Below are 57,671 nucleotides of genomic sequence, written 5' to 3'. Positions count from 1 at the left end.
CTCCTCTTCCAGACGCCCGCCTTCATCCAGCGACATCTGGCTTGGGAACATGCCCTCTTCCATGCCAACGATAAATACCTGACTGAACTCCAGCCCTTTTGCCGAGTGCATGGTCATCAATTGCACCGCATCCTGCCACTTGTCGGCTTGGCCTTCGCCCGCTTCCAACGCCGCATGTGACAGGAAGGCCTGCAGCGGCATGAGATCTTCGTCTTCATCCTGATAGCTGAACTGGCGCGTTGCCGTTACCAGTTCCTCAAGGTTTTCGATACGCGCCTGGCCTTTCTCGCCCTTCTCCTGCTCATACATGATCCATAAACCGGAGTCTTTAATCACGCGATCGGTTTGCACATGCAGCGGCATTTCGGCGGTTTCTGTGGCCAGTGAATCCACCAGTTCGCAGAAGCGTTGCAGTGCCGATGCGGCGCGTCCGGCCAAGGCTTTATTCTGTAATAGCTCGCGCGTTGCCTGCCACATTGTCAGTTGCTGTTCGCGCGCGGTCTGACGTACCACGTCTAGCGTGCGATCGCCCACGCCGCGCACCGGCGTATTCACGACTCGCTCGAACGCCGCATCATCATTGCGATTGGCCATCAAACGCAGATAGGCCAGCGCATCTTTGATCTCCTGACGCTCGAAGAAGCGCATGCCGCCATAAATACGATACGGCATGCTGCCTTGCAGCAGCGCCTCTTCCAGCACGCGTGATTGGGCGTTGCTGCGGTAGAGAATGGCGCAATCCTGCAGCGCGTTGCCGTTCTCATGCCAGCTTTTGATGCGATTCACCACAAAGCGCGCTTCGTCCAGCTCATTGAACGCGCAGTAGAGCGAAATCTTTTCGCCGTCGCTACCGTCGGTCCACAGCTCTTTACCGAGGCGGCCATTGTTGTTGGCGATCAGCGTGTTAGCGGCTTTCAGAATGTTATTGGTCGAGCGATAGTTCTGCTCCAGACGAATGGTTTCTGCGCCTGGGAAGTCCTGCAGGAAGCGCTGGATGTTCTCCACCTGCGCACCGCGCCAGCCGTAAATCGACTGATCGTCATCGCCAACAATGATCACGCGACCGGTGTCGCCTGCCAGCATACGAATCCACGCGTACTGAATGTTGTTGGTATCCTGGAATTCATCCACCAGCACGTTGCTGAAACGCTCGCGGTAATGGTTCAGGATATGCGGCTTATTGAGCCACAGTTCATGGGCGCGCAGCAGCAGCTCGGCGAAATCGACTAATCCGGCACGATCGCAGGCTTCCTGATACGCCTGATAGATGCGCAGCCAGGTTTGCTCCACCGGATTGCCGTAGCTTTCGATATGTTTGGGACGCAGGCCTTCATCTTTTTTGCCGTTGATGTACCACATGCCCTGACGCGCAGGCCACTGTTTCTCATCAAGGTTCATCGCTTTGATCAGGCGTTTGAGCAGACGTAGCTGATCGTCGCTATCGAGAATCTGGAAATCCTGCGGCAGACCGGCATCAAGGTGATGCGCGCGCAGTAAACGGTGCGCCAGGCCGTGGAAGGTACCAATCCACATGCCGCCCTGGCTGGTGCCGATCAGCTGATCGATACGGTGGCGCATCTCCGCCGCTGCTTTGTTGGTAAAGGTCACCGCCATAATCGAATAGGGCGAGCAGTTCTCTACCGACAACAGCCAGGCGATACGATGCACCAGCACGCGGGTTTTGCCACTGCCTGCTCCGGCCAGCACCAGCAGATTGCTACGCGGTGCGGCGACCGCCTCGCGCTGTTTGTCATTCAAGCCGTCAAGCAGTTCAGAAACGTCCATAAGCACCGTTTTAAGAATTGAGATACGTATCCAAAATCATTCAGCTTGCCGCAAGGCGGCAAGTGTGTGAATCCCCGGGAGCTTACATAAGTAAGTGACCGGGGTGAGCACGCGCAACCAACGCAGCGTCAAGTTGAATGATGACGGATACGACTGGATGTATTTACAGCTGTTGATTATAGCAGCGAGGTTAAAGATGCCAACCGATCAATTTCCACGTGCGGCAGCAGACGCGCATCGCCAATTTTCATCAGATTGCCTTCACGCAGATTGATCCAGCAGGCTTGCATGCCCGCACGCAGCGAACCGGCAACATCGGTGGTGAGATCGTCGCCAACGTGCAGAATGTGCTCGGGCGCGATGTTTAAACGCTCAGCGGCAAGGTGATACATATCCTGCCACGGCTTGGCGCGGCCGTGCGGACCGGCTCGCAGCGCGAACTGGAAGTAGTGATCGATGCCGAGCTTTTCCGGGCAGGCATTGCCGTTAGTGATCGCCACCAGCGGTACGCGCTCGCCCAGCCACGTCAGCGTTTGGTGCGTCTCATCTGGCATCGTGACTTCGCTGCGCCACTGATGGAATACGCTCATCACGTCGCTGGCACCGGCGCTAGCCTCTGCTGCGGATAAGCCGACATTGAGCAGCGCCAGCTCGACCGAGCGGCGGCGCCATTCGGACACGTCGTGATAAATTTCCGGCTCGCGCGCCAGCAACTCATTACGCAACGCCTGATAATCCGCCGGCGTGAATTCACGTAGCGCCGGGTGATAAGCCTGCAGTGCAGCATGCGATTCGGCAGTGGTTTTGCGGATGACGGGATGGTTGTCATACAGCGTGTCGTCGAGATCAAAGGTGATCGCCTTGATCGGGCCGAGCGGACGATAAAACTTCATTAAGACTTTCCTCGTTTGGCACGCGGATGGGCCGCATCATAAACCGTCGCCAGATGCTGGAAATCCAGATGGGTGTAGATTTGCGTGGTCGCCAGGTTAGCGTGGCCGAGCAGTTCCTGCACCGCGCGCAGATCGCCGCTCGATTCCAGCAAATGCGTGGCAAAAGAGTGGCGCAGTTTATGCGGATGAATATGGCTGGCAACGCCCTGCTTAATGCCCCATTCGGCAAAGCGCTTCTGCACGTTGCGCGTTGAAATCCGGCTGCCGCGGCTGGAGACAAACACCGCATCGTCCTGCGGCGCGAAGCTATCGCGCAGCGGTAACCAGTGCTGAATCCACGTCACCGCCGTGCCGCCAATCGGTACGCGGCGCTCTTTGCTGCCTTTACCCAGCACCCGCACTTCGCCCGCTTCCAAATCTATATGGCGGCAATCCATATTGACCAGCTCGGAGAGACGCAATCCGCCACCGTACATGGTTTCCAGCATCGCACGGTCGCGCACCGCCAGCGGATCGTTAAGGTCGATCTCCAGCAGTTGGTTAACTTCGTCGACATCCATGTTTTTCGGCAGGTGGCGCGCATTGCGCGGCGTGGAAATCCCTTTGGCGGGATTGGCGCTCAGCATGCCCTGATGGACTTGCCAGTCAAGAAAACTGCGCAGCGCCGACATGCGTAATGCCAGGCTGCTGGCGCCCAAACCGCCGCGACGGCTGCGCGCTGCCAGTGTGCGCACCTGCGCCGGCTCCAGCTGCGCCCAACTCGCCAGTTTCATCTCATCGGCCATTGCCATAATCGCCTGCAGTTGCCGTTGGTAATTCTTTTGCGTCAGCGGGCTGAGCTGGCGTTCGACCTTCAGATATCGCAGAAAGTCATCCACAGCAGGCAGCAGCGGACTGACGCTACTCATGCGCGCTCTACCCAGCGTGACAGCAGATCCGGCAACATTTGCGCCAGATGCTGCAGCAGCAGCGTGCCCATGCCCGCCTGATAATGCTGATTATCGCGGCTGGTGAACATCAATATGCCCAGCTCGCCACGCTCGCCCATCAACGACATCGCCACCGAGCCAATCGCTTTAGCCTGCGGTAACAACAGCAACAATTCCGGGCCATTCAGACTGCCAAGATAGTGATGCTCATCGCCAAAGCGCTGAATACGCAGCGGTTCGAATGCCTGACGAGACAAGCCGAGTTGGGTGAAATCAGAGGGTGCGCCGATGTGCCATTTATCGTTGAACAGGCGCACATGCGCACCTGCCAAACCGAGTTCGCGCGCCCAGCGATGCAGACGCGTCAGCATCTCCTGCAGGCTGTCAGCGGCGGCGAGATGGCCTTGCAACGCCAGCAGGCGATCAAACAGCTGATGGTTGGCGGTGGCCTGCTCCATCAGCAGCGTGATCTCCTCTTCCAGCTGCTGGATGTGGTTGCGCTGACGCGCCATATGCCACTCCACCAGCGAAACGCTGCCGCGTACCGGATGCGGCACCATCATCTGTTCGACCTGGCGCGCGTTACGAATAAAGAAATCGGGATTTTGACGCAGAAATGCGCTTACCGATTGATCGTCCAGCAAAACCTCACTTGCGGTTTGCTCTTCGACATTTTTCATAGATGAATAAACCCATCGTAAACGTGTGTGGCTGGGCCGGTCATAAACAGCGGCTGCCCTTCCCCTTTCCAGGCGATATGCAGCGTTCCGCCGGGAAGATCGACGCGCACATTCTCCGCCAAAATGCCCTGCTGAACGCCGCAGGCAACCGCCGCACACGCGCCGCTACCGCAAGCCTGCGTTTCACCCGCGCCACGTTCGTACACGCGCAGGCGGATATGCTCACGATTAACCACTTCCATAAAACCGACATTTACGCGCTCCGGGAAGCGCTCGTGGCTTTCCAGTTCTGGACCCAGCGTTTCAACCGGCGCGGTTTTCACGCTTTCCACCTGAATTACGCAATGGGGATTGCCCATCGAGACTGCGCCAAACATTACGGTTTGCTCGGCAACGCGTTGCAAATAAAGGTTCTCGGCTTTATTGGCCCGCAGCGGTACGCTTTGCGGTTCGAAGTTGGGCTGGCCCATATTGACGCGCACTAGCTCATCATTGGTGACGCTGAGCACCATGCGGCCAGTTTGGGTACTGACGCGAATGTCGTTTTTGTTGGTCAATCCTTTCAGGCGCACGAAACGTGCGAAACAGCGCGCACCATTGCCGCACTGCGCGACTTCGCTGCCATCGGCGTTGAAAATGCGGTAGTGGAAATCGAGATCCGGATCGTAAGGCGGTTCGACGATCAGCAGCTGATCAAAACCGATCCCCAGATTTCTGTCCGCCAGGCGGCGAATCAGTTCCGGCGAAAAAAAGACGTTTTGTGTCACAGCATCCACAACCATAAAGTCGTTGCCGAGACCGTGCATTTTTGAGAACTGCATTTTCTGCTCCGCCGGATTACTCATAGAGTTTAGTTCGCCTGCGAACCAGGCTGGCTGGTGACCAAACCGCCGACATCCGCATCCTGAGCGGCTTTCTGCTGCTGCTCGGTGACCTGCTGATTAGGCTTGTTAGGCTGATCTTTCGGCGGGAAATATAGCGGTCCTTTTAGGCCACAGCCTACCAGGCTGACCAGTGCCAGCGCCATACCCAGCTGACTTATCACTCGTATCATTCTGTCTGCTCTTCTGTCCTTAAGCCATGGTTGCTTATCATCGCAGTTGACGATGTAAAAGCAACAGGAAATAGCCGCAAATCCAGCAGCAGGTCAGAGTTACAGCGCATCCCGCCGCGCGAACGCGGGCAGGATCAATGCATTTGGTAGCGCGGCTGGAAGTCGCCGTTGTCGTTATCGGGCTGCGTGGCGCAGAGCTGCGTCAGCGTTTGGCTGCGGAAAGGAATCACCTGGAAACGCTCGCCCGTATTCACAATCTGGTAGAACTGCGGCAGGTTGAAATTGATAAAGCTGGAGCCGTAGGTAAAGCGATCGTGTGACGATGAGTAGAAACGACTCACATCACGTACCAGCTCTTCTTTACTGCCTTCGCAATGGTGATAAACCTCAACGCGGTTGGTTTCATCGAGGATATAGATGTTGAAGCCGCGATCGTCATTGGTGTCTTCAAAGAAGAACTGAATGATGCCTTCGCTGGCATAACCGTTAACCACCGGCGGCAGCGGCGTTTGGTTCGACTCCACTTTGATCGACAAGCCGTGCAGCTTGTTATTGGAAATCGCGCCATAGAATTCGACGGCGTTTTCCAGCTTCTGCACCGACACGCTCATGCGCTCGAAGAATAAGCCCCAGGTTTGGCCCGCCATACGCAACGCTTTGAAGCGGCCCGGTTCCTGACGCGTGCTCGACAGACGCAGCTCAATACACTCCGAAACCAGCTGCTGCACGCGCGTACGGATCAACCCGCGCAGATGCTGGCTGTAGCAGAACACTTCCACCGTATCCGGCGGTGCAGCATCCTGATGCATTTTGCCGAGAATGGTTTTCAGCGCTTCAATCATCGCCTGCTCGCCGTTGAAGTGCAGCGTACGCACTTCATTCCATGAGTTGCGATACAGCAGATCGATACTGCCAATCAGGCATTGCTGCTGCTGACCGAAGCTGAACACATCCAGCTTACGGAAATCAAAATGCACCACCTGATTGCGGAATGCCGAGGTGGGATCATGTTCCAGATTGACGATAATCGCCAGATGACGTATTTCGCACGGGCTATACAGCGCTTTTGGCGTTGGAGCCGGTACGCGCAACGGGAAGTGGCTCGATACATCGTTGACCAGTTCCTGCAGACGCGGTAGGTCGCACAGATCGTTGCCTTTCATGTGCAGGCGCGTTTTGCTGGTCAGCAAACCGTTAAACCACGCCCACGCCACCAGCTTGTTCAGATAGCGGTTATATTCCAGCGGCTGATGGCTGATGATTGAACTCATGTCCGGCGATTGGTTGTACAGATACCAGCCGGCGCGATTAGCGCGGCCCGCCGGGACGTGAATAAAGGTGAGATTCTCTTCCGAGAGATCGGGTGAAATCTGCGGGTTAACCAGCGTGACTTTACCTGGCAGCGCCTCAAACGCGGCATACAGTTTACGCGTCAGCACGCCGATATCTTGCGGGCTGGCGCTGACGCTTAAATTGTTGCGACGCGCAAAGCGGATCAGGTTGCGATAACTCTGCATCATCGCATCCAGCAGCTCATTGTGCGCTTCGCGTACCCGTTCAATTTTCCACTGCGATCGGTTATCCAGTACCGCCAGCTTCTCTTCATCCCAGCCCCACTCTTTCACCAGCTGCGAAAGAATCTCGCGACGCCAGCCAGTACGCTGATGATGGTGATCTTCGCTGGAGAGCTTTTCACACACTTTTAAGTAGAAACATCGACGCACTAAATCGAGGCGCGCCATGTCATCAACGCTGGTGAGATAGCGCGTCACGCGTTCCAGCATCATGCAGTAGGGATCGAGTCCGAAGCAGACAATTTCGCCATCATGCAGGCGCTGCTTGATATCCATCGACAGGAGCTGCGTATTGGGATATTCCCAGCTGTAGGCTTCCAGCAGCAGGGTTTTCAGCACCGCTTTGTACGGAGAATCGATACTTTTATACAGCTGCCACAAACTGGCGCCGAAGTACTCCTCCGCCGACAGCGTGCCAAGGCCACCGAGGTCGAGCCACTCATTTGGCGTCAACACGCCCTGGGAATAGAGTGACATGACGTAATCGTCGTAATGGTGCTCTTCTTCGCCAGGCACCATGTTCCACAGGATGCGTTTACCCGCCATACGCACGGCGGTACGGTAAAACTCATCCAGCAGCAGAATATGTTGGGTCGAGCCGCAATCTTCACCGCCGAGGCTGCCGCTTTCATTGTGGCGGAAACGGTTCTCGTCAATCAGGAAGAAGCTGACTTCCACACCCATCGACACACACCATTTCTGCAGAAGCGTACACTTGCGCTGCAGATTGAGGCGCTCTTCATTATCCAGCCAGGATTGATGGCACACCCAGATGTCGAGATCGGAGATGCTGTTTTGCCCAACGGACGAGGTACTGCCCATGGAGTAAATACCGGTAATTGGGCGTTCGCCAGCAACGGCATTGCTAAGATCGAGCGGCTGACCGCTTGTTAAGCTCTGCAGCAGCTGCTGTTGATTTTCATCGGGCGTGAAGAGGCAAACGCCATGCGGAACGCTACCTTCGAGGTAGCCCGGCATCAGCGGATGATGGTAGTGCAAAAATGTTGGCAGCAGACTGTAGACTTGCTGGAAAGCAGGCCCCATAGCAGCCAGTGCGCGATCGACGCGCAGCTGGTTAATCGCATCCAGTCTCTGTTTCAGTGTCTCAATGTAGAGGTACAAGACGTTTCGCCTGATTGTCCCAGTGTTAAGCACCCTGTTTCCGCAATCTGCCGCTTAATAATAAAGATATTGGGCAAATTATTGCTGGAAACGTGATCAATCTAACACCTGGAGGATTGACCGTAAAGAAAGTTGCGCTACTTAACAGTTTAGCATGTTCCGAACGTAGCCCTGCTTTTTTCAGACTTCGACTTCAGACTGAGATCCTGATTATTTCAGGCTGAGTCTGACATCGCGGCCTTTTCAATCCGTTGAAACTGACAGCATTCCCCTATCAATGATAGGATATTCGATGAACGATCAAAATGGTTAACAGCATGTTAAACAAAATTTTCAGAATTGCTACCAGACAAAGTCCTCTCGCTCTGTGGCAGGCACAATATGTCCAACAGCGCCTGATGGCCGCCCATCCGGGGCTACAGGTAGAGCTGCTGCCGATGGTCACGAAAGGTGATGTCATCCTTGATACGCCGCTGGCCAAAGTGGGCGGCAAAGGGCTTTTTGTCAAAGAGCTTGAGTTGGCAATGCTGGAAGACCGTGCCGATCTTGCCGTGCACTCAATGAAGGATGTGCCGGTCGATTTTCCGCAAGGGCTCGGTCTGGTGACCATTTGCGAGCGTGAAGATCCACGCGATGCTTTTGTCTCTAATCGTTACCACAGCATTGATGAACTGCCGCAGGGCGCGGTGGTCGGTACCTCCAGCCTGCGTCGCCAGTGCCAGATTAGCGCGCGTCGTCCAGATTTAGTCATCCGTTCGCTGCGCGGCAACGTTGGAACCCGTCTCGGTAAACTTGATGCTGGGGAATACGACGCCATCATTCTTGCTGCGGCAGGACTGAAGCGTTTAGGCCTGGAAGATCGCATCCGCCAGGCGATGCCCGCAGAGATCTCATTGCCTGCCGTTGGCCAGGGCGCTGTCGGCATCGAATGCCGCGTTGATGATGCGCAATTGATTACGCTGCTGCAGGCGCTGAATCACGATGATACCGCCGTGTGCGTGCGCGCTGAACGCGCGATGAACACGCGGCTGGAAGGCGGTTGTCAGGTGCCGATCGGTAGCTTCGCGGTACTGGAAGACGATCAGTTATGGCTGCGCGGTTTAGTCGGTTCACCTGACGGCAATCAGATGGTGGTAGGCGAGCGTCGTGGTCCACGCGATCAGGCCGAACAAATGGGCATTTCGTTAGCTGAAGAGCTGCTTGATGGTGGCGCGCGCGACATTTTGCGTGAAGTTTATCAGGGACAACCTCCCGCATGACCATCCTCGTGACCCGTCCGGAACCGGCTGCTACCGAACTGGTTTCGCGCTTGCGAAACCTGGGGAAGCTGGCATGGAGTTTTCCGCTCATTGAATTCACGCCGGGTCGTGATCTTCAACATCTGCCGCATCAACTTGCCGCACTGCAGCCGGGCGATCTGGTATTTTTGCTATCGCAGCAAGTCGTGACCTTCGCCCAACCCGCTTTACAGCACCACGCCACAGCATGGCCCGAAGCACTCAACTATTATGCTATCGGTCGCAGCACCGCTTTGGCGTTACACACCGTCAGTAATCTGAAAGTAGACTATCCTCATGCGCGGGAGACCAGTGAAGAACTGGTGCGTCTGAATCGCTTGCAGCAGGTAAACGGCAAACGCGCATTAATTCTGCGGGGCAGCCCAGGCCGCGAATTACTGGCAGAAACGCTGATTGAACGCGGTGCTGAAGTGCAGTATTGCGAGTGTTATCAGCGCTGTGAAAAACACTATAACGGCGCGATTGAAGGCCGCCGCTGGCGCGATCGCGGGATTACAACGCTGGTGGTCACTAGCGGTGAAATGTTACAACAACTCTTTTCTCTGTTTCCGCCGATTGATCGACGGGAATGGTTACTGCACTGTCGGCTTGTAGTCGTCAGTGAACGTTTGGCTACGCAAGCCGCTGAATTAGGCTGGCAGGACATTGATGTAGCCGATGGTGCCGATAACGATGCGCTGCTGCGCGCGTTACGCTGAACTTAACAATGGGATGAGCCATAATGACGGAACAAAAAGCCTCCTCCGCCATGGTTGAAGAAACCACCCCAGCGGACAATTCTCCCTCTCCAGCAACCAAGCCTCCTCGCGATAAAAAGAGCGATGGCAAGGTGCTGAGTGCAGTGGCGATTGTCATTGCGCTGGCGATTGGGGCGGGACTTTACCTCAATGGGAAACACCAGGCCGATTTACAGGCTCAAACTAATCAGAATCTGACTGAGCAGCTGAGCGCCTTGCAGCAGCAACTAGGCAGCGATAAACAGCAGCTGACGCAACAACTTGAGAGCGCTAACAGCGCCTTACAAGAGACGCGCACGCAGCAGGACAACAGCGCTAAAGAGCTGGAAACCCTGCGTGATAAAGTCGCCACCATTTCGGGTAACGATACCCGCACCTGGCTGCTGGCTCAGGCGGATTACCTCGTCAAACTGGCGGGCCGCAAACTGTGGAGCGATCAGGATGTCACTACCGCAGCAGCGTTACTGAAAAGTGCCGATACCAGTTTGGCGGATATGAACGATCCAAGCGTGATGAACGTGCGTCGTGCATTGACGCAGGATATCAGCTCGCTCTCCGCAGTCAGCCAGGTTGATTATGACGGCACTATTCTCAAGCTCAATCAGCTGTCGAACGGCGTTGATAATCTGCGCCTGGCCGATAACGACAGCGATGATTCACCGATGGATGCCGATGGCGGTGAGCTCTCTAGCTCACTGCACGAGTGGCGACAAAACCTGGTGAAAAGCTGGCATAACTTTATGGATGATTTCATCACCATCCGTCGTCGCGATAACACCGCGCAGCCGCTGCTGGCACCCAATCAGGACGTTTATCTGCGTGAAAATATCCGTTCGCGTCTGCTCATTGCTGCTCAGGCTGTACCGCGTCATCAGGACGAAATTTATAAACAGTCTATTGATGCCGTCTCAACCTGGGTACGCGCCTGGTACGACACCAATGATGCCGCCACCAAAGCCTTCCTCGCTCAGTTAGATGAACTGAGCCAGCAAAGCATTTCGATGGATGTGCCGGACACGCTGGAAAGTCAGCCGCTGCTGGAAAAACTGATGCAAACCCGTGTGCGTAATTTGCTGGCTCAGCCATCGGTTGCCGCTGACCAACAGGGAGGCTAACCATGCTTAAAGTATTGGTGCTTTTCCTGCTGCTGATTGCGGGCATTGTAATCGGGCCGATAGTTGCTGGCCATCAAGGCTATGTGCTGATTCAGACCGACAACTGGAACATCGAAACCAGTGTGACGGGACTGGCGATTATCTTGATCCTCAGCCTGCTGGTAATTTTGTTAGTCGAGTGGATTCTGCGTCGCCTGTTCCGCACTGGCGCACGCACGCGCGGATGGTTTACGGGCCGCAAGCGTCGTAGCGCGCAGCGTCACACGCAAAGCGCGCTGATGAAGCTAGCAGAGGGCGATTTCAAGCAGGCAGAAAAACTGCTGTCGAAAAATGCCGATCACGCCGATCAGCCGGTCGCTAACTACTTGCTGGCTGCGGAAGCGGCACAGCAACGTGGCGATGAAATTCGCGCTAACCAGCATCTGGAGCGTGCCGCCGAGTTGTCGGTGAACGACACCATTCCGGTTGAAATCACCCGCGTGCGTCTGCAGTTGGCGCGTAATGAAGATCATGCTGCTCGTCACGGCGTTGACCGCCTGCTGGAAGTGGCGCCTCGCCATCCGGAAGTGCTTCGTCTGGCAGAACAAGCCTATGTACGTACCGGCGCGTGGGGTGCACTGCTCGATATCTTGCCTGCAATGCAAAAAGTGCAAATCAACGATGAAGCACAGCGCGACGCATTGCAGCAGCAAGCCTGGCTGGGCCTGATGAATCAGGCGATGGCCGATCAGGGTAGCGACGGCTTGAAAAAGTGGTGGCAGAACCAGAGTCGTAAAACGCGTCAGGAAACCGCACTGCAAGTGGCGATGGCGGAACATCTGATTGAGTGTGACGACCCGGATACGGCGCAAAGCATCGTGCTGGACGGCCTGAAACGCCAGTATGACGATCGTCTGGTGCTGCTGATGCCGCGTATTAAAAGCGGCGATCCGCAATCGCTAGAGAAAGCACTGCGCCAGCAGATTAAACAGCACGGCGCTACGCCACTGTTGCACAGTACGCTGGGTCAGATGCTGATGCGTCATGGTGAATGGCAGCAGGCGGCAGAGGCATTCCAGCAAGCGTTAGCGCAGCGACCGGATGCCTTTGATTATGCCTGGCTGGCGGATGTTTACGATCGTCTGCATCGCCCGGAAGACGCCGCGAAAATGCGTCGGGAAGGCTTGTTACTCACGCTGAAGACCAATCCCAGCACCTGATTATACGATTGTTACTTTTGTGCACGCCGGGCTTGTCCCGGCTTTTTTTTCGCCTGTGGCAAATTGCAGATAAAAAAACACCTGCCATAAGCAGGTGTAAGATCAGGTCATTAAGACAACTGATGGCATCCGACTCAACGTAATGTCCTTCTTACTGCAGTAAAGCGTGCGCAAATACTGCCAGGCTGGACAACGGATGCCGTAAGGGGCTCTGCATCATTCCCAGGTTTATGTAGCATCAGCAAACATAAGAGGTGGAATGAGCATCTACAGGAATAGTATTGCACAAGCTGTGCCAAAACTGCAGATTACATAATAAGTTATTTTATATCAGTAAGATAAACCGATGGTGTACACATAACTGTCGGCAAATCACGACGAAAGCGTTAAAAGCTGTCTCTGCAGAGCGACAAGCAATGCAAGGAATTGTCATGCTATTAAAAATCAAAGGGTTAGATGTTGCTTAATAGCGACAAAGCGCAGAATGATACGTTCGGGGAGTGTTAATTAAGAAGTAAGGCGCGTTTGGCGGGCAGAAACGAAAAAAGCCTGCTTTCTCAAGCAGGCTTTACGAATATGGTCGGCGAGAGAGGATTCGAACCTCCGACCCACTGGTCCCAAACCAGTTGCGCTACCAAGCTGCGCTACTCGCCGATTTTTTACTTCTTACCGCTACTGCGTAATTTTGCCTGGTGCGAAGGGAGGGACTTGAACCCTCACGTCCGTAAGAACACTAACACCTGAAGCTAGCGCGTCTACCAATTCCGCCACCATCGCGTGACCGAGCAAAATCTGGGGTGGCTAATGGGACTCGAACCCACGACAACTGGAATCACAATCCAGGGCTCTACCAACTGAGCTATAGCCACCATAAATCTGGTGCGTAAACGTATCACGCTTACGTAAATTCACTGCATAACGCGGTTAAACCAACCACCGAAGCTCTTGCGCACAAACTAAATGGCGCGCCCGACAGGATTCGAACCTGAGACCTCTGCCTCCGGAGGGCAGCGCTCTATCCAGCTGAGCTACGGGCGCGTAGCGCCGTTGCGGATGGGCATACTACGGGCTTGACCTCATGCTGTCCAGCCCTTTTTTATAAAAAAAACGCGTTTGATTACGCTTTGTGCATTCCATCGATAATTACTGCAGTTTGAGGCGCTTACCCTGTCAATTCTGCTGGAAAAATCAGCAATTTCAGAGATCGCCGCGCCAATGGTAGCGTAAATATTTCAGCAGCTTTAATTGGCGACGCCAGCGTGAAGGTTGACGAATGAGACGATAAAGCCATTCCAACCCGGATTTTTGCCACCAGATTGGCGCGCGCTGAACGTGCCCAGTGAAAACATCATAAGTGCCGCCCACGCCCATATAGAGCGCATGCGGCCAATGTGCGCGGCAATCACGCATCAGCAACTCCTGACGCGGCGAACCCTGCGCGACCGTAACAATCTGCGCGCCGCTTGCCGCAATACGGGCAATCAGCGCCTCACGATCTTCAGGGGCAAAGTAACCATCCTGACTGCCAACGATATTCACATTCCACTGCCGACGCAGCTTGTCGCAGGTTTCCTGCAACACTGCCTGACGTCCACCAATCAGAAAGACTGGAATGCCGCTGCGTCCAGCATGCTCCATCAGCGCTTCCCAAAGATCCGCGCCCGCGATGCGATTGACCTGCAGTTGGGGATATTTTTTGCGCAGCGAGCGGACGATGCTGATGCCGTCCGGATATTTGAATTCTGCCTCAGCAATCAACGAGCGTAATTGCGCATCCTCTTCCAGCGTCAGCATTTTCTCAGCATTTATCGCCACCAATGTGCCGCTGCGCGGCTTACCATCAGGCAAAAGAAAGCGCAGAAAGCTCGCCATATCGTTGAAGGCGTGAAGATCGACTCCGCGCAGGCTATAGCGCGGCTTATCGGTTTCCATGGTATGAATTTCCCGTTGTGCCCAGAAGTTAAGAGGGGCTGTGTAAAACCGGCTCGCTGCGCGGACGAATTAGCCCCGCGCGCGCCAACAGCCAGTACAACAATTTAGCCACCCACATGCAGGCAGCAAAAATCAGACAAAAGAACACCACGCGCGAGCCAAAAGCATCCAGCCCTTCACGTGCCAACACGATCATGTTAAATACCGCGCCGAAGCAAAAACTCTGCAAAATCGCCCCGCTATATCGGTTACTGGTATCGCGACCATACAGATAAAGGTTATCAAAGCCCTTCATGAGCAGGCCCACGGCAACCGCGCCGATCGGGATAAACCACACGCCCCCCATCACCAGCAGCGAACCAAGCAGCGTAGGTGAAATAGCTAAGCCAGAATGGTTGTTTAACACTTCCCAGGTAAAGTAATTGGCGCTGTTCAAAATCATTGATGGACGCCCTGGCCACATCCAGCTGGGAATGAACACGTAGAAATCACGCCAAATCGGCGCCAATCCTTGAAAATCGATTTTGTCGTAGTTTTGCAGTAACAGTGCCAGATTTTCCCAAGGCGAGAAGGTATCGCGCGTCAGATAAAGGAAAGTGTAAAACGCCTCATCACCCACCACATCAAGGTTGTAGCGACGCAACGCCAGCCAAAACATGCCGCCAATCGCCATCACGCCGGCGCCGACCAGCATCCACAAGGTGATCCAGCCACGCGTAATACCGATAAACAGGAACAGCGCAAAAGCGATAATAATATTGGCGCGCGTGCCGCCCACCAGCGCGTAGGTCAGTAATCCAAATGCGACCGATACCAGCAAAAACCACAGCCACTGGCGCTGCGTTGGCTTGAGGAAGTAACGAATCAACATCGCCGGAATAAAGAAATAGAAGAAGCGCTTGAGCGCCACGCCGGACACTTCACTGGAGAAAATCTGGTTGTACGCCGACAGCCTGAACAACAGCAAGCCATTGTGCATAAAGAACACGGTTACGGTGCCAATGGCCACCAGCGCCAGCAGCAGGCAGGTTAGATGGGTTTCGACCCGGTTCATTTCCAGCCAGGGTTTGCGCGCTGGCGCATTAGCCGGCCGCAGCCGCACCTTGTAGCTGACGTAATAGATGGCATAAAAACTGGTGGCGGCCAGCAGCGCCTGCAGCAGATATTCCGCTGGCACCACCGCGACGTTAAAGCGGAACACCAGCACGCTGGTCAGCGGGAAGCCAAAATAGAAGGTCAGTAAAAAGAGAATGGTAAAGAACAGGTGGAAATTGAAGCGCACCCGTTTAAATTCTCGCCAGGTTAAAGTCAGAATGAAACCCAGCGAAAACAGATAAACCACCAGCAGACCACTAAACTGCATCAGGCTCATGTTCATTTCCTTTCACTCAGGGTTAACGCATCGCGCCAGCCTGCCAGATAACCCGGGGCAAAGAAGGCAATCGATGATTTATCACACTGCTTCAGTTGCCGCTGTGCTTCAGCGATACTGGCCGCATCCAGCGCATCTTCACTAAACAATACCGGCAAGCCTTGTTCACTGAGATCGCGCCAGAACGGATTTTTGCGGTTCAGCACGAAGGGAATATCAGCCTGAATCAGCAGACAAAGTGTGCCAATGCCTTGCTGACGTTCGAACATAAAATAGCCGAGCTGGCAGCGGCTAAGCAATGTCAGATAGGCATCAAAGTCGATCTTGTCGCGCAGCAAAGTGACCTGCCCCACCGGAAACAAGCGCTGTGCGGCCGCAGAAATTTCATCAATGTAGCTATGATTATTTTCCGGATAGCCGAGCGGCACCACAATTTTTACCCGTTCGCCAAACTGCGCACGAATCGCCTCCAGACCGGCAATGTGGTGATTACTGCGATCGCCAGAGTTACCAAGCAGGATGGTGAAATCATAGGTTTCCAGCGACGCGGGGATTGCCATATCTGGCATGCGCGTCGGGAAATAGAGCAGTGAAGCCGGAACGCGCGGATGACGTTGTTGGTAATGGTGCAAATCACCTCGCGTAGCAAATACTTGCGCCAGGCGCCCCTGTGCCAGGCGGCGCAGCAGATAAAACAGCTGATACTTGAGCCCGCGTCCTTCTTCATAGAGATCCGCACCCCACACATGCCAGAACGCCTGCTGACGGCGCAGTTTGCCGCTCAGTAACGCCAGCCAAATGCCCGGATTGAACTGGCCATGAAAGAAGAAGCGCTGCGAACGATCGGCTGCGCGCGCCACCACCGCCTGCGCCAATGCACGCTTACTGGTGAAGGTTTCAATCTGCAGTGACGAATAGGCATGCAGCGTTTCTGGCGCGCTGGCAACCACCATAAATTGACGCGGCGTATCGCCAGGCATCTCGGCGCTCATCACGTCATTAAAGAAACGCAGCACCGTATGATTGTGATGCGGGATATCCGATCCCAACACGTGAAATAAAGTCATTTTTTCCGGCAATAAATCAAGAAGGTGCCACAGCAAAGGGCGAAATAGAGTATGTAGGTGGCCATATAAGCCTGCGCGGCTCCAGCGGTACCGTGCAGCGGGATCAGCCAATGGGAGAAGCCTGTTAGCAGCGCAAACTGGCTAATTTCAGTCAGAATATAAAAGCGCAGCGACGCTTTGGCGATCACCAGATATCCGAAAACATAGGCGCCGACTTTAAAGACGTCACCACACAACTGCCAGACAAAAAGGTCACGCATGGCGCTGAACTGCGGCGAAAACAGCAGCCAGATAGCCACATCGCGTAGCAGCCACACGCAGAAACTGGCAGCGGCGACGGCTGGCAAAACAAAGCGCAGCGCACGACCAATTTCACGCGCTATCTGCGGCTTAGTTTCCAGACGCGCCAGCGTAGGCAGCAACCAGACGCTAAAGGTGGCGGTGATAAACTGCAAATAGGCATCGGAGATGCTGGTGACGCCCTGCCATAAGCCGACCTGCGCCCAACCTTGCTGTTCTGCCAGCAAATTTCGCATCATCACCCACGCTACCGGCAAGGTGAATGAGGTAATCAGCGCCATCAGCGTAAACTTCGCCAAATTACGCGCCAGCTCGGGCTGCCATGTGGGCTTAAGCCAGCTCAGCGGTAATATATCGCGATGGCGTCGCAGCATGATCAGGGCAGGAAAGACAACCAGCGCCGGTACCAGCGCCAAACCAACCAGCGCACCGGCGTAACCGCCCAGCCACCAGCACAATACATAACCAAGCACGCCAATCAGGCTTCCAGCGATAAGCGCCAGCGCATTACCGCGCGCATCGCGAAAACCTTTTAGCAGCGCCAGAGTCAGGTTAGCCCAGGCAATGCCGAGCTGGAGAAAGGCGACAATGCGCACCACATTTTCGTATTCAGCATGACCAAATAGCGCCGCGCTAATGGGCCGTGCCGCCAGTAAAAAAACCAGCGCCAACAGCGTAGAAAAGCCCAGCACCATCGCCGACGCCGTGCCGGTGACCGCACGTAGTTGTTGCGGCTGTTGCTGATGCTGCGCCACCAGAGTGGTGACGCCGTTGAAGATACCCGCGCCTGCCAGCACGCCGAGTACGGTGATTAACTGGCGGAAGTTACCCGCCTGCCCGATACCTTCCGGTCCAAAACTGACCGCTAGCAGCTTCACCACCAACAAGCCGGCAACGATTTTTATCAGCGTGGAGGAGGCGGTCCAGACTGAGGCTTTGGCTAACGACATCAGGCAAAGAAACTCAACAGCGAACTGATCACCGTGCGCTGGTTATTATCTGAGAGGTTATAGAACAAGGGCAGGCGCAGCAGGCGCTCACTTTCAGCGGTGGTAAACACATCCTCACCGTGGAAGCGGCCAAAGCGTTCACCCGCCGGCGATGAGTGCAGCGGGATGTAGTGAAACACCGTGAGGATTTCCGCTTCTTTCATCCAGTTGATCAGCGCCTGACGATCGTTGCTGTCGCGCAGTTTGATGTAGAACATGTGCGCATTGTGTTGGCAATGCTCCGGCACCACCGGCAGTTCAATACGACCGGCTGCTGCCAGCGGTTGCAGCGCATCATAATAGCGCTGCCATAGCCGCAAGCGCTGCTGATTGATTTGCTCCGCCGCTTCCAGCTGCGCCCACAAATAGGCCGCTTGCAGATCCGCCATCAAATAGCTGGAGCCGATATCGCGCCAGGTATATTTATCCACCTGACCACGGAAAAACTGGCTGCGGTTGGTGCCCTTTTCACGAATGATCTCAGCACGCTCTATCAGCTGCGCCTCATTGATCAGCGTCGCCCCGCCTTCACCGCCCGCGGTGTAGTTTTTGGTTTCGTGGAAGCTGAAGCAGCCAATATGACCGATGGTGCCGAGCGCGCGTCCTTTGTACTGCGACATCACACCCTGCGCGGCATCTTCGATCACATAGAGTTTATGCTTCGCTGCCAGCGCCATGATGCTGTCCATTTCGCAGGCCACGCCCGCGTAATGTACCGGCACGATAGCGCGGGTTTTCGGCGTGATCGCTGCTTCAATCAAGGTTTCGTCGATATTCAGCGTATCGGGACGCACATCGACAAACACAATGGTCGCGCCGCGCAGCACAAAGGCATTGGCGGTGGAGACGAAGGTGTAGCTCGGCATGATCACTTCATCGCCGGGCTGCAAATCGATCAGCAGCGCGGCCATCTCCAGCGACGCAGTGCACGACGGCGTCAGCAACACTTTTTTGCTGCCAAAATGTTGCTCCATCCACTGCTGACAGCGACGAGTAAAGCCGCCGTCACCGCACAGTTTGCCGCTGGCCATCGCCGACTGCATGTATTCAACTTCGCTGCCGACAATCGGCGGTGCATTAAAGGGGATCATGTGGCTTTCCTGTAGAACCAGTAAGCGGTGCTTTCCAGCCGCGCACCGCTGCGTAAATAGAGGCGCATCGCCGCGAGATTGCTGAGCTGGGTGGCTACGCGCAGATGCGCAAGCTGGCGCACGCGGCCCCAGTCAGCGGCAGCGAGCAGTAAACGCTGGCCCACGCCACAGCCTTGCGCGTCGGGCAATACCGCTAGCAGACCAATACGCATATCGCCGTCGACTTCGCGCATTGAAACGAAACCCTGCAGCGCGCCCTGCTCATTGCAGGCTACCAGGCATTGGTTATCGAAGGTGCCGCGCACGGCGTTCTCAATCCACTGCGCATAGAAACGCCCGCTGTCAGCCGCATCAAACCACGGCGCGCGAAAGCGGCTTTGGCTAAACGCTTGGGCAGCAGCATCACGTAATGCCGGGATTTGTGCTTCCCGCGCGATGCGCACCCCGGTTTGCCGCTCGGTAAGTTTGATACCGATGGCGAGGTCGGCTTCACCTTCAACCAACTGAAAGCCGTGTTGGCTCAACGCATCGATCATCTCAACACGCTCAGCAGGCACTTTGGTTTGCCACAGCGCATACGGCTGTTCAAGCGCTTCCGCCAGCGGCAGATCGCCATCCAGCGTTAAACGAGCGCTGTTCTGACCAAAGAAGTCGTTTTCCCACGTAAGGGGATTAATATTGACGCGGACGGGCATGATGAACATCCAGCAGGTACTGGCCGTAGCCGGTTTTGGTGAGCGCCTGTGCTGCTGCCAGCAACTGTGCGTCGCTTAGCCAGCCGTTGCGCCATGCAATCTCTTCCAGGCAGGCAATTTTAAACCCCTGGCGTTTTTCAACCGTCTGCACAAACATGCTCGCCTCAATCAGGCTGTCATGTGTTCCGGTATCCAGCCAGGCAAAACCACGGCCCAATAGCTCAACAGATAGCTCACCCTGATCGAGGTACATCTGATTGATAGCGGTAATTTCCAGCTCACCCCGCGCGGAAGGTTTAACCTGTTTAGCAAACTCCACCACGCGATTATCGTAAAAATAGAGGCCCGTTACCGCCCAGCGTGATTTCGGCTGCTGCGGCTTTTCCTCAATTGAGAGCGCGTTGAAGTCATCATCAAACTCCACCACGCCAAAACGCTCGGGATCCATCACCTGATATGCGAACACGGTAGCGCCGCGGCTGCGTGCGGCCACCTTCTTCAGTTTGGGGCTGAAGCCCTGACCGAAATAAAGATTGTCTCCCAGCACCAGGCAGCACGGGTCGTCACCGATAAAGGATTCACCAATGATAAATGCCTGCGCCAGCCCGTCCGGGCTAGGTTGTTCGGCATACGCCAGCTGGATGCCAAATTCGCTGCCATCGCCCAGCAAGCGTTCAAAGTGAGCGCGATCTTCCGGCGTGGTAATGATCAGAACTTCGCGAATTCCGGCCAACATCAGCACAGACAGCGGATAGTAAATCATCGGCTTGTCGTATACCGGCAACAACTGCTTCGAGATGGCGCGAGTAATCGGATGCAAACGCGTACCCGAACCTCCGGCTAAAATGATGCCTTTCATCGCTGCTCCTTCTGAATGGATAGTTTAGCGCGGTGCGGCCAGGCCCAGTCGCTCACCGCGATAGCTGCCATTAAGAATCGCCTGCCACCATTGTGGATTCGCCAGGTACCACTGCACCGTTTTGCGAATGCCACTTTCAAACGTTTCCTGCGGCGTCCAGCCCAGCTCACGTGCAATTTTGCTGGCGTCGATGGCGTAACGTAAGTCGTGTCCGGGACGATCGCTGACAAAGGTAATTAAGTCACGATAACGAGCGAGATGTGGTGCTCGCTGCTGGGGGGCCAGTTCATCCAGCAAATCACACAGCGTTTCCACCACCTCAAGATTGCGTCGCTCATTATGGCCGCCGATATTGTAGGTTTCACCTACTTTGCCGCTGCTGACAACGCGATAAAGCGCTCGCGCATGGTCTTCCACATACAGCCAGTCGCGAATCTGGCTGCCATTGCCATATACCGGCAACGGTTTACCGGCCAGCGCATGGATGATGGTGAGTGGGATCAACTTCTCCGGGAAATGATACGGACCATAATTGTTAGAGCAGTTGGTGATGATCACCGGCAAACCATAAGTGCGCAGCCAGGCTCGTACCAGATGATCGCTGCTGGCCTTAGTGGCTGAATAAGGGCTACTTGGCGCATATGGCGTCGTTTCGGTAAAGAAATCGTCACTGCCGTGCAGGTCGCCAAACACTTCGTCGGTAGAGATGTGATGCAGAATAAAGCCTTTTTTGCGCTCATCCGCCATGCCATTCCAGTAATGACGCGCCGCTTCCAGCAGTTGATAGGTGCCAACGATATTGGTTTCGACGAAGGCAATTGGGCCGTCAATTGAACGATCGACATGACTTTCCGCCGCCAGGTGCATGATGCAATCCGGCTGGTACTGCGTCATCACGCGATCCAGTTCGGCACGATCGCAAATATCCACCTGCTCGAAGGCGAAACGCGCATCCTGCTGTATCGGCGCCAGCGAGGCCAGATTGCCTGCGTAACTCAGCTTATCGACCACCACAACGCGATGGTCAGTGCTTTCAATCAGAAAACGTACCAGCGCCGAACCGATAAATCCTGCACCACCGGTAACCAAATACTGATTCATCGCCAGACACCTTTAGTATCGACGATCCACGGCTGCGCAATCTGTGTAGCATCAACCGCGCGGAACTGCGCGTGATCGACCAACATCACCAGAATATCCGCCTGTTGCAGCGCCTCTTCGGTTGCGACTAACGTGGCTTCGTGCGCCAGACGCTGCGGGATGGCCGTTACGTGCGGTTCAACCACCCAGGTTTGACCGCTGTGCCATTCGGCAATCAGATGAGCCACCGTCATCGCCGGACTTTCGCGCAGATCATCAATATTCGGTTTGAAGGCCAGCCCAAAGCAGGCAATGGTGACGTCGCTGGCGCGTTTGCCGCTGGCGGTAAGGCACTCCGCCAGCGCCTGTTTTACCTGATCCAGCACCCAGCCGGGCTTGGCATCATTCACTTCACGCGCGGTACGAATCAGTCGCGCCTGCTCGGGATTTTGCGCCACGATAAACCAGGGATCGACGGCAATACAGTGACCGCCCACGCCCGGCCCAGGCTGCAGAATATTGACGCGTGGATGGCGATTCGCCAACGCAATCAGCTCCCACACGTTGATGCCTTGCTCTGCACAAATCAGCGACAGCTCATTGGCAAACGCGATATTCACATCGCGGAAGCTATTTTCTGTCAGTTTGCACATCTCGGCGGTGCGCGCATGGGTTTCCACGCATTCGCCGCGCAGGAAAATGCGGTACAGCTCACTGGCCCGCGCGGAACAGGCTGGCGTCATACCACCAATCACGCGATCGTTTTCCAGCAGTTCGACCATCACTTTGCCGGGCAATACGCGCTCCGGACAGTAAGCGATAAACACGTCGCATGCATCACCGTGCTGCGGAAAGCGCAGGTCCGGACGCGCCGCCGCCAGCCACTCAGCCATTTGCTCAGTTGCGCCGACTGGCGACGTCGATTCGAGAATCACCAGATCGCCCGCCTTTAATACCGGCGCAATGGACAACGCGGCGGCCTGCACATAACTGAGATCCGGTTGATGGTCGCCGATAAACGGCGTGGGTACCGCAATCAGAAAAGCATCGGCGGCTTCTGCCTGCGTAGTGGCGCGCAGATATCCGTCTCGCACCGCGTCGCGCACCACATCACCCAGCTCAGGTTCAACGATATGGATATCGCCGCGATTAATGGTTTCGACAGCGCGGCTATTAATATCCACGCCCACGACTTTTTTTCCCCGTGAGGCAAAAACGGCCGCCGTTGGCAGCCCAATATAGCCCAGTCCGATAACGGAAATGGTTTCAAAACGCATGGTTATACTCTGTGTTGTTTTAGGGCCTGCAAGATGCGCGCGCAGGCATGACCATCGCCATACGGGTTGTGCGCGCGGCTCATTGCCTGCCAGGCTTCATCATCCTGTAATAGCAGGCTGACTTCCGCGACAATCTTACTGATATTAGTGCCCACCAGCTTCACCGTGCCGGCTGCAACGGCTTCTGGCCGCTCGGTGGTATCGCGCATCACCAGCACGGGCTTGCCGAGCGATGGCGCTTCTTCCTGTATGCCGCCAGAATCAGTAAGAATCAGCCATGAGCGGTTCATCAGCCAGACAAACGGCAGATACTCCTGCGGTTCAATCAGGATGATATTATCAATGCCGCTCAGAATGCGGTTTACCGGCTCGCTGACGTTAGGGTTGAGATGTACCGGATAAACGATTTGCACCTCTGGATGTTGGCGCGCTATCTGCGCCAGCGCGCTGCAAATACGTTCGAATCCGTCGCCAAAGCTTTCGCGGCGGTGGCCGGTGACCAGAATCAGCTTTTTGTCCTGGTCGAGGAACGGATAGCGCGCCGCAAGGCGAGCGTTAAGATCGGCATCATCAAGCACGCGATCGCGTACCCACAGCAGCGCATCAATCACCGTGTTGCCGGTAACGAAGATACGCGCATCGGGCAGATTTTCGCGTAACAGGTTCTGCCGCGAATTTTCCGTCGGCGTGAAGTGGTAGCTCGCCAGATGTCCGGTAAGCGTACGATTGGCCTCTTCTGGCCACGGCGACAGCAGATTACCCGTGCGCAGGCCCGCTTCTACATGACCAACAGGTATTTGGTGATAAAACGCCGCCAGGCTGGCAGCAAACGTGGTGGTGGTGTCACCGTGCACTAACACCACATCTGGCTGAAAATCAGCTAATACGGTTTTCATGCCCTGCAAAATGCGGCTGGTGATCTCCGTCAGCCCTTGCTCGGGGCGCATGATATTCAGATCATAATCGGGCTGCAGCTGAAACAGACGCAGCACCTGATCGAGCATTTCACGATGTTGAGCGGTGACGCACAAGCGCGACTCGAACGCAGCATCCTGCGCCAGCGCCTGCACCAGCGGAGCCATTTTGATCGCTTCAGGACGCGTGCCAAATACGGTCAGAACTTTCACATGACTTCTCTTAGTGGCTCGTTGGTAACGTTAAACGCGGACGACGCACCAGCGCCACTCCCGCACCGACCAGCGCGCCAATGACGCCCCACATGATCATCATAAACAGACGACGCGGACTGTCGCGCGATACCGGCTCTTCCGGCGTGCGCAGATAGCGATAAGTCTGGAATTGTTTATCCAGTCGCGGTCCGGTCTGCAGCGTACTCAGCATCGCTCTATTTTGATCATAGCTTAAATCGTAAGCAGGTCCGCTGGCTTGTAGGGTATCGAGTTGTGCCTGCAGCATTTGCTGCCCTAACAGGAAACGATCGCTATCTGGTAATGATTCACCCGTTGCCGGTGCGCGATTCTCTTTAATGCCCTGCTCGCTCGCCACTTTCAATGCCTGCTCAATACGCTGGCGTTGACGCGCAAACACCGCCTGCGCCACTTCTTGCTGACGATTAACCTGCGACTGCAGCTGCACGCTGCGTGCCTGCCAGGCACCTTTCAGCTCCGCGTTCAGATGACGCGCCGCACGCTCGCTGGCGTACGCAATATATTGACGCAGCAGATTGTTAGCATCACCGGCGGTTTCGGCAACCAGCTTGATGTTGTCCAGGATATTGCGCGCCGGATCGGCCGCCGTGAACTGGATGTTGGTGATCAAGTCATCGAGCAACGCCGCATCATTGTGCGCATTGCCGCTTTTACGACTTTTGAAGTATTCAGTCTGCTGCCAGAAATCCCGACGCGTATCCCATGATGCCAGTTGCATGGTGAACTCTTGATAAACCTCATCCATTACGGTCGGCGCGGGTGAACTGAGATTGAGCGTATTGGTGCGGACATCCAGATTATTGAGGAATTGCTGCTGAACAAAGAAATCACCTAGCATATTCACCGTTGGACGATCGGTGACCGCAGTAGTGCTCCACGCCTGCTTCATCAACATGGAAGCCAGCCATGCCAGCAGTGCAAACAGCACGGCCAGGCCAACAATCCAGCGCTTGCCACGCCACAGCGTGCAAGCGAGGCCACGCATATCCAGTTCGTTCTCCACAATGGCAGAGTTCATAAAAAATCCTTATTTGGGCGCTTACCGGGAGTAATTTTTACCCGAAGTGGCTTTGTTCCAACGACGTTTAATACGACGCAATCGACGAGCCATACGCCAGGCGTGCTTAATGCAGTAGCCATAAAGAAGAAATGCCATTAAGAACAAGACGAGCATCACCCATTCAGGAATGAACGCCAGATATTCACCTAATACGCCAATCCCGGCTAACAATGCAGCAGCGACAGTAATCAGCAAAAAAGCTTGTCGGGATGAAAATCCAGCTCGCATGATGAGATGATGAATGTGTTGTCTATCTGCAGAAAAAGGGCTCATGCCTTTGCGTAAACGACGGTACATGATCGCAATCATGTCCATTAAAGGTATCGCGATCAGCCAAAGTGCGGTGACAGGGGTAATTGGATGGCTCAGTCCCTGGGTCGTCTCTAACAATATCCAGATAATCGTAAAACCGATCATGGTACTGCCAGCATCCCCCATGAAGACTTTGTAACGCCGTCCCAGGAATCCCAGATTAAGCAGGATATAAGGAATGGTGGCGGCAATCATGGCGAAGCACCACATCGCAAGACTAACCATTCCATCAAAATAAAGAATGATCCCCATGGCACCAAAGGTGACGCATGATAATCCACCGAGTAAACCGTCGATGCCGTCAACCATGTTGAATGCATTTATAGCGGCCCAGACGGCAAAAAGCGTGAGGACGTACCCAAATGGGCCAACGATAAATTCCACTGGGCCAACGATAAATCCGAGGCTCAGCAGATACAGCTTGGCGCCAAACATCATCACAACAGCAATAACCGCCTGCACAAAAGCGCGAAACTTGACGCTAATATCGAAACGATCATCCAGAGCGCCCACCAGCACCAAAATTCCTGCGCAGATCAGGTAGAGAAATCCATTTGGCATATATGATTTGGTAATCAAAAAGGCAAAACAGACACCTGCATAAACAGAAATCCCGCCAACTAATGGAATAACACCTTGATGTCTTTTCCTTAAATTAGGCTTATCCACCAACCCAATCTTTTTCGCCACTTTGCGAGCAATAAAGATAAAGGCTAAAGAGAAAAGAAAAGTTAGGCCAAGCTCTGTACTCATAGTGAGTAAATTCACGTTAATGCTCTCAGCTAAAATCGTGGACAACAATATGCAAAATGCCAGCTATTGCCGTTCATCCCTATTCCGAATTTTGCTGCAGAAAAATCCGACAGCTTAAAAAATCAGCAAATTTCTGCCGCAGTCATTATAAATGCTTCCTGCTGGGCTAATCCTAATGCCCATAAATAAAAAACGCCACGTTAAGACGTGGCGTTAGCAATAATTCCTGGCAAATTGTGCGAAGAGCCGCTTGGCTTAGCGGCTCTACACATGCAACTTATGAACGCTTCATCATATCGAAGAATTCGTCGTTGGTTTTGGTCATAGCCAGTTTATTGATGAGGAACTCCATTGCGTCGATTTCACCCATAGGATGGATGATTTTGCGCAGGATCCACATCTTCTGCAGCTCTTCCTGAGTGGTGAGCAGCTCTTCTTTACGGGTACCTGAACGATTGTAATCAATCGCTGGGAACACACGCTTCTCAGCGATTTTACGCGAGAGGTGCAATTCCATGTTACCTGTACCTTTAAACTCTTCGTAAATCACTTCGTCCATCTTCGAACCGGTATCAACCAGTGCGGTGGCGATAATGGTTAGGCTACCGCCCTCTTCCACGTTACGTGCCGCGCCGAAGAAACGCTTTGGACGATGCAGGGCGTTGGCATCCACACCACCGGTCAAGACTTTGCCTGATGCAGGTACCACAGTGTTATAGGCACGCGCTAAACGAGTGATGGAGTCGAGCAGGATGATGACATCTTTTTTGTGCTCAACCAGACGCTTGGCCTTCTCAATCACCATCTCAGCAACCTGCACGTGACGTGAAGCTGGCTCATCAAAGGTAGAAGCGATGACTTCACCTTTAACCAGACGCTGCATCTCGGTCACTTCTTCCGGACGTTCGTCAATCAGCAGCACCATCAGCAGGCAATCTGGATAGTTGTAGGCAATGCTCTGCGCAATGTTCTGCAGCAGCATGGTTTTACCCGCTTTCGGCGGCGCCACGATCAGACCACGTTGACCACGACCAATCGGCGAAGCCAGATCCAGCACGCGTGCTGTCAGGTCTTCAGTCGAGCCATTACCGCGCTCCATACGCATGCGTTTGCTGGCATGCAAAGGCGTGAGGTTTTCGAACAGAATCTTGTTGCGCGCGTTTTCCGGCTTGTCGTAGTTAACTTCGTTAACTTTCAACAGCGCAAAGTAGCGTTCACCCTCTTTTGGCGGACGAATCTTGCCAGAAATGGTGTCACCAGTGCGGAGGTTGAAGCGGCGGATTTGGCTAGGAGAGACGTAGATATCATCGGGACCGGCGAGGTAGGAGCTGTCTCCAGAACGGAGGAAACCAAATCCGTCCTGCAGTATCTCCAGCACACCATCACCAAAGATGTCTTCGCCGCTTTTTGCGTGCTGTTTCAGGATAGAGAAAATAATATCCTGCTTGCGCATACGCGCCTGGTTTTCCAGCCCCATATTTTCGCCGAGGGTAATCAGCTCAGAAACCGGCGTATTCTTTAATTCGGTAAGATTCATAGTGATGGGTTCTTAAACTCGGGGTAATTCTCGAAATGATTGTCGTGAGTGGTATGGCAAAAATTCCATGCCTGTTAATGGCTCTTTTTCAACTCAGCTCGACGATTATCGTCAGATGTGGCGATAGGAAACGAGGAGACGGTCGAAAGATGATGCCGAATGTGCTAGTCATCAGATTGCCAAACCACGATAACGTTCATTGCGAGTAGGGTCTGACAAGGGAAAACTTAGATGCAAACTACAAGGTAAGAGCGTAATGCAGTGAACTCAACTTAACACGCTTAAAGTGAGACGTCCAGCAGTGGCGAAAAAATTCACCACTGCGGAACAAACACCGCGCCGGGCTTAGGCCAGGTTGGCGTTCAGGAACTCTTTTAACTGGCCTTTAGACAGTGCGCCAACCTTGGTTGCCGCCACTTCGCCGTTCTTGAACAGCAGCAGAGTTGGGATACCGCGGATGCCATATTTAGGCGCAGTACCCGGGTTGTCATCAATGTTCAACTTAGCGATGGTAAGCTTACCTTCGTACTCTTCGGCGACTTCGTCGAGGATTGGGGCGATCATTTTGCAAGGACCACACCATTCAGCCCAGAAATCTACCAGAGTGACACCGTCTGCTTTCAGTACGTCTGTGTCGAAACTGTCATCGGTCAAGTGAACGATCTTATCGCTGCTCATGTTTAACTCCAAAAGATTGTGCCTGGCGAATTGGCGTAAATTATACCAACGTAGGTTGACTTTATTTCATCGGATACGCTTTCGTAAAGCGCTAGTAAGCTGATATTCTACCACACTATGAGCAAAACACACTTAACTGAACAGAAGTTTTCCGACTTCGCCCTGCACCCTCAGGTGGTAGAAGCCCTTGATACCAAAGGCTTTTCTAACTGCACGCCTATCCAGGCGCTCGCGTTGCCTTTTACGCTTTCAGGGCGTGATGTCGCGGGTCAGGCGCAAACCGGTACCGGCAAAACGATGGCGTTCCTGACGTCAACGTTTCATTATCTTCTTTCTCATCCTGCCGCAGAAGGTCGCCAGATCAATCAGCCACGTGCGCTGATCATGGCCCCAACGCGTGAGCTCGCCGTACAAATTCATGCCGATGCTGAACCGTTAGCGAAGGTAACTGGCTTAAAGCTGGGCCTGGCTTATGGTGGCGACGGCTACGATAAACAACTGAAAGTGCTGGCAGATGGCGTCGACATCCTGGTGGGCACCACCGGACGTCTGATCGACTATGCCAAGCAGAACCATGTCAACCTTGGCGCCATTCAGGTTGTTGTGCTGGATGAAGCCGATCGCATGTTCGATCTCGGCTTTATTAAAGACATTCGTTGGCTGTTCCGCCGCATGCCGCCGGCCACCCAACGCCTAAGTATGCTGTTCTCTGCCACCTTGTCTTACCGCGTGCGTGAATTGGCGTTTGAGCACATGAACAACGCCGAATACGTGGAAGTGGAACCCGAGCAGAAAACCGGCCATCGCATTAAAGAAGAGCTTTTCTACCCTTCTAACGAAGAGAAAATGCGCTTGCTGCAAACGCTGGTTGAAGAAGAGTGGCCCGATCGCGCCATTATTTTCGCCAACACCAAACATCGCTGTGAAGACATTTGGGGCCATTTGGCTGCCGATGGTCATCGCGTCGGTCTGCTGACCGGTGATGTTGCACAGAAAAAACGTTTGCGCATCCTCGACGATTTCACCAAAGGTGATGTCGATATCCTGGTCGCTACCGACGTCGCCGCACGTGGTCTGCACATTCCTGCGGTAACGCATGTGTTCAACTACGATCTGCCAGACGATCGCGAAGACTACGTACACCGCATTGGCCGTACGGGCCGCGCGGGAGCCAGCGGTCACTCCATCAGCCTGGCGTGTGAAGAGTATGCGCTGAACCTGCCGGCGATTGAAGAGTACATTGGCCACGGTATTCCGGTCAGCAAGTACAACAGCGATGCATTGCTAAACGAACTGCCACCACCGAAGCGCCTGCAACGCAGCCGCACAGGAAACGGTCCACGCCGTGGCGGTAACAACAGTAACCGTCGCAGCGGCGCGCCGCGCAATAGCAACCGTAAGCGTTCAGGTTAAGCACACCATGCTAAGCGCATCGTCACTTTATGCAGCGATTGATTTAGGTTCTAACAGCTTTCATATGTTGGTGGTGCGCGAGGTGTCTGGCAGTATTCAGACCGTCGCGCGGATAAAACGCAAAGTGCGTCTGGCAGCCGGTCTCGACAAAGCCAATCATCTCTCTGCAGAGGCGATGCATCGCGGCTGGCAGTGTCTGAAGTTGTTCTCCGAACAGCTGCAGGATATTCCCCCGGAACAGATCCGCGTGGTGGCAACCGCCACGCTGCGCATTGCAGAAAATGCGCAGGATTTTCTCGTTACCGCTGAACAAATTCTTGGCTGCCCGGTGAATGTCATCAGCGGCGAAGAGGAAGCGCGCCTTATTTATCAAGGTGTTGCGCATACTACTGGCGGTTCCGATCAGCGTTTAGTGGTTGATATCGGCGGCGGAAGCACAGAACTGGTGACCGGCGAAGGCTCGCACGCTACCACGCTCTTTAGCTTATCGATGGGCTGCGTAACCTGGCTCGAACGCTATTTCAGCGATCGTCATCTGGCGAAAGAGAATTTCGAGCAAGCTGAAACGGCGGCGCGTGAGATGATCCGCCCAGTAGCCGCTGCGCTACGCGAGAAAGGCTGGCAAATCTGTGTGGGTGCATCCGGTACCGTGCAGGCGCTGCAGGAAATTATGATGGCGCAGGGCATGGATGAGCGCATCACCCTGAGCAAGCTGCAGCAGCTGAAACAGCGCGCGATTCAATGTGGCAAGCTGGAAGAGCTGGAAATTGAAGGATTGACGCTAGAGCGCGCATTAGTCTTCCCCAGCGGATTATCGATCCTCATCGCCATCTTCCAGGAACTCAGCATTGAAGGTATGACGCTGGCTGGCGGCGCACTGCGCGAAGGTTTAGTGTATGGCATGCTGCATCTGCCGGTTGATCGCGATATCCGCAGCCGCACGCTGCAAAATGTGCAACGTCGTTTTGCCATTGATATTGAGCAGGCTGGTCGCGTACGTCAGCTAGCAGAGAGTTTCTTCCGTCAGGTGAGCAGCAGCTGGAAGCTGGATAACCGATGTCGCGACCTGTTGCTGAGCGCCTGCTCAATCCACGAAATTGGCCTGAGCGTCGATTTCCGTCAGGCACCGCAGCACGCCGCCTATCTGATTCGTCATCTTGATCTTCCTGGTTTCACTCCCGCACAGAAAAAAATGCTGGCTTGCCTGTTGCAGAATCAAAGCGGCAGCATCGATCTCGCGTTACTGACGCAGCAAAATGCCGTTCCACCACGTATGGCGGAGCGATTAAGTCGTCTGCTGCGTTTAGCGATTATTTTCTCGAGTCGTCGCCGTGATGACACTTTACCGGCCGTGCGTTTGCAGGCGGACGATGATGCGTTGCATCTGACGCTGCCAGTAGGGTGGCGCGAAGCGCATCCGCTGCGTTCCGAGCTGCTGGAGCAGGAGAGCCATTATCAGTCATATGTGCACTGGTTGCTGACCATCTCCTGATTTGGAATGTGCTTGCAGTCCCCCTCCTCGGTCCTCCCCCATAAATGGGTGAGGAAGATGCTGCTATATGTGAGTTGGGAGCTGCATGTGGCAGCGTCTCCTTCCCCCGCTTGCGGGGGAAGGCCGGGATGGGGGGCAGCTAGCACCTTACCCCTTCTTCGCGTTCTCAAGCATCGCCCTTAACCCGGCAACGCGCGTCTGTCCGGTCTTCACACGCTCTTCTGCACTCACCACTTTTTTCTCACGCTCCCACACCACATCGTCCTGCGGGAGTTCCAGCAGGAAGCGGCTCGGCTCCGGGCGCATCAGTTCACCGTACTGGCGGCGTTCGCGGCACAGCGTAAAGGTCAGCTCTTTCTGCGCGCGCGTAATGCCCACATACGCCAGACGACGCTCCTCTTCGATATTGTTCTCATCGATGCTGCTCTGATGCGGCAATAACCCCTCTTCCATGCCGACCAGATAGACATACGGAAACTCCAGCCCTTTTGACGCGTGCAACGTCATCAGCTGCACCTGATCGAGCTCCTCGTCGCTCTCACCGCGCTCCATCATGTCGCGCAGCGTAAAGCGCGTCACCACCTGCGCCAGCGTCATCGGTTCGTTCAGTTCGTCCCCTTCCAGCATCTCGGTCATCCACTGAAATAGCAGGTTGACGTTCTTCATGCGCATCTCAGCCGCTTTCGGGCTGGGAGAGGTTTCAAACAGCCAGCTCTCGTAATCAATGCCGCGAATCAGGTCGCGCACCGCATTAACCGGCTCGCGTTCCGTCAGCTGGATAATCTCATTCAGCCAGTGCGTGAAGCGCTGCAGATGTTCCAATCCGCGCCCGCTCAGCGTTTGCTCCAGGCCCATATCAAAGCTGGCGTGATACAAGCTTTTATTGCGCAAATTGGCCCATTCGCCCAGCTTTTGTAGCGTTGCCGGACCAATCTCCCGACGCGGCGTATTCACGATGCGCAGAAACGCGCTGTCATCTTCCTGATTGGTCAGCACGCGCAGATAAGCCAGTAAATCCTTGATTTCCGGACGCGAGAAAAACGAGGTACCGCCGGAGATGCGATAAGGAATACGGTTCTGCATCAACTGCTTCTCAAACACGCGTGACTGATGGTTGCCGCGATAGAGAATGGCGTAATCTTTGTAGGCGGTTTTGTTGATGAAGTGATGCGCAATCAGTTCGCCGGCCACGCGCTCCGCTTCATGATCCTCATTATTGGCACTGAGCACCTTCAGCTCGCTGCCCTGCCCCAGTTCTGAGAACAGGCGCTTCTCAAAGACGTGCGGGTTGTTGGCGATAAGGATGTTGGCCGATTTTAGGATGCGCTGCGTCGAGCGGTAATTCTGCTCCAGCTTCACCACTTCCAGCGCCGGGAAATCCTCTTGCAGCAGCACCAGGTTTTGCGGTCGCGCACCACGCCACGAGTAGATTGATTGATCGTCATCGCCCACGACGGTAAAGCGCGCCCGCGCGCCGACCAGCAGCTTCACCAATTCGTACTGGCTGGTGTTGGTATCCTGATATTCGTCCACCAGCAGATAGCGAATACGCTGCTGCCAGCGTTCACGCACTTCCTGATTACGCTGCAGCAGCAGCGTCGGCAGCGCGATTAAATCGTCGAAATCCAGCACGTTGCAGGATTTCAGATGTTGGTCGTACAGCTGATAACAGTGGGCAAAAATCTGGTCGCGCTGCGATTTGGCCAAACCCGCTGCGCCCTGGGGATCGACCAGATCGTTCTTCCAGTTGGAGATAGTTGAAATCAGCTGCTGTAACAGCGTCTTATCTTCTTCCAGCCACTGTTTGGTCAGGTCTTTCAGCAGCGCCAGCTGATCCTGATCGTCGAATAGCGAGAAGCTGGATTTCATTCCCAGCGCTTTGTACTCGCGCTTGATGATCTCAAGTCCCAGCGTGTGAAACGTTGAAATCATCAGGCCGCGCGCCTCTTTGCGCCCCAGCGTTTGCGCCACACGCTCTTTCATCTCGCGCGACGCTTTATTGGTAAAGGTCACGGCGGCGATATGGCGCGCCTGATAGCCACACTCGCGGATCAGATGGGCGATTTTATTGGTGATCACGCGGGTTTTACCTGAACCCGCACCGGCTAGCACCAGACAAGGACCGGTGACAAATTCGACAGCGCGTTGTTGGCCGGGGTTTAGACGCATAACGGAATTCGCTCAGTTGATTCGAAAGAAAGGTGGGTATAATGCTCGCGCGACGATTATACACAACGAGACAAAATGATGGCGAAAACCGCGGCGGCTTTACATATCCTGGTGAAAGAGGAAGCGCAGGCAAAATCCTTGCTGGCCCAGCTGGAGAAAGGCGCAAACTTTCAGCAACTGGCGAAAAAGCACTCTACCTGCCCCTCTGGCCGCAACGGCGGCGACTTAGGTGAATTTCGCAAAGGGCAAATGGTGCCGGCATTTGATAAGGCGGTCTTCACCTGTCCGCTGCTGCAACCTTACGGACCGGTGAAAACCGCCTTTGGTTACCACATCATCAAAGTGCTGTGGCGTAACTGATCACTTCTGATTCTTCATCTGCTGCAGCACCTTACTGCACTGGTTGTCGTCCGTATCGCTTGGCGAAATCAGCGCAACCAGTGCTGCGGCCGGTGCGACTACGGCACCCAGCGCAATCGCTGCGGCACCGCGCGCAATCAGCGGTCCGGCTTTCACCCCGGCATCCGGATTTTTGAAGGTGCCGCGCACATATAACGGCGAACGCAGCGTGATGATGCGAATCCCTTTACTCTCCGGATTAATCGACAAGTCCATACGTTCGTTGGCGAAGTTGACGTTGCCGGTCACGTTGATCACCGCATTCTCGGTATCCAGCAGGAACAGCTTCGGCGTTGCCAGGCCCTGACGAATGTTCAGATCGGTCGCCGCGCAGTTGATCTTCACCTCATCATCGCCAAACAGTTTCCCCACCACATAATTCCCGACGTTCAGGCCCGCAATCTCCATCAGGCTGCGGCTAATCAAGCCATCATTCATCAGCAGTTTCATTTCGCCATTGCTGGTGCCCAACAGATCCGCCACCGAGTTGCCGGTGCCGCTCAGCGTGGCGTCGCCATTCAGCTGACCCAAACTGTTTTGCATCGCGGTGACATCCGGGAACAGCTGACGCAGACGCAGTTTACGCGCATGCAGATCGGCGCGTCCGCGCATCGGGCTGCGATCGCCTTCCAGATGAATGGTGGAGTTAATGCTGCCGCCCGCCATACCGAAGCGCAGCGGATCGAGCAGCAGGTCGCCATTCTTTAGCTGTACATGCGTGTAAAGATCGCTCAACGGCAGCTTGCTGCTGTGTTCGATGCGCTTGCCGCTGAACTTCACGTCCGCATCCATCACGTCCCAGCTTTTGGTATCGAACTTGTCATGCGGCAACACGCGGTCGGCGGGCTGCGCTGCAGCTTCACCGCGCTGCGCTTTCGCCTGCTGCGTCTTCTCGCTGCCTTTACCTGAATCGACGCCAATCAGCGGCCCCAAATCCGCCATGCGCAGCTGGTTCGAAGTGAGTTCACCGGTTAAGGTTGGACGCGGTTTGCCCTGACGATAGCTGAGCGAACCGTGAATATCGCTGTCGCCGATATGGCCGTTAAACTTCTCGTAGCGGAACAGCGGCCCTTTCTCCTCGTTGAAACGCGCAATCAAATGACCGTCGGTTTCATACGGTGGCGTATCGGGCAGTAATACGCCCGTCAGGCCATACAGGTTCGCCAGCGTGTCACCGGAGAAGCGCAGGCGCACATCCAGGCCGCCGAGATTGAGCGGATCTTGCAAGGTGCCGTCAATGCGCACGCGCGTGCTGCCATTACGCACATCCGCCTGCAGCGGGAACGGCGTGGTTTTACTGCGCAGCGATAACATGCCGCCAATTTTGCCGTCACCCTCCAGCTTCTCATTGTTGTAGGTGCCGTTCGCCTGCCAGCCAAAGACAAAATCACCCGCGCCTTTTTGCTGGTCGTTACCGCCCGCCACCTGTGCGTACGGCACCGGTTTGCCCAGTGGGTTGATGGTGACCGTGACATCGGCTTTATTGATGGCATCGCGATAACGTACCTGCCCTTTATCGAACAGAATGTTGTCGAGGCGGAAGGACCAGGCAGACGGCGCGGCATTCGCCTTGCTGTTATCGCTGCTGGCTAAATCGAAGGTCCAGTTGTTCTTTTTGTCCGCGGTTTGCACCAGCCGCGCGTCGGGCTGCTGCATCTTTATCCACGGCAGGTAGATCTGCTTATGCAGCAACGCCAGCGGCGCGATCGTCGCTTCTACCCGCTGTAAATGCACCATGGTAACTTCAGGAACCGTCGGCGGATTGCCCAGCATCACATCATCGGCATGTACCTGCGGCCACGGCACCCAACTGCGCCAGCCGGGCTCCTCGCGATTGCGCACCCAGGCCACGCCAAGATCGCCGCGAATAGCGAAAGGACGATTGAGTTCAGCAGAAACTTTCTGATTTATCGTTGGTTTTAGGCGGTTCCAGTCAAAGGTGGCGATGATCACCACAATCACTACAACCAATAATAAAAAAATCCCGACCACCCAGCTCAGGATCTTTCGGGTACGTGACATATTGCTTCCTCCTTGCCCTTCCACGTCTCGACTAAGGATAGTCGAGACGCTGCAGAACGGGATCAGGGAAGCTCAAGTGCCATACGTTCCAGCTCGCTAAACGGCACCGGGCGCGAGAAGAAATAGCCCTGCGCCGCCATTGCCGGCGAGCTGCGCACCTGTTGCCACTCCTCTTCAGTTTCCACGCCCTCCACGATAACGCCGTTGCAGTAGCGATTAATTAGCGCCAATAGCATAGAGAACATGGAGCGGCCTTCATCGCTGGCGCGCAGCAGCATAAACAGCTCGCGCGACAGTTTGATGTAGTCATAACGCAGTTCGGTCAACGCGGAGAAGTTCGCCATGCCAGAGCCAAAATCATCCAGCCACAGCGGGCCGAGTTCCGGCATCTTCGCCACCATCTCTTCCTGCGGCAGAGCATGATGTTCGGTGAGTTCAAAGCGCACCCACGGCAACTGCGCGATCAGCGCGCGAATCGACTCATGCTGCTCAATTTCCATCAGCGTTGGACCATCGATATTCACCGAAGCCACCAGCTGACGCTGATGGAAAAAGGGTGACCATGTTATCAGCAGCTCCAGCTGCTCCTGGACGACACCGAGCCGCTGCGCGATAGTCAGGGCTTCAAAATAGTCTTCGGGCGACAGCCTTTTTTCTGGCGCGGAGGGATGCGCTACCGCCGTCAATAATTCAATGGCCAGCAAGCGGCCTGAGACCTGATAAATCGGCTGGAAAGTATAGAATCGTTGGCACTGCTGCCAGAAGAGACGCGTTTCCTGTTGTTGCTCCAGTTCATTTGAAACAGGCAGCCGATGACTCAAATTCTTCATCACCATGGTTTTTTCCTGGTTGGTGTCGAGTGCCTGCAAATAGCATCTCAGCGGCAAGTATCGGCGATCGCAGGGATAACTTTATCGATCTCATTAGTCCCATGAATAGATGAGTGTAACAGCGTGCTTCGCGCTTAATCGGCAAAATAAAACGCGCTTTGGCCGTTAAATCGCCGTAGCACCGGCAGTTCACTGCCTTAAGTTAAATTAAAACATCGTTTTAAAAACCATTGACGACTGCCATACCAGACGCGAGACTAAGGCAGAATTCACTATAGGCCGAAGACCATGACGCAGAAAAAAATCGCCATTATTGGCGAATGCATGATTGAACTGTCCGAAAAAGGTGAGAACATCAAACGCGGTTTTGGCGGCGATACGCTGAACACAGCGGTATATCTGGCCCGTCTGTCGGATAACCAGCAGCTGCGCGTGGATTATGTCACCGCACTGGGTACCGACAGCTTTAGCGATCAGATGATCGCTGCCTGGCAGCAAGAGCAGGTGCAAACCCAACTGATTCAGCGCCTCGACAATAAAATGCCCGGTTTGTACTTCATCGAAACCGATGAACATGGCGAGCGTACCTTCTGGTACTGGCGCAACGACGCGGCCGCCCGCTTCTGGCTGGATAGCGCGCAGGCGGATGACATCTGCCAGCAGCTGGCACACTACGATTATCTCTATCTGAGCGGCATTAGCCTGGCGATTCTGCCGGAAGCCAGTCGCAACAAACTTATGGCGCTGCTCAGCGCCTGTCGTCAGAACGGCGGCAAGGTGATTTTCGACAATAACTACCGTCCGCGTTTGTGGGCCGACCAAGCCAGCGCGCAGCAGGCGTATGCCGAAATGCTGCGCCACACCGATATGGCCTTCCTCACGCTCGACGATGAAGATCTGCTATGGGGCGAGCAGCCGCTGGAAACGGTGATTGCCCGAACGCGCGCCGCCGGCGTGCAGGAGATTGCGATTAAGCGCGGTGCCGACTCCTGTCTGGTGGCCGTCGGCGACGAACCGCTGCGGGAAGTTGCCGCGATCAAGCTGGCGAAAGAGAAAGTGGTCGATACCACCGCCGCAGGCGACTCCTTCAGCGCCGGTTATCTGGCGGTGCGTTTAGCCGGTGGCAGCGCCGAAGATGCCGCGGCGCGCGGTCATCTCACCGCCAGCACGGTGATCCAGCATCGCGGCGCTATTATTCCGCTGAGCGCGATGCCACGCTAATCGAGGTGCGCATGAATGCGCACCCTACGCAGATTGTAAGGTCGTCATTTATGACGACCAAATTCATAAATACCGCTAACAACCTCGCCCCCAAAGTTTGCCTTAACGCAGTATTTTTCCCTGCTAATTTCCACTAATCACTTAGCTCATCCACTTCTGTAACATTACCCGCTGCACCGCTTCAAATACGCTTATCAGAGTGATTTAAATTCAATGTGTTATGCCACTAAAACCGGCCGCCAGGCATAGTCTGAAACTGGCGAAATCGCCGGTTTTCGGCTGGACGTCAGCCGCAAAAGAGACCATGTTTTAATCAATAACAGCAGGATGCTGTGACTCCGGCCGCGAAAAGAATAACGACAACATGACTCGCTCAGGACTGACTTATGCACACAGAAATTATCAATATCTGGCCACACGGTGATGCGCCAGGCGCGAGCGATTCGCGCGCTCAGCCGCAGATCGTCGATCTCGCCAAAGAGTACGAACCTTATGACCGCGCCGCCACCGGCGTGCGTTGCCCGGAAATTGCCCTCTGGCATCCGGAAACCTCGAACGGTATCACGCTGTTAGTCGCGCCAGGCGGCGGTTATCAGCGCGTGCTAATTGACCGTGAAGGCAGCGCGCTCGCAACCTTCTTCACCTCAATGGGCTACACGCTGGCGGTGATGACCTACCGCCTGCCGTACGACGGACATCATGAAGGCCCAGACGCGCCGCTGGCCGACGCGCAGCGTGCGGTGCGCGTGCTACGTGAACGTGCACAGCGCGGCATGAACGGTAAATACATCGTGATGATGGGCTTTTCGGCGGGCGGACACGTTGCCGCCAGTCTCGGCACACGCTTCGGCGATAAACTCTATCCGGTGCAGGATCAGGCCGACAGCTTCTCGCCGCGCCCGGATGCGATGGTGCTGCTCTATCCGGTGATCAGCATGCGTGAAGGTCTGGCCCACGAAGGCGCGCGCACCCGCTTGCTCGGCGCGTGGCCGGATCAAAAGATGATTGAGGCGTATTCCCTGGAAACGCGTGTGCATGCACAAACGCCACCGACGCTGCTGATCCACGCCTCTGACGATGAGTCGGTGTCGGTGAATAACAGCATGGTGTTTTTCAGCGCGCTAAGGGAGCACAAGGTGCCGGTGGAGATTCACTTCTACCAGAAGGGCGGCCACGGATTTGGTATTCGTGGCGTGGCGGACCTTCCGCTCGCCAGTTGGCCGATGCTGGTGACAGAGTGGCTTAGAGCCAAAACGTAATCCACGTCATACTTCAAGCTGCAGCGGCGTTGGCTGCGTGGGCTCACCCCAGTCACTTACTAACGTAAGCTCCTGGGGATTTGCCCACTTGCCGCCTTGCTGCAGCTTGAATTATTTAGGGGATGTCACGAGGAGGGTGGGGATTGTTCCGACGCGCCGGCGCTGTTGTCTGGTTTTACTTCGTCCGGAGTGGCGGGCACGGCAGGCGCGTCAGGCAGCTTCATCACTTTATCCCAGCTTTCCTGCAGCATCTTCACATTGGTCTCGGCTTCACCCTGCGGCTGAATCAGTACCATGGTCAGCTCCTGCGACAGTTGCTGGCGCAGTTCCTGATTTAACTGGTCACGCGTCATTTCGCTGAGGAACGTCTGGCGCAGTTTCTGATACTGCTCTGGCGCAATATCCACCACCGCATTTTGCTGCGAGCGCAGACGCTGTCCCATCAGAATATCGGTATCGGTGCGTGCGTAAGTGGCGAACAGCTTGTTGAGCTCCAGCAGCTTTTGCGCCATCAGCGCATCAAACTCCTCCTGCGGCAATCCTTTATCACGCACCGCCGCCAGCTCTTTCGCCACCTGATTCATATTCTGTGGCAACGAGGCATTCGGGCTGTCCATGTTGATCGAACACTGCGCACGCTGATACAGCACACGGCAGTCAAAGCCAACCTGTACGCTTTGCGCTTTGCTGTCCGCCAGAGCGCGCTGCACGTGCCAGAACAGCGCTTCACGCGCCAAATCGCTCTGCCAGTAGCGCTGCAAATTCTGCGAATCACGGATGGGTTGCCACGCCGTATCCCATACCAGCGACAGGCGATCCTGACTCATCCCGCCATTCACCAGATTAACCGGCTGATGCGGCAGCGGTGAGAGCGTCGGTAACGCAGCAGGCGCCACGCGCTTGCCTTTCAGCGGCGAGAAGGCTTTATTGATCTGCTCCGCCATGCTGCGGCTGTCAACATTGCCGACCACATACAGCGTCATGCCATCGGGCGTATACCACTGCTGATAGAAACTGTTGAGCTGGGCGATATCCACCGGCGCGCGCGGCTGCTCGCCAGGATCGTGCGCCAGCATCGCCGAACCTTTCAGGCGATAGCGCCACCACACATCCTGAGTATTCGTGGGCCAGGTCGCGATCGGATCGGTCGCCGTCAGCGCGGTTGACACCACTTGCTCATTAATCGTCATTTTACCGGCGGTTGCCGCCAGCCAGTTGAGTGCTTCTTTCAACAGATCCGGACGGTTGTTTGGCAAGCTGAGATTGTATTGGGTGTAATCGTACGAAGAGATGGCAGGCGGCAGCGGACGTTGCGGATCCATGGCCTGTTGCCATAGCGCGCGTTGCTGATTGGTGTCCAGCGTGGCGTTATGCACCATCGCCAAACGCGATAAAAGATGGCTGTAGCCGGTTTGTTGTGCGCTCTCCACCAGCGAACCGGTGTTAACAATCAGGCGCAGTTCAATGCGATCGCTGGGACGTTGCGGTGTGGTTAGCAGCTGCCAGCTAAAACCATTGTCCAGTTTACCTTCCTGCCAGGCGGGATCGGGTTGGAGCGTCTCGGCTTGCACGCCAAAACCGGATGCTGCCAGTAGCAATCCGCCAACCAAAAGCCGAATTCTGGTGCCCTGCATGTGAACCCCTACTCAAACAGATCAACGCTCGTTAGCGCGGCATGTTCGGCCACATCTGGGGTGACCGGTGCGGCAGTTTGCCGCCACGTTTATTTAATAACAGACTCTTTGACCACGAGAAGGTCAGGATGTCGCGCAACGAGGCAAAAAATCGGGAAAAAAATCAATGGGGTTTATTATGCAAATGCCCGCTGTCAGGGCAAGCGACAGCGGGCATTTCTCGGCAAATTAACGCAAATAGCCTTTTACGCAGCGGTTTCTGATGCGTTTTTCACCTTTTTCGCTGAAGAAAGCGTCGCGTTCATTTGCTTCTCATCCAGCTGGCCAACCCACTTGGCTACCACAATGGTCGCCACGCCGTTACCGACCAGATTGGTCAGCGCACGCGCTTCCGACATAAAGCGGTCGATACCCAGAATCAGCGCCAAACCGGCTACCGGCAGATGTCCCACCGCCGACAAGGTTGCCGCCAGCACGATAAAGCCACTGCCGGTGACACCCGCTGCGCCTTTAGAGGAGAGCAGCAGCACCACTAACAGCGTGATTTGATGGAACACATCCATATGCGCATTGGTCGCCTGCGCAATAAACACCGCCGCCATGGTGAGATAAATCGAGGTGCCATCAAGGTTGAAGGAGTAACCCGTAGGGATAACCAAGCCCACCACCGATTTCTTACATCCCAGCTTCTCCATCTTATCCAGCATACGCGGCAGCGCAGACTCGGAAGAGGACGTGCCGAGTACGATCAGCAGCTCTTCTTTGATGTAGGCGACAAATTTAAAGATGTTGAAGCCGGCGAAGCGGGCAATCAGCCCCAGCACCACCACCACGAACAGCACGCAGGTGATATAGAAGCAGATGATCAGCTGGCCCAACTGCACCAACGATCCCACACCATATTTCCCGATGGTAAAGGCCATGGCACCAAAGGCTCCGATTGGCGCGAGACGCATAATCATGTTGATAACGCCGAAGATCACTTTCGAGAAGCTTTCGATAACGTTAAACATCACCGTGCCGGCGCTGCCCAGACGATGCAGCGCAAAGCCGAACAGAATAGCGAACAGCAATACCTGCAGAATGTTGCCGCTGGCGAAGGCGCCGACCACGCTATTCGGGATCACATCCAGTAAGAAGGCGACAATGCCCTGCTGCTCCGCCTGCTGGGCGTAAACCGCGACCGCTTTGGCATCCAGCGTGGCCGGATCAACGTTCATGCCCGCACCCGGCTGCACCACGTTGACCACCACCAAACCGATGATCAGCGCGATGGTGCTGACCACTTCAAAGTACAGCAGCGCGACCGCGCCAGTACGTCCAACGGCTTTCATGCTCTCCATGCCGGCAATACCGGTCACCACCGTACAGAAAATAACGGGGGCGATGATCATCTTGATCAGCTTAACGAAACCATCTCCGAGCGGCTTCATTTGTGCGCCTAACTCAGGATAGAAGTGGCCTAACAGGACGCCGATGCCAATGGCAACTATGACCTGCAAGTAGAGGCTTTTTAAGATTTTCATAACAGGTGTCCAGTAAGACGGTTTGCACCGCCATTGTTGTGGAGTAACGCATGCGGCAAGCCGCCAGAAGCGTAAAACCTTACCGATGGCGAGGAAAATAACACCCTGTTAACAAGATTAATATCCCCTAACATTCCTTACAAAAGTTACAAAACTCTAACTATGAACTGAAACGCTTCAGCTTAGCGCTTCGCTGTAATTTTATAAGGAAAATCAATAACCAAGGTGATTATTCAGGGAGTTGCGGGGTCTGGAGCCAGCGGTGATTAAAGACGTTGAGCGGCAGCGCTTCAGCATATAAGTAGCCCTGCCCTATAGTAATTCCGCGCGCCAGCAGCCAGTCACGCTGTTCGGCGGTTTCCACACCTTCAGCGATCACATCAAGGTGAATGATGTCGGCAATCGCCGCCACGATGCGTACCATGGTGTCATCATCGGGCAGTGCCGCGACGAAGCTGCGATCCATTTTCAGCTTGTTCACCGGCAGCGCTTTAAACTGATGAAGGTAGTTGAGATTGGAGTAACCCATGCCGAAATCATCAAGCGCGACGGCCACGCCGGTTTGTTGCAGTGAGCGCAGCAGCGCAATCGCCTGTTCGGCATCACCAATCTGTGCGGTTTCGGTAATTTCCAGCACGAAGTTGCCTGGCGCAATGCGATGGCGCTCCAGTAAGCCCTGCAAATGACTCACCATGCTGGCATCGCGCAGCTGCACCGCCGAGATGTTAACGCTGAGCGGGATGTTAATGCCCTGCTTCTGCCAGCCGGCAAGAATGCGGCAAGCCTCTTCAAACACCCAGCGACCAATCGCCGAAATCACGCCAATCTCTTCAGCGCTGGCAATAAACTCTTCCGATAAGCCATAGCTGCCATCCGGCATGCGCATGCGCAGCAGCGCTTCGGCACCGGCCAATTCACCGGTTTCCATATTGATTTGCGGCTGCAGATAGAGGGAGAACTGATCCTCCTGCAAACCTTGCAGAATGTCATGTTCCTGCGTTAAGCGCTTTTGCGCGCGCTCGGTGAGTGCCGGGTCGAAGAACAGAATCTGGTTTTTGCCTTGATGGCGCGCCGACATCATCGCCGATGTAGCGCGATCCAGCTGCTCGCTGGCCGAGATGCTGTTCTCTTCATGCAGCGCCAGACCAATGCTGGCATTAGGCCGCAGCTGCAGCTGTTGCAGGTTCACCGGCTGATTGATGCGAATCATCAGATTGCGCGCCAGGCGCATGGCACGGAACGGATTGTGCGCACGCTTCATCAGCAAGGCGAAGTCGCTCGGCCCGGTCTGCGCCAGCAGCACGTGATCGTCCACGGTGCTGCGAATCTTCTCCACCAGCGTCAGCATCAGCGTATCGCGCTGCTCATCGCTCAACACGCCGTTGGCTTCCTGCAGCGTCTCGATACGAATCACCATCAGTCCCCACGCCTGGCGGTTACGTTGATGGCTCATGTGTTGTTCGAGCAGCGCAAGGAACAGCGCGCGATTGGGCAGATCCGTCACGGCGAAATGGGTGGTCATGCGGCTCATTTCGTCGTGAATCGACTCCAGCACCTGCTGATTGCGGTTATAGCTGCGAATCAACATACCGATTTCATCATCACGATGGTTATGCGGCAGCGTCATTTTGTGCGTCAAAATCGCCTGCGGCGGCAGCTCCTGCAAATCACGCGAGATATCGCGCAGCGGATGCACAATCAAGCGATTGATGCACCAGCTGATGGAGATCGAAAGGATCAGCGCCAGCAGCAGATAGGTGGTGATCATGGTGGATAACGTGCTGAGCAGGAACTGATAGACGCGCGACGAATCGGCCTGCAGCACCAGATACGCAATCGGCTTTGGCAAGCCAGAGCGCTCAACCGAATAGAGCGGCAGCGTGATTTGCACCGGCAGCTCAAACAGGCGCGCCACCCAGCGCGGCACCGGTTTTTCCGGCGCGAAATCGGCGTGCAGCGCCTGGAACGCGTTCGGCAGCACCACATCGGCGCGCGATAAAATACCGGCGGGTTTCAAAGTATTGAGAATGCGCTCGGCCTGCGGAATATCGGCTTTCAACACGGCATCGGAGAGCGGCTGACGCACGGTATGCGCCACATTTTCCATTTGTTGGGCGTAGTCAATCCTGCGCTGCTGCACAAAGTGAAAGAGCTGGATGACAATAAAAATGCAGATGGTCACCATCGCCACGGCGGAAACCGTCGCCATCTGCTTTATCGTTAGAGAACGACTGACGCGCAACAAAACTTCTCCAGGCCATCAAAGGCGTGTCATGAGATGAAATTCGCAGCGAGTATATCCCAGGTCGCGCGTTTTTTTCGCCGGGATATCGGCGAAAAGTAAGCAAGTTGGGTTATTTATGAAGTGATTCGGAATTAGGCAGGTGATAAACATGCAGGGATTTGTAGCGGCGCGATTTATCGCGCAATAAATTGCGCCGCTACGACAGATGAAAAATTTGAAATCGATACTTACTGTGGATACGCCACCCAATCGCCGCCGTTCAGGCGGATCCACGGCTTGCCCTGATACATCATCACCACCGCATTATCGTTCTCCGACACCACCGGCGTCTGCGGCAGATTATCGGTCAGCAGCGACATATTGACGTTCGGCGCGTTAAATAGCTGCCCATCCACCACGCGCGACACGATTTCAGAGATCGCCATCAGGCTGGTTGGCGTCTCAACGCTGAGTGGCTGGCCCTGATGCGCTGCCTTCATGCCGACAAACTTAATGCCAACCGGCACATGGGTGATATCCGGGCTGGGGATATCACGCAATCCCGACATCTGCATTTTGTCGCCCTGCAGCGCCGCGCCGTGTTCCGGCACCACCAGCACCATCACGCGACGGCCGGACTTCTCCAGATTAGTCAGGAAGGCATCGAGCTGGTCGAACAGCACTTTGGCACGCGGCTGCCAGTCGGCGCTGCGCGTGCTGCCCAGTTCGCGCGTGCCATCGTGCAGCGGAATCAGGTTATAGAACGTCGCGCTGCGCGCATCGCTGCTCTTACTGCGATCGTCGAGCCAGCGCTGCATCAGCTGCGCATCATTAAACACCGGCGAGCCGTCAAACGAGGTCACTTCTGGCGCTATACCCGCCTGCGACATCAATGGCGCCTGCAGATTGCCCTCTTCGCGCAGCTCTTTGAGATAGTTACCAAACACGCCGGTGTGATCCATCATCAGCTGCTGCTTAAAGCCCAGCTTCGCCAGATTATCAAACAGATAGCAGCGCTGATCGGTGGCTTTATACAGATCGCTATGCGAGCTTTGCCCGCAGCTGGCGCGCAGCAGACGAATCCCCGCCGGGCCGCTGTAGCCGGTGGCCGAGTTGTAGTTATTGAGCAGAATATCGAAGTGCTGCCACAGCGGATGATTGCGTAGCTGCGTCACCTGCAAATCAGACCACGACAGCGAGCAGATGTTGATGACCAGAATATCGAACGGCTGCGAATCGGCAGGTAGCGCTTCCGGGAAGTCCGTAGCACGCTGGCGCTCACTCTCGTAAAAGCGGTTCAGCCATGCGGTTAAATTGGCGCTGGTCGGCGGCGCGGATTGATCGAGGCCATCCGGCGCTTTCGCCGCTGGCGCATTATCGAGTTTCACAGTGGGCGTTGCAGCGCGGCTCGGCAGTAAATTCACTGCTGGTCCGGCGATGGTCAGCACATTCAGCCAGATCAGCATCAGCGTCACCAGCACGGTGATGCGAATCCACTGCGCGATAAACAGATACAGCACCAGCAGTACCAAGCCCGCGCCAATCATCTCCCAGTTGATAAAGCGGTTGAGCAGGTCCAGCAGGTAACCTGGCGAAAAGCTGGCGAGCTGGCTTCCCTGACTCATGATCGAATTGAGTCCCGGCAGCCAGGTATCGTGCCAGAAGAGCGCCACGCCAATCGGCAGCGAAATCCACTGGCGCAGGCGATGCAGACGCAAACCCGGCAGCGGCAACAGCAGCCATGCCAGAAAGGCCAGATTACTCAGCGCGTGGAAATTGAGATAGCCGTACCACAGCAGGGCAAATTTGATCAAAAAGTAAAAATTCCAGCCACCAAGGCCGCGCCACGTCAATCTGTTATCCATGTTTATCCGTTTTCTTCGCTTTGCGTTGCCACTGGCCTTCTGATTTCAGCGCGCGGGTGGGCAACCATCGCATCAGCGGGTTGATGCTGCGGCGCGCGACTCCGCGCCCAAACAGTGATTTCAGCAACAGTAAAATCAGTAACAGCAGGATCGCCACCTGCACCCAATCCATCAGCATCATCGGCGCTCTGCTCCATCAAGATTGAGCGTGATCGGCTGCGGTGTTAGTGCGGCGCGCGCGGTGGCTGCTGCAGGGGCACTGACCGGCGCGACGGCTAGCGGCTGCTCGGTGACATCGCGCAGCGCCACCGGCGTCAGCTGCCGGATTTTCTGCGCCTCCGATAAAATCTGATTGTCTTCAAACCACACCATGCGGTTGCTAAACAGCTCATCATGCGGCAGCGAGAAGATCGATTTCAGCGCAATATCCAGGTCATTGAATCGGCATGAAGAGAGGAACAGATAGATGCGATCGTTAATCAGCGTGACCAAATCGCCGAAGCGCCGGGGTTTGCACAGCGTCAGAATCTGCTCGGGTTTCAGCTGCGGCACCGGACGCAATGCCACCATCAAGCCTTTATCGTTCTCAGGAAGCAGCGTATTGCTCATTAGCTGCTGCACCGCCGCACAAAACGCCTCGAGCGGCAGATAGCCTTTTTGCTGCAACGGCTGCAGCGCCTGCATCAGTACGCTGAGATTTGCGGGCACATGTCGTGAGAATTGCTGCCCCTGAATACCTTCCAGCGTGGTCAGAAAGCGCGACAAACTGGCGGCGTTCGGCACGATGGCATTCACACCGCAGGCCAGCAACAAACGTTCATCGCTATAGCGCAGCGTGGTACTGATTTCACGCACCACAATCTTCAGCGCACTGCCGCGCGATCGGCGCAAACTATGGACCATGTTCGCTAGCGTATTGATGTCCTGGTTATGGACCAGGCTAAAGATGACCGTGGCGGCGTTCGCCTGCTGGGCACGCGAAAACACGCGGTCATTATCGCTAAACAGCTGCCACTGCACCGAGAGCGGTGGCGCCCCTTCCAGCACACTTTCCTGCGCCAGAAATTGGTTTTCATCGTTGCGGCTTAAGGGAATATTTTGTTCCGCTTCATTAACGGCAATAAATTGATTGTCGACATAACTCAAACGGATAGCGCGGTCGGCCAGTAATTTGTCGGCGGCGTACCACCAGTTAATTCGATATTGCCAACTGTCCTGCTGAAACTCTAAATGTGCGAGACCATCAAGCTGGCGAAAATAACCTTGCAGATGATTACGTAAGTGAATTATTGAAGCACCGGAGGTGATCATTAACAGCGTGATTTGTTTTTTACTTAACAAACGACGCATGCGCTTAAGCCAAATAGTCAGCTCATCCTGCGATAATTTACGCCACAAGGCGGCATTACTATAAAACAGCACGATGCCACTGCGATTATTCAGCACGCGTGAAAGATCGCTCTCAAACTGCTGCAAGCTGGTTTTATTGGCGGGCAGGGAAAATAATGGCATTCGCGCCGGACCGCCAATCGGATCGGGCGTTAACAGCGCCTGCGGCTTCTCATCTGCGCTGATAAGCGTGGCGGCATCTTGCTGGCTAATGACCTGACGCAGCAACAGCCGGGCATCCTCCTGACGCTGGCTGGTAATCCAATAAAACCCTGGCGTCTGCAGGGTATTTAATTCCTGCTGAATCTGTTGCAGGCCAAGCGCATAGTGATTTTTCATATTTTATTCGCGATCGCTACCCTCGCAGCGAGTTTAATCTAGACGGCAACGATTGGAACTGGTGAAATAAAAAAAATAACCGCATCGTTGCACAGTTCGTCGCAATATTCTGGTTTAGACTTTACAAAAAATAGAATCACAATTCATCCGTTGTCGATTTTGGGTGGCAAAAAAGTAATGAAAATAGAAAATGCTTTTTCGCTGAGCGCGTCTGGCAGCGAAGATCATGATGACATTAATGCCTTAAGCGCGGCCTTTTCTCTTAAGGCATTTCGCTACATTGATATTGCCCGTGAAGCGCGCCTGAATAGCATTATGGCGCGCTGGCCGCTGCTGCGTGAAATAAGCGCCGCCCAGGAGCCCGATCGTTAATGCCGATGATTGCACTGCAAGGTATACGTGGCGGCTGCGGCGCCACCTCGCTCAGCGCGGCATTAGGCTGGGCGCTCAATGCGCTGGGGGAATCGGTGCTGATCATCGATTTTTCACCGGTCAATCAGCTGGCCGCCCACTTTAATCTGCCCATCAACACCGCGCAGGGCTGGGCGCCCGCGCTGCTTGAACAGCAAGCGTGGCAGCAATGCGCCCAGCGCTATCAAAGCGGGCTGGATTTTCTGCCGTTTGGCGCACTGACGCCGCCACAAAGTGCACAGCTCAGCGCGGCCGATGGCGATTTTGCCGCGCCGCTGCTGCAGGCACTGTCGGCCCTGAAAACACATTATCAATGGATTGTGCTCGATATCCCGGCGGATCTGTTGCCGTGGCAGCGATCGTTTATCGCCGCCGCCGATCGTCTGCTGCAGGTACTGACGCTGGATGCCAACTGTCAGCTGCGCCTGCATCACGCGCGCATCTCCCCGCATACGCTGTTCCTCATTAACCAGTTCAACGCTAACAGCCAACTGCAGCAGGATCTGCATCAGCTGTGGATCAGTTCGCTGAAGAACCTGATTCCGCAAGTGATTCACCGTGATGAAGCGCTGGCGGAAGCACTGATGATGAAACAGCCGGTGGGCGAATACCGGCCGCATGCGCTGGCGAGTGAAGAGATCAATACGCTGGCCAACTGGCTGCTGCTGAATGTGGCTGGAGGCGCAGCGTGAATCCGTTGCGCTGGCTGCTGATGCCACCTGCGTGGCAAGCGTTACAGCGCCGCGCCACCGTGGCGCGTCAGCATGGCGCGGGCCGCTGCACCATCGCGCTGCATCTGCTGTGGTGCGTGCTCGGCTGGTCGCTGCTGCGGCTGGAAGCACCCGGCTGGCAGCATATCCTGCAACATCGTCAGCGTTACTATCCGCACATTTCGCCGCTGCGCCCGCGTCCGCTGGATGTGCTGCGCTATGCGATGCAGAGCCTGTGGCTGATGCTGGTGCGGCCACGCGAACACCGCACCCGTAAGGGTTTCAGCGCTGAGCCGCTGTTGCGCTGGCGTCAGCCGTTGTATCAGTGGCTCGGCGCGCTGCCCGGCCGGCTGGAGCAAACGCGTCTCGCCCAGCGCAGTGAACAACGCATTCAGGCGCTGCCGCCACGGCTACGTCAGCTGCTGTTTATCGTGGCCGCTGTGGTTGCCAGCCTGCTGGCGCTGCTCTGTATCTCACAGCCTTTCGGCATCACTACACAGTTTGTCTTCGTGCTGCTGCTGTGGGGATTAGCAATGCTGGTGCGGCGCGTGCCGGGGCGTTTGCCCACCATCATGCTGATCGTCTTGTCGCTCACCATCTCCTGCCGCTATCTGTGGTGGCGCTATACCGAAACCCTCAACTGGGACGATCCGCTCAGCCTGACGTTTGGCCTGCTGCTGATTGGCGCAGAAACCTATTCGTGGACGGTGTTGGTGCTGGGTTATTTCCAGACGCTGTGGCCGCTCAATCGCCAGCCGGTCTCGATGCCGCCAGAAATTACTGCCTGGCCGAGCGTCGATATCCTGGTGCCAACCTACAACGAGCCGCTCAGCGTGGTGAAGCCGACCATCTATGCGGCGATGGGCATCGACTGGCCGCAGGACAAGCTCAACATCTATCTGCTGGATGATGGCACGCGCGAAGAGTTCCGCGAGTTTGCCGCCAGCGTTGGCATCCATTACGTGGTGCGCGCCAGCCACGAACACGCCAAAGCCGGCAATATCAACCATGCGCTGAAAACAGTGTGTCGCAGCGATTACGTCGCTATTTTTGACTGCGACCATGTGCCGACCCGCTCGTTCCTGCAGCTGACCATGGGCTGGTTCCTGAAAGATCATCGGCTGGCGATGCTGCAAACGCCGCACCACTTCTTCTCGCCCGATCCGTTCGAGCGCAATTTGGGGCGCTTCCGCCAGACGCCGAATGAAGGGTCGCTGTTTTATGGTTTGGTGCAGGATGGCAACGATACCTGGGATGCGGCATTTTTCTGCGGCTCTTGCGCAGTGCTGCGCCGTAGCGCGCTGGATCAGATTGGCGGGATTGCAGTCGAAACCGTCACCGAAGATGCGCATACCTCGCTGCGCCTGCATCGCCAGGGTTACACCTCGGCCTATATTCGCATTCCACAGGCGGCGGGCCTGGCGACCGAGAGTTTATCCGCGCACATTGGCCAGCGTATCCGCTGGGCGCGCGGCATGGTGCAGATTTTCCGTCTCGATAATCCGCTGTTCGGCAAAGGCTTAAAGCTGGTGCAGCGCCTGTGTTACGCCAACGCCATGCTGCACTTTCTCGCCGGGATTCCGCGCCTGATCTTCCTGCTGGCGCCGCTGGCGTTTCTGCTGTGCCACGCCTACATCATCTATGCGCCGGCGCTGGCGATTGCCATCTACGTTCTGCCGCATATGCTGCACACCAGCTTAACCAACTCACGCATTCAGGGGCGCTGGCGCCACTCGTTCTGGAGTGAAGTGTATGAAACCGTGCTGGCGTGGTACATCGCGCGCCCCACCACGGTGGCGCTGTTCAATCCGCATAAAGGCAAGTTCAACGTTACCGCTAAAGGCGGTTTAGTTGCCGAACGGCATCTCGATTGGGTGATCACCAAGCCGTACATGATGCTGGTGCTGCTGAATATTGCCGGTATCGCCATGGCCTTCTGGCGTATGGCCTACGGTCCGGCCAACGAGATGCTCACCATTTGGGTCAGCCTGGTATGGGTGCTGTACAACATGATTATCCTCGGTGGCGCGGTGGCGGTTTCGGTGGAAGCGCGTCAAATCCGCGAAGCGCATCGCGTCGAGATCGCCATGCCCGCGGCGATTGCGCGTCAGGATGGGCACATGGTGCCGTGCACGCTGCGCGACTACTCCGACGGCGGCGTAGGCGTTGAGCTGCGAGAAGCCGATGCGCTGAAAGAGGATGAACCGGTGTGGCTGCTGCTGCGTCGGGGCCAGCAGGAGTTCAGCTTCCCGTGCCAGGTGCAGCGCGTGTTTGGCCGTCGCGCCGGCATTCGCCTGCATCAGCTCACCACGCGCCAACACATCGAATTCATTCAGTGCACCTTTGCGCGTGCCGATACCTGGGCGCTGTGGCAGGACGGCTTCCCGGAAGATAAACCGGTGCAAAGTCTGGCCGACATTATGCTGCTGGGTTTTAAAGGCTACCTGCGTCTGGCCGAGTATGGACCCGCGCCGCTGCGCCGTTTATTCCGTGGGCTCACCGCGCTGGTGAGCTGGCTGGCAACGCTGCTGCCGCAGCGTATTGAGCGCCAGCCTGCGTCGCTCAATACCGATTTCACTTAAGTTGATGATATGACCATGATGAGAAAACTGAGTTGGTTTACCGCCCTGCTGCTGGGCTGCGTCTCACTGGCGCAGGCCGCGCCGCAGTCTGCTGCACCGTTTGCCGCAGGCAGTGCGGTGTCACCGCCGCTGTCGGAGGTGAATGCGCTGGTCGATGCCAACGCGCCGCTGCGCGATAGCCAACTGATGTTTAATCAGGTCGCGCCGCCACCAGGCAGCATGACGCTACGCGGTACCGAACCCAGCAGCCAGATTGAGTTCGGCGTGCGCAGCGATGAAGTGGTGACGCGCGCGCTGCTCAATCTCAGCTATCGTCCCTCGCCCGCGCTGATCCCCACGCTGTCGCAGCTCAAGGTCTATCTCAATGATGAGCTGGTTGGATTGGTCACCGTGACCGCCGAGCAGCTTGGCAAAGAGAATCAAACGCAAATCTCCGTCGATCCGCGTTTCATCAGCGATTTTAACCGCGTGCGTCTGGAGCTGGTCGGTCATTACGCCAACGTGTGTGAGAATCCGGCCAACAGCACTATTTGGCTGGATATTGGCAAAGCCAGCAAACTCGATCTGACGCTGCAGAAGTTACCGCTGAAGAACGATCTGTCGCATTTCCCGGAGCCGTTTTTTGATACGCGCGACAGCCGCCCATTGCAGCTGCCGATGATTTTCAACGCCCAGCCAACTCTAGTGCAGCAGCGCGCCGCCGCTATTCTGGCTTCATGGTTTGGCAGCAAAGCCGCGTGGCGTGGTCAGTCATTCCCGGTGCTGTATAACCAGTTGCCGAATCAGCAGCACGCAGTGGTGTTTGCCACCAACGATCATCGTCCCGACTTCCTGAAAGATTTGCCGCCGGTAGAGAAACCAACGGTAGCGATGGTGAATCAGCCGGACAATCCGTACGAGAAGATGCTGCTGATTCTTGGGCGTGACGACAACGATCTGTTAACGGCGGTGGAAGGTATTGCCCAGGGCCAGCTGTTGCTACGCGGTGAGACCGCGACCATTGACAGCGTGAAGCTGCTGGCGCCGCGTCAGGCCTATGATGCGCCTAACTGGGTGCGCACCGATCGCCGCACCACCTTTGCCGAGCTGACGCAATATCAAAACCAGCTACAGGGCGACGGCTTGCAGCCTAACCCCATCAGCCTGACGCTGAATCTGCCGCCGGATCTGTTCCTGGTGCGCGCACGCGGCATCGATATGGATCTGCACTACCGCTACACCTCGCCGATACAACAGGATGGTTCGCGGCTGGCGGTGCATCTCAACAATCAGTTCATGCAGGACTATCCGCTGACGGCGAAAGATAGCGCCGGTCAGCAGCTGATGCGTATTCCGCTGATGCAGGGTTTGCAGGACAGCAATCGCCAGTTAACCATTCCGGCGCTGCGCCTCGGGGTGGTGAATCAGCTGCGCTTCAACTTTGATTACGCCAACACCTTTATTGGCGGCACCGCCGATGGCCGCTGCGAAACCGTCACTACGGTGGGACATCATGTAGTGATCGACGATACCTCCAGCATCGATTTTTCCGGCTATCGTCACTACATCGAAATGCCCTCGCTGGCGGCGTTCGCCAACGCCGGTTTCCCTTACAGCCGCTACGCCGATCTGGCGCAAACGCTGGTGCTGGTTCAGCCTAAGCCGAGCAACAATGAAGTCAGCACCCTGCTGAATGCGCTGGGCAGCATCGGCGCGCAAACCGGCTATCCCGCACTGCGCGTGCAGATGAGCGATGACTGGCGTAAAGCCCAACAGAGCGATGCCGATGTGTTGATGATCGGCGACATTCCGCCGGATCTGCAGGACGATGGCAAGATCAACCTGTTGGCCGACGCGGCGCGCAGCTGGATCAACATGCCCGCGCGCGCCATGACGACACCAAGCCTGCCAATATCGGACAGCGATCGCACCGTGGAAAGCCAAACCACCATCAGCTCACGCGGACCGATGGGCGGGATTGTCGGCTTCCAGTCGCCGTTTAACGATCAACGCAGCGTGGTCGCGCTGCTGGCCGACAGCCCACGCGGCTGGGAGCTGCTGAATAACGCGCTGCTCGACAGCGGCAAACGTGCGGCGGTATTCGGTTCCGCCACGGTGATCCGTGAATCGGGCGTGAACAGCCTGCGCGTCGGCGATACGTATTACGTTGGTCACCTGCCGTGGTGGGAGCGCTTATGGAATCTGCTCGCCACCCATCCGGTGTGGCTGGCGCTTTGCGCGGTCGTCGTCGTGGTGCTGTTTGCGCTGATGGCCTGGCGCTTGATGCGCATGGTGAGCCGTCGCCGTCTGGCCGAGCTGGATGACGATGAATAAACTGCGGCCTGGCGTGCTGATCGCCAGCGCGCTGGGTCTACTGGCAGGCGCGGGTGCGGCTCCAGCTGGCCCGCAGGTGGCGCCGGTTGAGTGGTTGCTGATGCAGATCCGCACCGGCGAATCGACCAACAAACTCGATTTGGTGCAGCAATCGCTCTATCGGCTGGAGAAAATCGATCCCGACAATCCGCAGGTGCTGGCGGCGCAAATCCGTATGGCGCTGCGCCAGGGCGATCAGGCCAACGCGCAAACCTTATTGGCGCAACTGCAGCGTGTGGCACCGAATGCCGCCGCCACGCGTGAATCAGAAGCGGGCTTACGGCTGATCACCGCAGATGGCCGCCAGCAGCTGCAGCAGGCGCGCCTGCTCGCCACCGCCGGGCACGTCGTGGAAGCCAAAGCCGCCTGGGATGCGCTCTTCCACGGCGTGTTTCCGGATGTGAACACCGAGCTGGAGTATTGGCGGCTGGTGGCGCGTCTACCCGGCCAGCAGCCGCAAGCGTACCAACAACTGCAGGCGCTGGAGCAGCGCTATCCCGGCAACATCGGCGTGGAGCTGCAGCTGGCGCGCATGGCGTTTGACAATAATCAGCCGGGCGCAGCCTTTACTCAGCTGCGCCGTCTTGCCAACCGCAACGGCGGGCGCGATGCCGCCTCCGAGCTGTGGCTGCAGCAAATCCAGAATCAGCCGGTGAGCGAACGCAGCGTCGCCAGCCTGCAGCAATATCTGCAAACCTTCACCGAAGGCGATGCCCAGCAGCGCGGTGCGCAAGAGCTGGCACGCCAGCAAAAAATGCTCGCCGATCCGGCTTATCGCCAGCGCATGCGCGGACTGGCGCTGGTCGATGCCGGTGGCGGCGCGGGCGCGATTGCCGCCCTCAGTGCGGCGCTGCAAGCCAATCCGCACGATGCCGAACTGATGGGCGCGATGGGCCAGGCGCAGGCGCGGGCCAATCATCGCGCGGCGGCAATTGGCTGGCTGGAGAAGGCGATTCAGGCTGGCCAGGCCAGCACGCAGATCGGCAAATGGCAGTCGCTGCTGCAAACCAACCGCTACTGGCTGGCGATCGACAGCGGCGATGCAGCGCTGAAAAAGGGCGAGATGGCGACAGCTGAGCAGTATTATCGCAGCGCGCAAGCGTTGGATAATCGCGATAGCTGGGCGTTGATTGGCCTTGGCGATGTGGCGCAGGCGCGCAAAAACACTGCTCAGGCAGAGAACTTCTGGCAGCAGGCGCTGCGCCTTGATCGCAGCAACAGCACGGCGAAAAGTCGGCTGCTACAGCTGCGTACGGATGCGCTGATGGCCGAAGCCGATGCGCTGGCGCAACAAGGCCAGTGGCATCAGGCGGCAGAGAAATATCGCCAGGCGATGCAGGCAACCCCCGACGATATCTGGCTGGCTTATCGGCTGGCGGGCGCGCTGCGCAATGGCGGCGGCGAAGCCCAGGGCGCGCAGGTGATGGAGGCGATGGTGCACCAGCATCCACAGCAACCGGCGGCGCTGTATGCCGCAGCGCTATGGCTGGCCTCTGGCGATCGCGATGACGCGGCGCTGGCCATGCTGCGTCGTCTGCCGGCTGGGCAATGGGACAGCAACATGCACGACCTGGCCGATCGTCTGCAGCAGAAGAAGGTGCTGGCGCGCGGCGAAGAAGCGCTGGGGCGCATCGAAGCCATGATCGCGCTGAAACAGACAACGGCAGCGCATCGCGCCTTGCAAACCTTGCCGGCAAGCGTGGCGCAGCAAAGCGTTTACAGCGGGCGGCGTGTGGCATTCGCCTGGCAAAACAGCGGCGATACGCAGCGTGCCCAACAGCTGTTCGATGAGCTGAAAATCCGCGCCGCGAAACTGGCCCCTTCACAGGAGAAAGCGCTGGCCTATCGCGATGCGGCGCGGCTGGAACGTCAGCAACAGCAGCCGCAACGAGCGCAAAAAGATTATCAGCTGGCGATGGCGGCAAGCGGTATCAGCCCGGACGTGCCACAGGATAATGAGGGTTATACCGCCCTAACCCGCAATCAACCGCAGGATGAGTGGCTGAAACGCAGCATCCGCAGTGACGCCGCCGATCTCTATCGCCAGCAGGACACCACGTTCATGCTGGAGCAGGATTACTCGCGCAATAAAGGCAACGGTGGTACCTCCGATTTCACCGCGCACACCACGATGCTGCAGGCGGAGACGCCGCTGGCCGACGGTCGTAGCTTTGTGCGCGTTGATCATGTGCTGGTTTCGGCGGGCACCTTCTCCAGCGCAAACGGCGGCCACAGTGAGCCGTTCGGCAGCTGTAACGATGCCAACGCCGGCGGATGCAGCCGCGATTTCACCCAGCGTGATGAAGGCACCGCGCTGGGCGTGGGTTGGCATAACCAGCGCTGGTCGGCCGATCTCGGCACTACGCCGCTCGGCTTTGCGACCAGCAACTGGGTTGGCGGCGTCAGCTGGAAAACCGACGTCGATGACATTGGCCTCACGTTTAGCGCCTCACGCCGACCGATCTCCAGCTCGCTGCTGGCGTATGCAGGCGCACGTGATCCAGCGACTCACGGCGGCAAAACCTGGGGCGGCGTGGTCGCGACCGGCGGCTCGCTCGGCCTAAGCTACGATACGGGCGATGCCCATGGCGTGTGGGCCGATCTCAGCGCGCATCAATTGACGGGCGAAAACGTCGCGGATAATAGCCGTGAACGCCTGATGGCGGGCTATTACTACAAACTGGTCAATCAAGATAATCGCCGCGCCACTATTGGCCTGAACAGCATGCTGTGGCATTACCAGAAAGATCTCAGCGACTACACCTTCGGCCAGGGCGGCTATTACAGCCCGCAGCAATATTTCTCGTTGTCGGTGCCGGTGACGTATCGCCAGCGCACGGAAAACTGGTCGTTTGATCTCGGCGGCTCGGTTTCCTGGTCGCAGTCGCACACTGATGGGCAGCCGCGTTATCCGCTCAATCCCGGCTTTGCGCTGGCGTCGAATCCCACTTCAGACAGCAGTTCGGGCACGGGTTTCGGTTATACCTTGCAGGCGCTGGTGGAGCGCCGCATAACGCCGCATTGGTCAGTGGGATTAGCGATGGATATTCAGCAGGCGAAGGATTACACCCCCAGCCACGGCTTGATTTTTATGCGCTACTCAATGTCTGGCTGGAACGGCGATATGGACATGCCTCCCCAGCCGCTCACGCCTTATGCGGATTTTAAATAGGTTAATTTAGGTAGTCGCCATAAATGGCGACCCTACAGGCGTTATCGCGATGGTTACTAAGAAATAAGCATTGATGCTGCAGCGCGGGTTTTGAGGCGACATCCC

44 protein-coding genes and 4 tRNA genes (1 of these 48 running past the window's edge) are annotated in these 57,671 nt (G+C 55.9%); 14 read left to right on the top strand and 34 right to left on the bottom strand.

The features are described from left to right. The 7 genes from uvrD to PMI17_RS13665 all read right to left on the bottom strand — a co-directional run. A protein-coding gene (gene uvrD / locus PMI17_RS13695) for a DNA helicase II (protein WP_009127848.1) crosses the window boundary here: on the bottom strand, positions 1–1,785 show its 5' portion. The gene continues 378 nt to the left of window position 1, outside the view; 1,785 of the gene's 2,163 nt are visible here — the first part of the coding sequence; it begins with the start codon at positions 1,783–1,785; the stop codon falls past the left edge of the window. A gap of 176 nt (positions 1,786–1,961) precedes the next feature. Next, positions 1,962–2,678: a 5-amino-6-(5-phospho-D-ribitylamino)uracil phosphatase YigB gene (gene yigB, locus PMI17_RS13690; RefSeq protein ID WP_009127845.1), complete on the bottom strand. Its 717-nt coding sequence runs from the start codon at positions 2,676–2,678 to the stop codon at positions 1,962–1,964. Then, the gene (gene xerC / locus PMI17_RS13685; protein WP_009127843.1) at positions 2,678–3,586 is read right to left on the bottom strand and encodes a tyrosine recombinase XerC; all 909 of its coding nucleotides are present in this window, start codon (positions 3,584–3,586) and stop codon (positions 2,678–2,680) included. Before xerC ends, yigB begins: the two co-directional genes overlap by 1 nt. Beyond that, positions 3,583–4,287 carry a DUF484 domain-containing protein gene (locus PMI17_RS13680; protein WP_009127841.1) on the bottom strand — a complete coding sequence of 235 codons (705 nt, stop codon included), beginning with the start codon at positions 4,285–4,287 and terminating at the stop codon, positions 3,583–3,585. The genes xerC and PMI17_RS13680 overlap by 4 nt, the downstream gene beginning before the upstream one ends. After that, positions 4,284–5,108 (bottom strand): diaminopimelate epimerase, encoded by an 825-nt coding sequence (dapF, locus tag PMI17_RS13675; RefSeq protein WP_009127839.1) that lies wholly within the window; start codon positions 5,106–5,108, stop codon positions 4,284–4,286. Before dapF ends, PMI17_RS13680 begins: the two co-directional genes overlap by 4 nt. 29 nt (positions 5,109–5,137) lie before the next feature. Further along, the gene (locus PMI17_RS13670) at positions 5,138–5,341 is read right to left on the bottom strand and encodes a lipoprotein (protein WP_009127837.1); all 204 of its coding nucleotides are present in this window, start codon (positions 5,339–5,341) and stop codon (positions 5,138–5,140) included. Positions 5,342–5,475: 134 nt separating this feature from the next. Next, positions 5,476–8,037 carry a class I adenylate cyclase gene (locus PMI17_RS13665; RefSeq protein WP_036621210.1) on the bottom strand — a complete coding sequence of 854 codons (2,562 nt, stop codon included), beginning with the start codon at positions 8,035–8,037 and terminating at the stop codon, positions 5,476–5,478. A gap of 317 nt (positions 8,038–8,354) precedes the next feature. On the opposite strand from PMI17_RS13665, the gene hemC reads away from it, so the two are divergent. Genes hemC through hemY form a run of 4 tightly spaced genes read left to right on the top strand, consistent with a single transcriptional unit; the run spans position 8,355 to position 12,386 of the window. After that, complete coding sequence (hemC, locus tag PMI17_RS13660) at positions 8,355–9,296, top strand: hydroxymethylbilane synthase (protein ID WP_036621221.1); 942 nt, start codon at positions 8,355–8,357, stop codon at positions 9,294–9,296. Beyond that, positions 9,293–10,033 (top strand): uroporphyrinogen-III synthase, encoded by a 741-nt coding sequence (hemD, locus tag PMI17_RS13655; protein ID WP_009127832.1) that lies wholly within the window; start codon positions 9,293–9,295, stop codon positions 10,031–10,033. Before hemC ends, hemD begins: the two co-directional genes overlap by 4 nt. A gap of 23 nt (positions 10,034–10,056) precedes the next feature. Further along, positions 10,057–11,187, top strand: a complete 1,131-nt coding sequence (gene hemX, locus PMI17_RS13650; protein WP_009127830.1) for a uroporphyrinogen-III C-methyltransferase — start codon at positions 10,057–10,059, stop codon at positions 11,185–11,187. A gap of 2 nt (positions 11,188–11,189) precedes the next feature. Beyond that, positions 11,190–12,386: a protoheme IX biogenesis protein HemY gene (gene hemY, locus PMI17_RS13645; protein WP_009127829.1), complete on the top strand. Its 1,197-nt coding sequence runs from the start codon at positions 11,190–11,192 to the stop codon at positions 12,384–12,386. Positions 12,387–12,963: 577 nt separating this feature from the next. On the opposite strand, the gene PMI17_RS13640 is transcribed toward hemY, so the two are convergent. From PMI17_RS13640 to trxA, 18 genes are all read right to left on the bottom strand, one after another. Then, positions 12,964–13,040, bottom strand: a tRNA-Pro gene (locus PMI17_RS13640). A gap of 36 nt (positions 13,041–13,076) precedes the next feature. Then, positions 13,077–13,163: transfer RNA gene (locus PMI17_RS13635), tRNA-Leu, on the bottom strand. A gap of 16 nt (positions 13,164–13,179) precedes the next feature. After that, positions 13,180–13,255, bottom strand: a tRNA-His gene (locus PMI17_RS13630). A gap of 92 nt (positions 13,256–13,347) precedes the next feature. Further along, positions 13,348–13,424: transfer RNA gene (locus tag PMI17_RS13625), tRNA-Arg, on the bottom strand. Positions 13,425–13,583: 159 nt separating this feature from the next. Further along, a complete protein-coding gene (wecG, locus tag PMI17_RS13620) occupies positions 13,584–14,318 on the bottom strand; it encodes a lipopolysaccharide N-acetylmannosaminouronosyltransferase (RefSeq protein ID WP_009127828.1) in 735 nt (244 codons plus the stop codon). Positions 14,319–14,346: 28 nt separating this feature from the next. Further along, positions 14,347–15,690 (bottom strand): ECA oligosaccharide polymerase, encoded by a 1,344-nt coding sequence (wzyE, locus tag PMI17_RS13615; protein WP_009127825.1) that lies wholly within the window; start codon positions 15,688–15,690, stop codon positions 14,347–14,349. Positions 15,691–15,692: 2 nt separating this feature from the next. Beyond that, on the bottom strand, positions 15,693–16,757 hold the full coding sequence (locus tag PMI17_RS13610; protein WP_009127823.1) for a TDP-N-acetylfucosamine:lipid II N-acetylfucosaminyltransferase: 1,065 nt from the start codon (positions 16,755–16,757) through the stop codon (positions 15,693–15,695). Further along, positions 16,754–18,007, bottom strand: a complete 1,254-nt coding sequence (wzxE, locus tag PMI17_RS13605) for a lipid III flippase WzxE (protein ID WP_009127821.1) — start codon at positions 18,005–18,007, stop codon at positions 16,754–16,756. Before wzxE ends, PMI17_RS13610 begins: the two co-directional genes overlap by 4 nt. Then, positions 18,007–19,137: a dTDP-4-amino-4,6-dideoxygalactose transaminase gene (gene rffA / locus PMI17_RS13600; RefSeq protein ID WP_009127819.1), complete on the bottom strand. Its 1,131-nt coding sequence runs from the start codon at positions 19,135–19,137 to the stop codon at positions 18,007–18,009. Before rffA ends, wzxE begins: the two co-directional genes overlap by 1 nt. Beyond that, positions 19,134–19,832, bottom strand: a complete 699-nt coding sequence (rffC, locus tag PMI17_RS13595) for a dTDP-4-amino-4,6-dideoxy-D-galactose acyltransferase (RefSeq protein WP_009127816.1) — start codon at positions 19,830–19,832, stop codon at positions 19,134–19,136. The genes rffA and rffC overlap by 4 nt, the downstream gene beginning before the upstream one ends. After that, positions 19,810–20,691, bottom strand: coding sequence for a glucose-1-phosphate thymidylyltransferase RfbA (gene rfbA, locus PMI17_RS13590; RefSeq protein WP_009127814.1), 882 nt, complete (start codon positions 20,689–20,691; stop codon positions 19,810–19,812). Before rfbA ends, rffC begins: the two co-directional genes overlap by 23 nt. 24 nt (positions 20,692–20,715) lie before the next feature. Continuing rightward, positions 20,716–21,792 (bottom strand): dTDP-glucose 4,6-dehydratase, encoded by a 1,077-nt coding sequence (gene rffG, locus PMI17_RS13585; protein WP_009127810.1) that lies wholly within the window; start codon positions 21,790–21,792, stop codon positions 20,716–20,718. Continuing rightward, positions 21,789–23,048: a UDP-N-acetyl-D-mannosamine dehydrogenase gene (gene wecC, locus PMI17_RS13580; RefSeq protein ID WP_009127808.1), complete on the bottom strand. Its 1,260-nt coding sequence runs from the start codon at positions 23,046–23,048 to the stop codon at positions 21,789–21,791. The genes rffG and wecC overlap by 4 nt, the downstream gene beginning before the upstream one ends. 2 nt (positions 23,049–23,050) lie before the next feature. After that, positions 23,051–24,175 carry a non-hydrolyzing UDP-N-acetylglucosamine 2-epimerase gene (gene wecB, locus PMI17_RS13575; RefSeq protein ID WP_009127806.1) on the bottom strand — a complete coding sequence of 375 codons (1,125 nt, stop codon included), beginning with the start codon at positions 24,173–24,175 and terminating at the stop codon, positions 23,051–23,053. Positions 24,176–24,185: 10 nt separating this feature from the next. After that, complete coding sequence (gene wzzE, locus PMI17_RS13570; RefSeq protein WP_009127804.1) at positions 24,186–25,235, bottom strand: ECA polysaccharide chain length modulation protein; 1,050 nt, start codon at positions 25,233–25,235, stop codon at positions 24,186–24,188. Between the two features lie 21 nt (positions 25,236–25,256). Next, entirely contained in the window at positions 25,257–26,342 is a 1,086-nt protein-coding gene (gene wecA / locus PMI17_RS13565; RefSeq protein ID WP_009127802.1) for a UDP-N-acetylglucosamine--undecaprenyl-phosphate N-acetylglucosaminephosphotransferase, read from the bottom strand. A 277-nt stretch (positions 26,343–26,619) separates the two neighbouring features. Further along, complete coding sequence (gene rho, locus PMI17_RS13560; RefSeq protein WP_008105744.1) at positions 26,620–27,879, bottom strand: transcription termination factor Rho; 1,260 nt, start codon at positions 27,877–27,879, stop codon at positions 26,620–26,622. A 345-nt stretch (positions 27,880–28,224) separates the two neighbouring features. After that, positions 28,225–28,557 (bottom strand): thioredoxin TrxA, encoded by a 333-nt coding sequence (gene trxA / locus PMI17_RS13555; RefSeq protein ID WP_008105741.1) that lies wholly within the window; start codon positions 28,555–28,557, stop codon positions 28,225–28,227. A 117-nt stretch (positions 28,558–28,674) separates the two neighbouring features. Between trxA and rhlB the strand changes: the two genes are divergently transcribed. Then, on the top strand, positions 28,675–29,970 hold the full coding sequence (rhlB, locus tag PMI17_RS13550; protein ID WP_009127796.1) for an ATP-dependent RNA helicase RhlB: 1,296 nt from the start codon (positions 28,675–28,677) through the stop codon (positions 29,968–29,970). A gap of 7 nt (positions 29,971–29,977) precedes the next feature. Continuing rightward, a complete protein-coding gene (gene ppx / locus PMI17_RS13545; RefSeq protein ID WP_009127793.1) occupies positions 29,978–31,462 on the top strand; it encodes an exopolyphosphatase in 1,485 nt (494 codons plus the stop codon). Positions 31,463–31,609: 147 nt separating this feature from the next. Here the strand turns inward: ppx and rep are convergent, their stop codons facing one another. Beyond that, entirely contained in the window at positions 31,610–33,631 is a 2,022-nt protein-coding gene (gene rep / locus PMI17_RS13540; protein WP_009127791.1) for a DNA helicase Rep, read from the bottom strand. Between the two features lie 78 nt (positions 33,632–33,709). Between rep and ppiC the strand changes: the two genes are divergently transcribed. Further along, positions 33,710–33,991: a peptidylprolyl isomerase PpiC gene (gene ppiC / locus PMI17_RS13535; RefSeq protein WP_036621218.1), complete on the top strand. Its 282-nt coding sequence runs from the start codon at positions 33,710–33,712 to the stop codon at positions 33,989–33,991. Here the strand turns inward: ppiC and PMI17_RS13530 are convergent, their stop codons facing one another. Both PMI17_RS13530 and pdeH read right to left on the bottom strand, forming a co-directional pair. Beyond that, entirely contained in the window at positions 33,992–36,052 is a 2,061-nt protein-coding gene (locus tag PMI17_RS13530; RefSeq protein WP_009127787.1) for an AsmA family protein, read from the bottom strand. It abuts the gene before it with no gap. 62 nt (positions 36,053–36,114) lie between these two features. Next, positions 36,115–36,888 (bottom strand): cyclic-guanylate-specific phosphodiesterase, encoded by a 774-nt coding sequence (pdeH, locus tag PMI17_RS13525; protein ID WP_009127785.1) that lies wholly within the window; start codon positions 36,886–36,888, stop codon positions 36,115–36,117. Between the two features lie 282 nt (positions 36,889–37,170). Here pdeH and PMI17_RS13520 point away from each other — a divergent pair, with 282 nt between their 5' ends. Together PMI17_RS13520 and PMI17_RS13515 are read left to right on the top strand one after the other, a co-directional pair. After that, positions 37,171–38,103, top strand: coding sequence for a sugar kinase (locus PMI17_RS13520; RefSeq protein ID WP_009127784.1), 933 nt, complete (start codon positions 37,171–37,173; stop codon positions 38,101–38,103). Positions 38,104–38,489: 386 nt separating this feature from the next. After that, positions 38,490–39,362 carry an alpha/beta hydrolase gene (locus PMI17_RS13515; RefSeq protein ID WP_009127782.1) on the top strand — a complete coding sequence of 291 codons (873 nt, stop codon included), beginning with the start codon at positions 38,490–38,492 and terminating at the stop codon, positions 39,360–39,362. A 125-nt stretch (positions 39,363–39,487) separates the two neighbouring features. On the opposite strand, the gene PMI17_RS13510 is transcribed toward PMI17_RS13515, so the two are convergent. From PMI17_RS13510 to bcsE, 6 genes are all read right to left on the bottom strand, one after another. Then, the gene (locus PMI17_RS13510) at positions 39,488–40,996 is read right to left on the bottom strand and encodes a pitrilysin family protein (RefSeq protein ID WP_009127781.1); all 1,509 of its coding nucleotides are present in this window, start codon (positions 40,994–40,996) and stop codon (positions 39,488–39,490) included. 245 nt (positions 40,997–41,241) lie between these two features. Then, positions 41,242–42,522: a dicarboxylate/amino acid:cation symporter gene (locus PMI17_RS13505; RefSeq protein WP_009127778.1), complete on the bottom strand. Its 1,281-nt coding sequence runs from the start codon at positions 42,520–42,522 to the stop codon at positions 41,242–41,244. A gap of 229 nt (positions 42,523–42,751) precedes the next feature. Further along, entirely contained in the window at positions 42,752–44,764 is a 2,013-nt protein-coding gene (gene hmsP / locus PMI17_RS13500) for a biofilm formation regulator HmsP (RefSeq protein WP_193372779.1), read from the bottom strand. 230 nt (positions 44,765–44,994) lie between these two features. Then, positions 44,995–46,611 carry a cellulose biosynthesis protein BcsG gene (gene bcsG, locus PMI17_RS13495; protein WP_009127774.1) on the bottom strand — a complete coding sequence of 539 codons (1,617 nt, stop codon included), beginning with the start codon at positions 46,609–46,611 and terminating at the stop codon, positions 44,995–44,997. Further along, positions 46,604–46,792, bottom strand: a complete 189-nt coding sequence (locus tag PMI17_RS13490; protein ID WP_009127772.1) for a cellulose biosynthesis protein BcsF — start codon at positions 46,790–46,792, stop codon at positions 46,604–46,606. Before PMI17_RS13490 ends, bcsG begins: the two co-directional genes overlap by 8 nt. Continuing rightward, positions 46,789–48,339, bottom strand: a complete 1,551-nt coding sequence (gene bcsE, locus PMI17_RS13485; RefSeq protein WP_009127770.1) for a cellulose biosynthesis protein BcsE — start codon at positions 48,337–48,339, stop codon at positions 46,789–46,791. The genes PMI17_RS13490 and bcsE overlap by 4 nt, the downstream gene beginning before the upstream one ends. Positions 48,340–48,516: 177 nt before the next feature. On the opposite strand from bcsE, the gene bcsR reads away from it, so the two are divergent. Genes bcsR through PMI17_RS13460 form a run of 5 tightly spaced genes read left to right on the top strand, consistent with a single transcriptional unit; the run spans position 48,517 to position 57,566 of the window. Then, the gene (bcsR, locus tag PMI17_RS13480; protein WP_009127769.1) at positions 48,517–48,711 is read left to right on the top strand and encodes a cellulose biosynthesis protein BcsR; all 195 of its coding nucleotides are present in this window, start codon (positions 48,517–48,519) and stop codon (positions 48,709–48,711) included. Further along, complete coding sequence (bcsQ, locus tag PMI17_RS13475; protein ID WP_009127766.1) at positions 48,711–49,442, top strand: cellulose biosynthesis protein BcsQ; 732 nt, start codon at positions 48,711–48,713, stop codon at positions 49,440–49,442. Before bcsR ends, bcsQ begins: the two co-directional genes overlap by 1 nt. Beyond that, complete coding sequence (gene bcsA, locus PMI17_RS13470) at positions 49,439–52,042, top strand: UDP-forming cellulose synthase catalytic subunit (RefSeq protein ID WP_009127764.1); 2,604 nt, start codon at positions 49,439–49,441, stop codon at positions 52,040–52,042. Before bcsQ ends, bcsA begins: the two co-directional genes overlap by 4 nt. 15 nt (positions 52,043–52,057) lie before the next feature. Next, positions 52,058–54,355, top strand: a complete 2,298-nt coding sequence (bcsB, locus tag PMI17_RS13465) for a cellulose biosynthesis cyclic di-GMP-binding regulatory protein BcsB (protein WP_036621204.1) — start codon at positions 52,058–52,060, stop codon at positions 54,353–54,355. Beyond that, entirely contained in the window at positions 54,348–57,566 is a 3,219-nt protein-coding gene (locus PMI17_RS13460) for a cellulose synthase subunit BcsC-related outer membrane protein (protein ID WP_009127761.1), read from the top strand. Before bcsB ends, PMI17_RS13460 begins: the two co-directional genes overlap by 8 nt. Positions 57,567–57,671: the final 105 nt, after the last annotated feature.

This window comes from Pantoea sp. GM01 (assembly GCF_000282675.1).
GTDB lineage: Bacteria > Pseudomonadota > Gammaproteobacteria > Enterobacterales > Enterobacteriaceae > Pantoea > Pantoea nemavictus.
The sequence above is the reverse complement of the archived record's forward strand: the minus strand, read 5'-3'. Positions and strand labels throughout refer to the sequence as shown.

Bases quoted from the DNA above. Each gene is read 5' to 3' on its own strand.
- yigB (WP_009127845.1), bottom strand. From the start codon at position 2,678: ATGAAGTTTTATCGTCCGCTCGGCCCGATCAAGGCGATCACCTTTGAT.
- xerC (WP_009127843.1), bottom strand. From the start codon at position 3,586: ATGAGTAGCGTCAGTCCGCTGCTGCCTGCTGTGGATGACTTTCTGCGA.
- PMI17_RS13680 (WP_009127841.1), bottom strand. From the start codon at position 4,287: ATGAAAAATGTCGAAGAGCAAACCGCAAGTGAGGTTTTGCTGGACGAT.
- dapF (WP_009127839.1), bottom strand. From the start codon at position 5,108: ATGCAGTTCTCAAAAATGCACGGTCTCGGCAACGACTTTATGGTTGTG.
- PMI17_RS13670 (WP_009127837.1), bottom strand. From the start codon at position 5,341: ATGATACGAGTGATAAGTCAGCTGGGTATGGCGCTGGCACTGGTCAGC.
- hemC (WP_036621221.1), top strand. From the start codon at position 8,355: ATGTTAAACAAAATTTTCAGAATTGCTACCAGACAAAGTCCTCTCGCT.
- hemD (WP_009127832.1), top strand. From the start codon at position 9,293: ATGACCATCCTCGTGACCCGTCCGGAACCGGCTGCTACCGAACTGGTT.
- hemX (WP_009127830.1), top strand. From the start codon at position 10,057: ATGACGGAACAAAAAGCCTCCTCCGCCATGGTTGAAGAAACCACCCCA.
- hemY (WP_009127829.1), top strand. From the start codon at position 11,190: ATGCTTAAAGTATTGGTGCTTTTCCTGCTGCTGATTGCGGGCATTGTA.
- wecG (WP_009127828.1), bottom strand. From the start codon at position 14,318: ATGGAAACCGATAAGCCGCGCTATAGCCTGCGCGGAGTCGATCTTCAC.
- wzyE (WP_009127825.1), bottom strand. From the start codon at position 15,690: ATGAGCCTGATGCAGTTTAGTGGTCTGCTGGTGGTTTATCTGTTTTCG.
- PMI17_RS13610 (WP_009127823.1), bottom strand. From the start codon at position 16,757: ATGACTTTATTTCACGTGTTGGGATCGGATATCCCGCATCACAATCAT.
- wzxE (WP_009127821.1), bottom strand. From the start codon at position 18,007: ATGTCGTTAGCCAAAGCCTCAGTCTGGACCGCCTCCTCCACGCTGATA.
- rffA (WP_009127819.1), bottom strand. From the start codon at position 19,137: ATGATCCCCTTTAATGCACCGCCGATTGTCGGCAGCGAAGTTGAATAC.
- rffC (WP_009127816.1), bottom strand. From the start codon at position 19,832: ATGCCCGTCCGCGTCAATATTAATCCCCTTACGTGGGAAAACGACTTC.
- rfbA (WP_009127814.1), bottom strand. From the start codon at position 20,691: ATGAAAGGCATCATTTTAGCCGGAGGTTCGGGTACGCGTTTGCATCCG.
- rffG (WP_009127810.1), bottom strand. From the start codon at position 21,792: ATGAATCAGTATTTGGTTACCGGTGGTGCAGGATTTATCGGTTCGGCG.
- wecC (WP_009127808.1), bottom strand. From the start codon at position 23,048: ATGCGTTTTGAAACCATTTCCGTTATCGGACTGGGCTATATTGGGCTG.
- wzzE (WP_009127804.1), bottom strand. From the start codon at position 25,235: ATGAACTCTGCCATTGTGGAGAACGAACTGGATATGCGTGGCCTCGCT.
- wecA (WP_009127802.1), bottom strand. From the start codon at position 26,342: ATGAGTACAGAGCTTGGCCTAACTTTTCTTTTCTCTTTAGCCTTTATC.
- rho (WP_008105744.1), bottom strand. From the start codon at position 27,879: ATGAATCTTACCGAATTAAAGAATACGCCGGTTTCTGAGCTGATTACC.
- trxA (WP_008105741.1), bottom strand. From the start codon at position 28,557: ATGAGCAGCGATAAGATCGTTCACTTGACCGATGACAGTTTCGACACA.
- rhlB (WP_009127796.1), top strand. From the start codon at position 28,675: ATGAGCAAAACACACTTAACTGAACAGAAGTTTTCCGACTTCGCCCTG.
- ppx (WP_009127793.1), top strand. From the start codon at position 29,978: ATGCTAAGCGCATCGTCACTTTATGCAGCGATTGATTTAGGTTCTAAC.
- rep (WP_009127791.1), bottom strand. From the start codon at position 33,631: ATGCGTCTAAACCCCGGCCAACAACGCGCTGTCGAATTTGTCACCGGT.
- ppiC (WP_036621218.1), top strand. From the start codon at position 33,710: ATGGCGAAAACCGCGGCGGCTTTACATATCCTGGTGAAAGAGGAAGCG.
- PMI17_RS13530 (WP_009127787.1), bottom strand. From the start codon at position 36,052: ATGTCACGTACCCGAAAGATCCTGAGCTGGGTGGTCGGGATTTTTTTA.
- pdeH (WP_009127785.1), bottom strand. From the start codon at position 36,888: ATGGTGATGAAGAATTTGAGTCATCGGCTGCCTGTTTCAAATGAACTG.
- PMI17_RS13520 (WP_009127784.1), top strand. From the start codon at position 37,171: ATGACGCAGAAAAAAATCGCCATTATTGGCGAATGCATGATTGAACTG.
- PMI17_RS13515 (WP_009127782.1), top strand. From the start codon at position 38,490: ATGCACACAGAAATTATCAATATCTGGCCACACGGTGATGCGCCAGGC.
- PMI17_RS13510 (WP_009127781.1), bottom strand. From the start codon at position 40,996: ATGCAGGGCACCAGAATTCGGCTTTTGGTTGGCGGATTGCTACTGGCA.
- PMI17_RS13505 (WP_009127778.1), bottom strand. From the start codon at position 42,522: ATGAAAATCTTAAAAAGCCTCTACTTGCAGGTCATAGTTGCCATTGGC.
- bcsG (WP_009127774.1), bottom strand. From the start codon at position 46,611: ATGGATAACAGATTGACGTGGCGCGGCCTTGGTGGCTGGAATTTTTAC.
- PMI17_RS13490 (WP_009127772.1), bottom strand. From the start codon at position 46,792: ATGATGCTGATGGATTGGGTGCAGGTGGCGATCCTGCTGTTACTGATT.
- bcsE (WP_009127770.1), bottom strand. From the start codon at position 48,339: ATGAAAAATCACTATGCGCTTGGCCTGCAACAGATTCAGCAGGAATTA.
- bcsR (WP_009127769.1), top strand. From the start codon at position 48,517: ATGAAAATAGAAAATGCTTTTTCGCTGAGCGCGTCTGGCAGCGAAGAT.
- bcsQ (WP_009127766.1), top strand. From the start codon at position 48,711: ATGCCGATGATTGCACTGCAAGGTATACGTGGCGGCTGCGGCGCCACC.
- bcsB (WP_036621204.1), top strand. From the start codon at position 52,058: ATGATGAGAAAACTGAGTTGGTTTACCGCCCTGCTGCTGGGCTGCGTC.
- PMI17_RS13460 (WP_009127761.1), top strand. From the start codon at position 54,348: ATGAATAAACTGCGGCCTGGCGTGCTGATCGCCAGCGCGCTGGGTCTA.